General features: G+C 68.6%; 58 protein-coding genes. 35 read left to right on the top strand and 23 right to left on the bottom strand.

The window, feature by feature from the left end; translation table 11 throughout:
• The first annotated feature begins 457 nt into the window (after positions 1–457).
• Positions 458–1741, top strand: a complete 1284-nt coding sequence (locus IEX22_RS13150; protein WP_229660029.1) for a site-specific integrase — start codon at positions 458–460, stop codon at positions 1739–1741.
• A 7-nt stretch (positions 1742–1748) separates the two neighbouring features.
• Here the strand turns inward: IEX22_RS13150 and IEX22_RS13145 are convergent, their stop codons facing one another.
• From IEX22_RS13145 to cmtR, 5 genes are read right to left on the bottom strand one after another with little or no spacing between them, the layout of a single operon-like run.
• Positions 1749–2060: a thioredoxin domain-containing protein gene (locus IEX22_RS13145; protein WP_026936351.1), complete on the bottom strand. Its 312-nt coding sequence runs from the start codon at positions 2058–2060 to the stop codon at positions 1749–1751.
• Positions 2061–2070: 10 nt separating this feature from the next.
• The gene (locus tag IEX22_RS13140) at positions 2071–2595 is read right to left on the bottom strand and encodes a signal peptidase II (protein ID WP_026936350.1); all 525 of its coding nucleotides are present in this window, start codon (positions 2593–2595) and stop codon (positions 2071–2073) included.
• Positions 2592–3200, bottom strand: coding sequence for a cadmium resistance transporter (locus IEX22_RS13135; protein WP_076693368.1), 609 nt, complete (start codon positions 3198–3200; stop codon positions 2592–2594). The genes IEX22_RS13140 and IEX22_RS13135 overlap by 4 nt, the downstream gene beginning before the upstream one ends.
• Positions 3200–5116, bottom strand: a complete 1917-nt coding sequence (locus tag IEX22_RS13130; RefSeq protein WP_028707591.1) for a heavy metal translocating P-type ATPase — start codon at positions 5114–5116, stop codon at positions 3200–3202. Before IEX22_RS13130 ends, IEX22_RS13135 begins: the two co-directional genes overlap by 1 nt.
• Entirely contained in the window at positions 5113–5472 is a 360-nt protein-coding gene (gene cmtR, locus IEX22_RS13125) for a Cd(II)/Pb(II)-sensing metalloregulatory transcriptional regulator CmtR (RefSeq protein ID WP_026936347.1), read from the bottom strand. Before cmtR ends, IEX22_RS13130 begins: the two co-directional genes overlap by 4 nt.
• A gap of 107 nt (positions 5473–5579) precedes the next feature.
• On the opposite strand from cmtR, the gene IEX22_RS13120 reads away from it, so the two are divergent.
• On the top strand, positions 5580–6608 hold the full coding sequence (locus IEX22_RS13120; protein ID WP_229660028.1) for a DUF4113 domain-containing protein: 1029 nt from the start codon (positions 5580–5582) through the stop codon (positions 6606–6608).
• 293 nt (positions 6609–6901) lie between these two features.
• On the opposite strand, the gene IEX22_RS13115 is transcribed toward IEX22_RS13120, so the two are convergent.
• On the bottom strand, positions 6902–7642 hold the full coding sequence (locus tag IEX22_RS13115; protein WP_229660032.1) for a nucleotide-binding protein: 741 nt from the start codon (positions 7640–7642) through the stop codon (positions 6902–6904).
• A 283-nt stretch (positions 7643–7925) separates the two neighbouring features.
• Between IEX22_RS13115 and IEX22_RS13110 the strand changes: the two genes are divergently transcribed.
• From IEX22_RS13110 to IEX22_RS13085, 6 genes are all read left to right on the top strand, one after another.
• Positions 7926–8402: an N-6 DNA methylase gene (locus tag IEX22_RS13110; protein WP_229660027.1), complete on the top strand. Its 477-nt coding sequence runs from the start codon at positions 7926–7928 to the stop codon at positions 8400–8402.
• A gap of 114 nt (positions 8403–8516) precedes the next feature.
• Positions 8517–9770: an IS256 family transposase gene (locus IEX22_RS13105; RefSeq protein ID WP_188668854.1), complete on the top strand. Its 1254-nt coding sequence runs from the start codon at positions 8517–8519 to the stop codon at positions 9768–9770.
• Positions 9771–9823: 53 nt separating this feature from the next.
• Entirely contained in the window at positions 9824–11056 is a 1233-nt protein-coding gene (locus tag IEX22_RS13100) for a DNA methyltransferase family protein (protein WP_188668853.1), read from the top strand.
• The gene (locus IEX22_RS13095) at positions 11053–11973 is read left to right on the top strand and encodes a hypothetical protein (protein ID WP_188668852.1); all 921 of its coding nucleotides are present in this window, start codon (positions 11053–11055) and stop codon (positions 11971–11973) included. The genes IEX22_RS13100 and IEX22_RS13095 overlap by 4 nt, the downstream gene beginning before the upstream one ends.
• 449 nt (positions 11974–12422) lie before the next feature.
• The gene (locus tag IEX22_RS13090) at positions 12423–13310 is read left to right on the top strand and encodes an HAD family hydrolase (protein ID WP_229660026.1); all 888 of its coding nucleotides are present in this window, start codon (positions 12423–12425) and stop codon (positions 13308–13310) included.
• Positions 13307–13948 (top strand): hypothetical protein, encoded by a 642-nt coding sequence (locus tag IEX22_RS13085; protein ID WP_188668851.1) that lies wholly within the window; start codon positions 13307–13309, stop codon positions 13946–13948. Before IEX22_RS13090 ends, IEX22_RS13085 begins: the two co-directional genes overlap by 4 nt.
• A gap of 158 nt (positions 13949–14106) precedes the next feature.
• Here the strand turns inward: IEX22_RS13085 and IEX22_RS16035 are convergent, their stop codons facing one another.
• Genes IEX22_RS16035 through IEX22_RS13055 form a run of 6 tightly spaced genes read right to left on the bottom strand, consistent with a single transcriptional unit; the run spans position 14107 to position 19516 of the window.
• Positions 14107–14544, bottom strand: coding sequence for a helix-turn-helix domain-containing protein (locus IEX22_RS16035; RefSeq protein WP_268236884.1), 438 nt, complete (start codon positions 14542–14544; stop codon positions 14107–14109).
• Complete coding sequence (locus IEX22_RS13075; RefSeq protein ID WP_038566160.1) at positions 14445–14840, bottom strand: arsenate-mycothiol transferase ArsC; 396 nt, start codon at positions 14838–14840, stop codon at positions 14445–14447. The genes IEX22_RS16035 and IEX22_RS13075 overlap by 100 nt, the downstream gene beginning before the upstream one ends.
• 14 nt (positions 14841–14854) lie before the next feature.
• Complete coding sequence (locus tag IEX22_RS13070; RefSeq protein ID WP_188668850.1) at positions 14855–16252, bottom strand: FAD-dependent oxidoreductase; 1398 nt, start codon at positions 16250–16252, stop codon at positions 14855–14857.
• 20 nt (positions 16253–16272) lie between these two features.
• The gene (locus IEX22_RS13065; protein ID WP_188668849.1) at positions 16273–16689 is read right to left on the bottom strand and encodes an arsenate reductase ArsC; all 417 of its coding nucleotides are present in this window, start codon (positions 16687–16689) and stop codon (positions 16273–16275) included.
• A 20-nt stretch (positions 16690–16709) separates the two neighbouring features.
• A complete protein-coding gene (locus IEX22_RS13060; protein WP_038569915.1) occupies positions 16710–18107 on the bottom strand; it encodes an arsenic transporter in 1398 nt (465 codons plus the stop codon).
• Positions 18108–18112: 5 nt separating this feature from the next.
• A complete protein-coding gene (locus IEX22_RS13055) occupies positions 18113–19516 on the bottom strand; it encodes an FAD-dependent oxidoreductase (protein WP_188668848.1) in 1404 nt (467 codons plus the stop codon).
• 116 nt (positions 19517–19632) lie between these two features.
• Here IEX22_RS13055 and IEX22_RS13050 point away from each other — a divergent pair, with 116 nt between their 5' ends.
• The 5 genes from IEX22_RS13050 to IEX22_RS13030 all read left to right on the top strand — a co-directional run bounded on the left by IEX22_RS13050 (position 19633) and on the right by IEX22_RS13030 (position 23553).
• Complete coding sequence (locus tag IEX22_RS13050; RefSeq protein ID WP_038566171.1) at positions 19633–19986, top strand: ArsR/SmtB family transcription factor; 354 nt, start codon at positions 19633–19635, stop codon at positions 19984–19986.
• A 402-nt stretch (positions 19987–20388) separates the two neighbouring features.
• Positions 20389–20616 (top strand): hypothetical protein, encoded by a 228-nt coding sequence (locus tag IEX22_RS13045; protein WP_051805400.1) that lies wholly within the window; start codon positions 20389–20391, stop codon positions 20614–20616.
• A 199-nt stretch (positions 20617–20815) separates the two neighbouring features.
• The gene (locus tag IEX22_RS13040; protein ID WP_076693229.1) at positions 20816–21418 is read left to right on the top strand and encodes a recombinase family protein; all 603 of its coding nucleotides are present in this window, start codon (positions 20816–20818) and stop codon (positions 21416–21418) included.
• 6 nt (positions 21419–21424) lie between these two features.
• A complete protein-coding gene (locus IEX22_RS13035) occupies positions 21425–22816 on the top strand; it encodes a TnsB C-terminal domain-containing protein (RefSeq protein ID WP_188668847.1) in 1392 nt (463 codons plus the stop codon).
• Entirely contained in the window at positions 22813–23553 is a 741-nt protein-coding gene (locus tag IEX22_RS13030) for an AAA family ATPase (RefSeq protein ID WP_188668846.1), read from the top strand. The genes IEX22_RS13035 and IEX22_RS13030 overlap by 4 nt, the downstream gene beginning before the upstream one ends.
• Positions 23554–23822: 269 nt before the next feature.
• On the opposite strand, the gene IEX22_RS13025 is transcribed toward IEX22_RS13030, so the two are convergent.
• The 10 genes from IEX22_RS13025 to IEX22_RS16125 all read right to left on the bottom strand — a co-directional run bounded on the left by IEX22_RS13025 (position 23823) and on the right by IEX22_RS16125 (position 33477).
• Positions 23823–25157: an NADH-quinone oxidoreductase subunit N gene (locus IEX22_RS13025; protein WP_229660025.1), complete on the bottom strand. Its 1335-nt coding sequence runs from the start codon at positions 25155–25157 to the stop codon at positions 23823–23825.
• A 38-nt stretch (positions 25158–25195) separates the two neighbouring features.
• On the bottom strand, positions 25196–26683 hold the full coding sequence (locus tag IEX22_RS13020) for a complex I subunit 4 family protein (protein ID WP_076693367.1): 1488 nt from the start codon (positions 26681–26683) through the stop codon (positions 25196–25198).
• Positions 26684–26685: 2 nt separating this feature from the next.
• Positions 26686–28515, bottom strand: coding sequence for a proton-conducting transporter transmembrane domain-containing protein (locus IEX22_RS13015; protein ID WP_188668845.1), 1830 nt, complete (start codon positions 28513–28515; stop codon positions 26686–26688).
• A complete protein-coding gene (gene nuoK, locus IEX22_RS13010; RefSeq protein WP_076693352.1) occupies positions 28512–28814 on the bottom strand; it encodes an NADH-quinone oxidoreductase subunit NuoK in 303 nt (100 codons plus the stop codon). Before nuoK ends, IEX22_RS13015 begins: the two co-directional genes overlap by 4 nt.
• Entirely contained in the window at positions 28811–29368 is a 558-nt protein-coding gene (locus IEX22_RS13005; RefSeq protein WP_188668844.1) for an NADH-quinone oxidoreductase subunit J, read from the bottom strand. The genes nuoK and IEX22_RS13005 overlap by 4 nt, the downstream gene beginning before the upstream one ends.
• A 5-nt stretch (positions 29369–29373) precedes the next feature.
• Positions 29374–30306 (bottom strand): NADH-quinone oxidoreductase subunit H, encoded by a 933-nt coding sequence (locus IEX22_RS13000; protein ID WP_076693354.1) that lies wholly within the window; start codon positions 30304–30306, stop codon positions 29374–29376.
• Complete coding sequence (locus IEX22_RS12995; RefSeq protein WP_188668843.1) at positions 30299–31447, bottom strand: hypothetical protein; 1149 nt, start codon at positions 31445–31447, stop codon at positions 30299–30301. Before IEX22_RS12995 ends, IEX22_RS13000 begins: the two co-directional genes overlap by 8 nt.
• On the bottom strand, positions 31438–31788 hold the full coding sequence (locus IEX22_RS12990; RefSeq protein WP_076693356.1) for an NADH-quinone oxidoreductase subunit A: 351 nt from the start codon (positions 31786–31788) through the stop codon (positions 31438–31440). The genes IEX22_RS12995 and IEX22_RS12990 overlap by 10 nt, the downstream gene beginning before the upstream one ends.
• A 537-nt stretch (positions 31789–32325) precedes the next feature.
• Positions 32326–32967, bottom strand: a complete 642-nt coding sequence (locus IEX22_RS12985) for a DUF305 domain-containing protein (protein ID WP_188668842.1) — start codon at positions 32965–32967, stop codon at positions 32326–32328.
• A 60-nt stretch (positions 32968–33027) separates the two neighbouring features.
• Positions 33028–33477, bottom strand: a complete 450-nt coding sequence (locus tag IEX22_RS16125; protein ID WP_368855335.1) for a DUF6153 family protein — start codon at positions 33475–33477, stop codon at positions 33028–33030.
• 296 nt (positions 33478–33773) lie between these two features.
• Here IEX22_RS16125 and IEX22_RS16120 point away from each other — a divergent pair, with 296 nt between their 5' ends.
• From IEX22_RS16120 to IEX22_RS12930, 12 genes are all read left to right on the top strand, one after another.
• On the top strand, positions 33774–34139 hold the full coding sequence (locus IEX22_RS16120; RefSeq protein WP_368855334.1) for a DUF6153 family protein: 366 nt from the start codon (positions 33774–33776) through the stop codon (positions 34137–34139).
• 99 nt (positions 34140–34238) lie between these two features.
• Positions 34239–35138 (top strand): F510_1955 family glycosylhydrolase, encoded by a 900-nt coding sequence (locus IEX22_RS12980; protein ID WP_188668841.1) that lies wholly within the window; start codon positions 34239–34241, stop codon positions 35136–35138.
• Positions 35135–35884, top strand: a complete 750-nt coding sequence (locus IEX22_RS12975; RefSeq protein ID WP_188668840.1) for a cytochrome c biogenesis CcdA family protein — start codon at positions 35135–35137, stop codon at positions 35882–35884. Before IEX22_RS12980 ends, IEX22_RS12975 begins: the two co-directional genes overlap by 4 nt.
• 21 nt (positions 35885–35905) lie before the next feature.
• The gene (locus IEX22_RS12970; protein WP_188668839.1) at positions 35906–37531 is read left to right on the top strand and encodes a multicopper oxidase family protein; all 1626 of its coding nucleotides are present in this window, start codon (positions 35906–35908) and stop codon (positions 37529–37531) included.
• A gap of 8 nt (positions 37532–37539) precedes the next feature.
• Complete coding sequence (lgt, locus tag IEX22_RS12965) at positions 37540–38415, top strand: prolipoprotein diacylglyceryl transferase (RefSeq protein WP_188668867.1); 876 nt, start codon at positions 37540–37542, stop codon at positions 38413–38415.
• Positions 38412–38660, top strand: a complete 249-nt coding sequence (locus IEX22_RS12960; protein WP_188668838.1) for a hypothetical protein — start codon at positions 38412–38414, stop codon at positions 38658–38660. The genes lgt and IEX22_RS12960 overlap by 4 nt, the downstream gene beginning before the upstream one ends.
• Positions 38657–38905, top strand: coding sequence for a hypothetical protein (locus IEX22_RS12955; protein ID WP_188668837.1), 249 nt, complete (start codon positions 38657–38659; stop codon positions 38903–38905). The genes IEX22_RS12960 and IEX22_RS12955 overlap by 4 nt, the downstream gene beginning before the upstream one ends.
• Before the next feature lie 132 nt (positions 38906–39037).
• Positions 39038–39256, top strand: a complete 219-nt coding sequence (locus IEX22_RS12950; RefSeq protein ID WP_188668836.1) for a heavy-metal-associated domain-containing protein — start codon at positions 39038–39040, stop codon at positions 39254–39256.
• Positions 39253–41508 carry a heavy metal translocating P-type ATPase gene (locus tag IEX22_RS12945; RefSeq protein ID WP_268236883.1) on the top strand — a complete coding sequence of 752 codons (2256 nt, stop codon included), beginning with the start codon at positions 39253–39255 and terminating at the stop codon, positions 41506–41508. Before IEX22_RS12950 ends, IEX22_RS12945 begins: the two co-directional genes overlap by 4 nt.
• Positions 41509–41564: 56 nt before the next feature.
• Positions 41565–43682: a heavy metal translocating P-type ATPase gene (locus IEX22_RS12940; protein WP_188668835.1), complete on the top strand. Its 2118-nt coding sequence runs from the start codon at positions 41565–41567 to the stop codon at positions 43680–43682.
• 15 nt (positions 43683–43697) lie between these two features.
• Positions 43698–44009, top strand: coding sequence for a metal-sensitive transcriptional regulator (locus tag IEX22_RS12935; RefSeq protein ID WP_188668834.1), 312 nt, complete (start codon positions 43698–43700; stop codon positions 44007–44009).
• Between the two features lie 745 nt (positions 44010–44754).
• Positions 44755–46089 carry a ParB/RepB/Spo0J family partition protein gene (locus IEX22_RS12930; protein WP_188668833.1) on the top strand — a complete coding sequence of 445 codons (1335 nt, stop codon included), beginning with the start codon at positions 44755–44757 and terminating at the stop codon, positions 46087–46089.
• Positions 46090–46172: 83 nt separating this feature from the next.
• Here the strand turns inward: IEX22_RS12930 and IEX22_RS12925 are convergent, their stop codons facing one another.
• Complete coding sequence (locus IEX22_RS12925; protein ID WP_188668832.1) at positions 46173–46598, bottom strand: hypothetical protein; 426 nt, start codon at positions 46596–46598, stop codon at positions 46173–46175.
• 827 nt (positions 46599–47425) lie between these two features.
• On the opposite strand from IEX22_RS12925, the gene IEX22_RS12920 reads away from it, so the two are divergent.
• The 10 genes from IEX22_RS12920 (at position 47426) to IEX22_RS12875 (ending at position 55381) form a co-directional block, all read left to right on the top strand.
• Positions 47426–48298 (top strand): flagellin N-terminal helical domain-containing protein, encoded by an 873-nt coding sequence (locus IEX22_RS12920; RefSeq protein WP_306464458.1) that lies wholly within the window; start codon positions 47426–47428, stop codon positions 48296–48298.
• Positions 48299–48438: 140 nt separating this feature from the next.
• Positions 48439–49842, top strand: a complete 1404-nt coding sequence (gene fliD, locus IEX22_RS12915; protein WP_188668831.1) for a flagellar filament capping protein FliD — start codon at positions 48439–48441, stop codon at positions 49840–49842.
• Positions 49843–49964: 122 nt separating this feature from the next.
• The gene (gene fliS, locus IEX22_RS12910) at positions 49965–50399 is read left to right on the top strand and encodes a flagellar export chaperone FliS (RefSeq protein ID WP_188668830.1); all 435 of its coding nucleotides are present in this window, start codon (positions 49965–49967) and stop codon (positions 50397–50399) included.
• Positions 50392–50844, top strand: coding sequence for a hypothetical protein (locus tag IEX22_RS12905; protein WP_188668829.1), 453 nt, complete (start codon positions 50392–50394; stop codon positions 50842–50844). The genes fliS and IEX22_RS12905 overlap by 8 nt, the downstream gene beginning before the upstream one ends.
• Before the next feature lie 175 nt (positions 50845–51019).
• Positions 51020–51361, top strand: a complete 342-nt coding sequence (locus IEX22_RS12900) for a flagellar basal body rod protein FlgB (protein ID WP_188668828.1) — start codon at positions 51020–51022, stop codon at positions 51359–51361.
• Positions 51361–51756 (top strand): flagellar basal body rod protein FlgC, encoded by a 396-nt coding sequence (locus tag IEX22_RS12895; protein ID WP_188668827.1) that lies wholly within the window; start codon positions 51361–51363, stop codon positions 51754–51756. The genes IEX22_RS12900 and IEX22_RS12895 overlap by 1 nt, the downstream gene beginning before the upstream one ends.
• Positions 51753–52049 (top strand): flagellar hook-basal body complex protein FliE, encoded by a 297-nt coding sequence (gene fliE, locus IEX22_RS12890; RefSeq protein WP_188668826.1) that lies wholly within the window; start codon positions 51753–51755, stop codon positions 52047–52049. Before IEX22_RS12895 ends, fliE begins: the two co-directional genes overlap by 4 nt.
• A complete protein-coding gene (gene fliF / locus IEX22_RS12885; protein WP_188668825.1) occupies positions 52049–53701 on the top strand; it encodes a flagellar basal-body MS-ring/collar protein FliF in 1653 nt (550 codons plus the stop codon). The genes fliE and fliF overlap by 1 nt, the downstream gene beginning before the upstream one ends.
• Positions 53698–54723, top strand: coding sequence for a flagellar motor switch protein FliG (fliG, locus tag IEX22_RS12880; protein WP_268236882.1), 1026 nt, complete (start codon positions 53698–53700; stop codon positions 54721–54723). The genes fliF and fliG overlap by 4 nt, the downstream gene beginning before the upstream one ends.
• Entirely contained in the window at positions 54713–55381 is a 669-nt protein-coding gene (locus IEX22_RS12875; RefSeq protein ID WP_188668824.1) for a FliH/SctL family protein, read from the top strand. Before fliG ends, IEX22_RS12875 begins: the two co-directional genes overlap by 11 nt.
• Positions 55382–55470: the final 89 nt, after the last annotated feature.

Raw genomic sequence — 55470 nt, 5'->3', positions numbered from 1 at the left:
GCTGGTAGAAGAAGGAGCAGACCGGGTAGTGCTGCCGACGTGCGAGTCCTGCGGCCGCTCGGTGAGAATGCCCCACAAGACGCCGAGCGGTGGTCGGCACTGCTCTCGTTGCGAGCGGAACGCCAGGTCCGTCTCCTGCGCTTCCTGTGGCCGGGTCCGACCCGTGCAGCGCACGATCGACGGACAGCGCTTCTGCCGCGAATGCTGGCGAGCCGACCCTCGATCGTTCGGTGACTGCTCGCGGTGCAGGCAGCACGCGACCATCATCGTCCGCCGCCCGGAACTCGTCTGCCTGGCCTGTTATACCGCACCGATCAAGACCTGCGGTCTCTGCGGAGAACCTGGCCGGGTCGCCTCCCACCTTGACGGGCGACGGGTATGCGCACGCTGCTATTACGCGATGCGTAGACCGCAGCCCTGTCCCGAGTGCGGGCGCAGGGTGTTCTTGACCGGTTTCATGAACGGTCAGAAGGTCTGCGCCGACTGCGCGGGCGCTCCGGTGACGATGGCCTGCCCTGGGTGTGGCTCGATCGAGGAGATCCGCAAGCATCATCTCTGCGTCGAGTGCCGCCGGCCCGTCGCGATCCAGCAGTTGCTCGCCGACGACGCGGGAGAGATCCGCGCGGACCTCCACCCCCTTGCGGACTATCTGCTCACGCACCACAGCAAAGCCGCATCGCTCGAACGCTGGATGCACAAGAGCAAGTGCGCGATGGTGCTCCGCGAGATCGCGGACGGAACCCTGCCACTCACCGCCGAGGCGATCATCACCCGAGCTCGGTCGGGACAGTCGGTAGCGTTCCTCCTCTCGCTTCTGGTCCGCTCAGGAGTGCTTCCGGAGATCGATGTCGAAGGCACGCGCTTCGACCACTGGCTCGATGGATGGTTGGCGGGCATCGAACATGCCGAGGACCGGCTGGTCCTGCGCCGGTACTGCACCTGGGAGCTCCTCCGGTCCACCCGGGCTTTCCGAGCGGTACCCCGCAGTACATCGAGTCCAGCCGCTGGCTTCCAAAGGCAACGGGCCGCGCTGAAGTACTGCGCCGCGCTTCTTCGAGAGATTCGGTCACAGCAAGAGACGCTGGCAACCTATCCGCAGCGCCGGCTCGACGCATATCTGACTGATTCACCGAGCCAGCGTGACGCGCTGGCACCATTCACTCGCTGGCTACGACGGCACCGGATGAGCACCCTCCGAGTCGAGTTCCGAGCCCATCGCCTCGAAGGGCGAAGCTACGCCTCCGACCACCGATGGCAGATGGCTCGCAAGTTCCTGTCGGATGCCGGCATGGACCCGAAGACCCGGGCAGCCGGGCTCCTCGTACTGCTCTACGGCATCCAGCTGACCCGCATCGTCACGATCACCCGGACACAGATCGATACGAGCTCGCGGCCCGTCACGCTGACCGTCGGGGCCGAGCCGATCGGGCTCCCCGAGATCCTTGGCGACGCCATCAGCGATCTCGCCGACGCCGCGAAGCACCATCCTGAAGGATGGCTGTTCCCCGGCCGGAACCCAGGCAATCACCTCACCCCGGGCCCGCTGAGCCGTCGTCTTCGCGCCGAAGGCCTGCTCGCGGGAAGCGCACGCACCACAGCGCTCATCGAGCTCACCCGGCAAATGCATCCCCGGATCGTCTCGGATCTCCTCGGCATCACGACCTCGTCCGCCGCCGCATGGTCGCGTCTCGCCGGCGGTGACTGGTCCGACTATCCGGCACTCCGTTCCGACCACGCCTGAACGAGCATCACACGTCAGCGCCCGGGCCGGAAATCGCTTCGCGCAACTGCTCGACGGTCGGCGACCCGGCGATCCCAGCTGGCGTGCGGAACATCCGGCAGGCGAGCCCGACGTGGGTACGCTCGTCGGCGAACGGGTCGATGCCGTCGACGAGCACGGTTGGGGAGCCGTGGAACCCGAGGCGCACGGCGTCCTCGGGGGTCTCGACCAGCTGACGTATGACCCTGACATCGGATCGGTCGTTGACTACTTCAGCGAGCCGCTGGTCGAGCACCTCCCAGTTGGGGCAGCCGTTGAAATACTGCAGGATGATCTCCATGATGGTCCTCTCAGTTCTCGTTGCCGCGGATCATCAGAAGCGCTCCGGCGATCGCGGCGGTGACGATCACGACGTCGGCGACGTTCCCGATGAACCAGTTCCCGTAGGCGAGGAAGTCCACGACGTGCCCCTGGGCGAACCCTGGAGCACGGAAAAGCCTGTCGCCGGCGTGGGAGGCGGCGGCCCCGCCAAGCGCGCCGATCACGATCGCCCACCCGGGGTGTCGGACACGGAACGCGAACACGATCGCGGTGACGGTGGCCGCGACGGCCACCAGCGCGAACACCCAGGTGGAACCCTCACCGAAGGAGAACGCCGCGCCGGGGTTGTAAGCGAGTTGCAGGCCCAGCAGGTCGCCGATCAGCGGGAGGCGCTCACTTACTGTGAGCGTGGCCTCCGCCCATGCCTTCGTCCCCTGATCGATCAGGAGGACGAGCCCGCCGAGCGCGAGTGCCCCCGCCGTGAGCCGCCAACGCCCCCTCTGCTGCCGCTCTCCCGACGTCAGCTCAGCATCGGCAGCCGCGTCCGGGGTCATGCGAGGACCTCGACGAGGCGGACGATGACGCCGGAATCGATCAGGATGAACAGGCCCAGGCCGATGAACACGACGGGTACGAGCCAGTGCTCGACGCGTTCAAGCGTTTCGGTGACGGCCTTGTGGGTTCCGATCAGGCGTCCAGCAGCGCACCAGACGGCGACGAGGACGAGGAACACCGCGATCATGACGACGACGTCGCCGGGCGAACTGGTGCGGAGGATCGGCGTGTAGAGGGAGATGTTGTCGGCCCCGTTGGCGATCGTGATCCCGGCGACGCCCCACAGCCCGACCGCGGTGATCTTCTCGTCGTCGTCATCGTCGTCACCGTTGCGTCGCAGGCCCCGCACGAGGGTCCAGATGCCGATGCCGAGCGGGATCAGGCCGAGGAAGCCCACCCATTCGTCGGGGACGATGGTCAGGCCGAGCGCGGCGATCACGCTGATCACGACGAGGGTGATGAACCCGAGGTACTGGCCTGCGACGATCTGCCACGGTCGCGGCTTCCCTCGGCTGGAGGCCAGGAACAGCACGGTCAGCACGACGATGTCATCGATGTTGGTCGCAGCAAACAAGCCGATCGCTGAGCCGATGGTCGCAAGCATCAGCTCTCCAGCCGTGGGGTACGCGTGCGGGCGGCGCGGAGTCCGTTGAGGATCACGACGACCTCGGCGATCTCGTGGACCAGCACCACAGCGGCGAGTCCGAGGACGCCGAACAGCGCGAGCGGCAGCAGCGCGGTGATGATCAGCAGCGACAGGACGATGTTCTGGTTGATGATGCGGCGTCCGCGGCGGGCGTGGTCGAACGCGCGCGGGATGAGGCGGAGGTCGTGGCCGGTGAACGCGACGTCGGCGGACTCGATCGCCGCGTCCGAGCCGGTCGCGCCCATCGCGATGCCGATGTCCGCGGCGGCCAGAGCGGGGGCGTCGTTGATGCCGTCGCCGATCATTGCAACCGACCCCGCCTTTGACAGCTCCCCGATCGCGGTCGCTTTGTCTTCGGGACGCAGTTCCGCGCGCACGTCGCTGATACCGGCCTGCGCTGCCAGCGCCCGTGCCGTGCGGGCGTTGTCGCCGGTGAGCATCGTCACCCCGACGCCCTGCGCCGCGAGAGTCCGCACCACTTCGGGGACCTCGGGACGCAGCTCGTCGCGGACGCCGATCGCGGCGACAGGGGCCCCGTCGCGGTGCACGATCACAACGGTCATGCCCTGCTCCTCCAGGCCCGCGACCTGGTCGCCGAGCACCCCGGCGTCGAGCCAGCGGGGGCTGCCGACGGTGATCCGAGTCCCGTCGATCTTGCCCTCGATGCCGTGCCCGGCCTGCTCGGTCACGCCCTCCGCAGCCTGGGCTCCGGGGGCTGCGGCGGTGATCGCCGCGGCCAGCGGGTGCGTGCTGTGCTGCTCCAGCGCGGCCGCCCAGGCCAGCGCCTGGGCGTCGGTCACGCCGTCCGCGGCGAGGACCGCGGTGACGGCGGGCTCGTTGCGGGTGAGGGTGCCGGTCTTGTCGACGGCGACGTGGCGGACCGTGCCGAAGCGCTCGAACACCGCGCCGGACTTGATGATCACGCCGAACTTGCTCGCCGCGCCGATCGCCGCGACCACCGTCAGCGGCACCGAGATCGCCAGCGCGCACGGGGAGGCGGCGACGAGGACGACGAGGGCTCGGGTGATCCACAGCTCCGGGTCCCCGAACAGCGAGCCGACCAGGGCGACCAGGGCCGCGAGGACCAGCACGCCCGGGACCAGCGGGCGCGCGATCCGGTCCGCGAGGCGCGCTCGCTCGCCCTTCTCCGCCTGCGCCTGCTCCACCAGCTCCACGATGGTCGTGAGCGAGTTGTCGGTGCCCGCCGCCGTCGTCTCGACCTCCAGCGCACCGGCGCTGTTGATCGCGCCGGCCGACACGGCGTCGCCGGGCTCGACCTCGACCGGGATCGACTCGCCCGTGATCGCCGAGGTGTCCAGGCTGGAGCGCCCCGCACGGACGACTCCGTCGGTCGCGATCCGCTCGCCGGGACGAACCACCATGACCTGCCCGACCGCGAGGTCCTTCGCCGCAATCTCCACCGAAGCGCCGTCGCGGCGCACGGTCGCGGTGTCGGGGACCAGCTTCAGCAGCGCTCGCAGCCCGCCGCGGGCGCGGTCCATCGCCTTGTCCTCCAGCGCCTCTGCGATCGAGTAGAGGAACGCCAGCGCCGCAGCCTCTTCGACGTAGCCGAGGACGACTGCGCCGACCGCGCTGATCGTCATCAGCAGCCCGATGCCCAGCTTGCCCTTGAACAGCTTCCGGATCGCGCCCGGCGTGAACGTCGACGCGCCCAGCAGCAAGCCGACCCAGAACAGCACCAGTGCCGGGATCTCCATGCCGGACCACTCAAGGATCAGACCAGCGAGGAACGCGACACCGGAGAAGACCGGCACCATGATCCCGCGGTCCCTCCACCAGGGCCGCTCCTTCTCCTCGCTCTCATCGACTGCCGTGGTCGTCGGCTCGTGCTCGCAGCCGCATGCCGCGCTCACGCGTCTGCTCCCGCTCCGCAGCAACCCGGAACGGTGCACGACGAGTCCACGCACGGAGCGTGCTCGTCGACAGCCAGAGTCACATCCACCAGCGCGATGAGAGCGGCCGCGAGGTGCGGATCAGCGATCTCATACCTAGTCTGGCGACCCTCCGGCTCAGCGACCACGATGCCGCAGTCGCGCAGGCAGGTGAGGTGGTTCGACACGTTCGAGCGAGTCAGCTCCAGCTCACGCGAGAGCACCGCCGGGTAGCTCGGTCCCTCGAGCAGGGTCATCAGGATCCGGGAACGCGTCGGATCCGCCATGGCCCGGCCGAGCCGGTTCATGACGTCGAGTCGAGAAGCAATAGTCAGCATGCACTGAACTATACAGCACAGGCTGATCAATCGCCGGATGCATCAGCCTCCGCCACAAGGCGAAACAGCAGTCGACATCTGATGAATACGCGACTCAGCAACAATCGGTGCTACCAGTAGAGCTGCTGGGCCGGTATGCGGCCTGGCAGGAGGTCTACTCCATCGACGAGTCCTTCCTCGGGCTCGACGCCCGCCGCGGCGCCTACGTCGATCAGGGCCGGGTGATCCGGACCGCGGTCGCCCGGCACACCGGCCTACCCGTGTGCGTCGGGATCGCCCGCACGAAGACGCTGGCGAAGTTCGCCAACCGGATCGCCAAACGGAACCGGCACCTGGGCGGGGTGTGCGACCTGGAGGCGATGCCCGCCGGCCACGTCGACGCCATCATGGCCCGTGTCCCGGTGACCGGGCTGTGGGGGATCGCCTCCCGGTTGGGCAAGCGGTTGAACCTGATGGGGATCGAGACGGTCGCGCAGCTACGCGACGCCGACCCGGTCCTGATCCGGGACCGGTTCAACGTGGTGGTGATGCGGACCGTGCTCGAGCTGCGCGGCATCCCGTGCATCGAGCTCGAGCCCGTCCGCCCGGACAAGCAGCAGATGATCTTCTCCCGCTCCTTCTCCACCCCGGTGCTCGGTGCGGAGCGGATGGCCCAGGTGATGGGCCTCTACGCCCAGCAGGCCGCCGCCCGACTGGCCAAGGAACACCAGGTCGCCAAGATCATGACCGTCTTCGCCTCCACCAGCCGGTTCCGGAACGACGTCGTCTCCTCCATCGTCTCCACCACGGTCCGGATGCCCAACCCGACCGCCGACCCGGTCCTGATGTCCAAGGCCGCGATCGAGACGATCCGGGCCCGCGTCGTCGACGACGCCCCCTACGTGAAGGCCGGCGTCATGCTCACCGGCCTCGAACCGGCCGGCGCCGCCCCCGTCTTCGACGAGTTCGTCAGCGTCCACGAACACCGCAACATCGGCGCCCTCATCGGCGAGGTCACCACCCGGTTCGGCACCCACACCATCGGCCTCGGCCGCGCCGGCCTCACCCGACCACCCGAGTGGACCATGAAACGGGAGCGCATGTCCCCGCGATACACCACCCACTGGCAAGAGTTGCTGACTGTCCAGGCTCGCTGATGAGGCACCACCGGTGGCGGCCGCAATGCCTGATCAACCGAGCGGGCACGCCGAGGTTGTGGCAGGTGAGGGTGCTGCACGCTAGGCTGATTCGCGTCGCAGAACCTCAGTTTCGGGAACAACTACGCCCAGGTGGCGGTGCTAGTGGTGCGATTCCGCTGGCTGACGAGCTGTGGGGAAACGGCCGAGGCGCGGCATTACTCCGTAGAGGTGTTCCCGGTTGAGCCCGGGTTGGAGCGTCGTTTCCCTGCTGGCTCATCCGACACGGAAGGGCCAGCAGGGGGACATGCCCGCTAGTAGGGAGACTCCTCGACGGGCCGGCGAACCGCGTTGTTAACCCGGACCCCAGCTGCACGTAGTTCCCTAGCGAAGCGTCGGAGGTCCACGCGCGTAGCCTCTGTCTTGCCCTTCGTGAGGGTGTAGAGCCGCCCTTGTGGAGATCGGAGTCGCAGCGTAGTAGCGCTGTCGGTCTTGACCGACCAACCTTGAGCCTGAGCGTTGGCTCGGAGAAGTGCAATCTCAGTCGCCAGGGCGTCGCCTGCCAGGTGCGGGCCAGCGCCGACGACAGCCTCCGCCTCCCGCCGACCAAGCGACCCAACCTGGCGGCCGATCTGCAAGGCGGCCGTGTTGACAGCAGCCTGCACGTTCCCATCCGGTCGTGGGTGATATGGGAGCCGCGTGAGCCCCAACGCGTCGGTCGGAAGCTTGGCTGACCCGGTGGCCAACAGGTAGGTGCGTTCCCGACCAAGGGCGCCCATGAACAGTCCGAACTCCAGAATGACGTTGTCACGGATGGAGGCACTGGTGTCTCCACGGCTCTCCGTTACGTCGTCTGGTGAAGCCACCAGAACGGCGAAGTCCGAGCGGCGCGCAACGCCGAGTAGAGCATCGAGCGGATAACTCGACGGGTCGAAGACCCCTTGGTCCCAAACGACGACCTGGCAGATCCCCCGTTCCTCGAGCACGGCCTGCAAGTTGTGGGCAACCTCGCGGCCCTCGGCGGACGAGCCGATGAAGAGGCGGGCTGGTTGCATGCTGGTCACCGGCTCAGCCTACGAGAGATCACTGGCCCAAAGTGGCGTCGGGCGAGGGTGGCGCCGTGAGGGTCACAAATGACGGTTTCTGACACGCGAGGGGGTGAGATCGGCTTGACCATGGTGAGGCCGGGCTCGGGAGTCTCACTCGTGAACTAGTGGCGCCGGCTGGGACCGCTGCTATCGACCGCGGTGGCAGTCCCACGCGGATCGACGGCGTCAGGGGAGACCCGATCAGGAGTAGCCTCGGTGCCGCTGCCCGACACGGACGTGGTCTTGGGGCGTGAGCCTGCTGTCCGTACGAGAGACTTGGACGGTGACTACTTCCCCTCTCGTCAGTGATTCGGCCGAGTTGAGGAAGGCGCGTGGAGCTTTCTTCACGCCTGCGCCCGTCGCTCGCTACATCACCGACTGGGGTATCCACCACGCCGCGGATCGGGTCCTGGAACCCTCGTGTGGGGAAGCGGCGTTCCTGCTCAGTGCGGTCGACCGCCTCCAACGTCTGGGTGCGTCCCCGGCGGACATGCGCCTGGATGGGGTGGAGCTACACGAGAGCTCGGCGGCGACGGCACGTACCCTGCTGGCGGACGTCGACGTGACGGCGGATATCAGCACGGGTGACTTCTTCGAGGTGACACCGACTGGCGCCTACGATGCTGTGATCGGTAATCCCCCCTACGTGCGGTATCAGGACTTCACGGGCGAATCGCGGGCCAGGTCCCGCGAAGCCGCGCTGCGGGCGGGCGTCTCCTTGAGTTGAGTCCCGCATAGTGGTGTAGCGCGGTGGCCCGTGACGTCGTTGAGGACGTGGGCGCGGCCACCGTGTGATCCTTCGAGTTCACCTCTCACAGCTCTCTCGAATGGAGTCATCACGATGACCGCTGCCCATATTGTCGACCCTGCCGGGCTGCTCGGCGAAGCCCTGTCCGAAGCGTCCCCGGACCTGATGCGCCACCTGCTGCAGACCATGATCAACGCCCTGCTCTCCGCCGACGCGGACGCGGTCGTCGGAGCCGAGTGGGGCCGGCCCTCCCCGGAGCGGACCGCTCAGCGCAACGGGTACCGGCACCGGGACCTGGACACCCGGGTCGGGACCATCGACGTGGCCGTGCCGAAGCTGCGCTCCGGTACCTACTTCCCGGAGTGGCTGCTGGAGCGGCGCAAGCGGGCCGAGACCGCGCTGATCACCGTCGTCGCGGACTGCTACCTCGCCGGGGTCTCCACCCGGCGGATGGACAAACTCGTCAAGACCCTCGGGATCAACGCCCTCTCCAAGTCCCAGGTGAGCCGGATGGCCACCGAGCTGGACGAGCACGTCGAGTCCTTCCGCCACCGGCCCCTGGGCGAGGCCGGCCCGTTCACGTTCGTCGCCGCGGACGCGCTGACCATGAAGGTCCGTGAAGGCGGCCGCGTGGTCAACGCCGTGGCCCTGATCGCCACCGGGGTCAACGGGGACGGGCACCGCGAGGTCCTCGGGCTGCGGGTCGCGACCAGTGAGACCGGGGCCGCGTGGAACGAGTTCTTCGCCGACCTGGTCGCCCGCGGCCTGACCGGGGTCCGGCTGGTCACCTCCGACGCCCACACCGGGCTGGTCGAGGCGATCGCGGCGAACCTGCCCGGCGCGGTCTGGCAACGGTGCCGCACCCACTACGCGGCGAACCTGATGGCCGCCACCCCGAAGAGCATGTGGCCGGCGGTCAAGGCGATGCTGCACTCGGTCTACGACCAGCCCGACGCCACCGCCGTGGACGCCCAGTTCGACCGGCTCATCGACTACGTCACCGGCAAACTCCCGGCCGTGGCCGACCACCTCGGTCAGGCGAGGGAGGACATCCTCGCCTTCACGAGCTTCCCGAAGGACGTCTGGACACAGATCTGGTCCAACAACCCCGCCGAGCGGCTCAACCGGGAGATCCGCCGCCGCACCGACGCCGTGGGCATCTTCCCCAACCGGGCCGCCATCGTCCGTCTTGTCGGAGCCGTCCTGGCCGAACAGACCGACGAATGGGCCGAAGGCCGCCGCTACCTCGGACTCGACCTCCTGAACCGCAGCCGGCTCAGCCTCATCGAGGACACCGGAAACGAGGTGAACACCGGCACCGACACCACCCTCGAACTCAGCGCCTGACCACCCAGCGAAGGATCAAACCGCTACACCACTACCAGGGACTTGACCTCTCCTTGACGGCGCTGGCGTCGAGTTGGGCCGCGTTCACGGTGCATGCCGCGCTCTTCCTCCGGCCAGGCGGCCGCCTGGGTCTTGTGCTGCCGGCCGAGCTGTTGAGCGTGAACTACGCGGCGGGAGTCCGCCAGTTCCTGATGGAGCGGTTCCGCCGGGTCGACTTGGTGATGTTCACCGAGCGAGTCTTCCCCGGCGTTCTAGAGGAGGTCGTTCTTCTCCTGGCGGAGGGTTACGACGAAGGCCCGGCGGGTCACTTCTCGGTGTACCAGGCCCGCAACTCCAGTGAGCTGAACGACCTGAACCTGTCCCATACGTGGACGCCGCTTCGGCCGGGGGAGAAGTGGACGGCGTCCATCATGGGCGCGGACGCACTCACGGCGTACACCGCGATGACCAGCCATGATGCCTTCGTCTCCCTCGAGGCTTGGGGGGACACCACCTTGGGGATAGTGACCGGCAACAACAAGTACTTCACCCTCTCGCCCGCCAAGGTGGCCGCTTTGGGGCTGAAGCAACGTGACCTGATCAGGATTTCGCCGCCCGGGAGTCGCCACTTGCGCGGTCTGACGCTGACCTCGCCAGCTCTGAAGCGACTCGGTGCGGAGGGGGCGGCCACCTACTTGTTTCGGCCAGCGAAGACGCCCTCCCCTGCCGGATGGGCTTACATCGGCGAGGGTGAGGCCGCAGGGGTGCAGGAGGCGTACAAGTGCCGGGTCCGGGACCCGTGGTGGCGGGTGCCGTTGGTTCGTCCGGCTGACCTGTTCATCACTTACATGAACGCCGACACCCCGCGGATCACCACCAACCGGGCGGCCGTGCGCCACTTGAACAGTGTCCACGGCATCTACCTGGCCGAGCAGAACGTCGAGATTGGGCGCGAGCTGCTGCCACTGGCGGCCCTCAACAGCGTTACCGTGCTGGGTGCTGAACTCGTCGGTAGGGCTTACGGCGGCGGGATGCTCAAGCTGGAACCACGCGAAGCTGACCGGCTCCCCATTCCAGGGCCGGGCACCGTCACCGCGGTGGCGGATTCGTTACGCCAGATCCGAACCCGGGTCGCCAATCGACTGCGCCGGGGAGACTTGACTGGAGCCGTGGCGATCGTCGATGAGGTCGTGCTGATCGGCGGGTTGGGTATCAGCCCAGACGCTGTCAGCTCCCTGAGGGACGCGCGCAACGTCCTCGCCGCCAGGCGTCTCGCCCGCGGTGCGGCCTCCGGGGACCGTCGATGAGCAAGTCCGACGCCTTCAGCGACTTCGATCCTGTCCTGGCCGCCCAACCGTTGACGGATCCCTGGACGCACAGCGCCGGGCAGCAGCCCGTGTACGCTCCCGACTACGACTTGCTGGGGAAGCTGCTGACCATTCCCGTGGCTGCGGGCAGCGCCTCCGAGAGCGGTCGCTTCGCCCGTGGCATCGACGCATGGCTTGCCCACGAGCTTCGCCGGGCGGGATTCAGCTCCGATGAGGTGTGGCCACGTGCGGAGCGCCCACGGGTCCTGCCCCGGGACTTGGCCGTGCTCCTGGAGAAGCTGCCGGATAGGGTCTCGCAAGACCTCCGTGCCCGGATCAGCAACATTCCCTCCGTTGCCCCCACCGACGCGAAAGTCTTGGGCAGGGCCTATGACAAGCAAGTTGACGTGGCCGTCGCCCGGTGGGATCGAGGCCCGGAGATCCTGCTGAGCACGAAGGCGCAGGTCTCCTCGTTCGCGAAGAACCTACCCAACCGGTTCGAGGAAGCCTACGGCGACGCCGGAAACCTCCGCGGCCGTTACCCACTAGCTGCGGTGGGGTTCTTCTTCCTGCAACGCTCCACGATCCTGACCAGGGAGCCGGATGCGTTCGAACGCACCGTCGACATGATGCGTAAGCTCCGCGATCTCGGCGGAAGCAACGGATACACGGCGACCGGGATGGCATTGGTCAGCTGGGACGAGACGCAGCCCAGCCCCACCGTGCGCGTCGAGTTGGACCGCGTCCCCGAGGACGTGGCGCCCCCGCAGTTCCTCGCGGCCATGATCCGTCAAGTCTTGGTCGTGACCCCCGTGGTCCATCACGTCGACGTTCGAGAGAGGATGGAGCGCCGAAACATTCCTGTCCCGGAAACCGACGACGTTGACACCAGTGACGTCGGTGTACGGGAGAGTTGAAATAGGCGCAAGCGGAGGACACCGGGCTCTCTGATCCACTCCTGGCTCGCACCAGCAGGAAAGCTTCGTTCGCGGTTCGCGGTTCGCGGTTCGCGGCTGGACCGGTGGACTGAAGCCACATGTGCCCGTAGGCGGGGCAAGGGTAACGGCTGGACCTCGGTCGCACCGCGGTGAGACGCCACCCCACCGCAACGCCCGAACCAGCGGTCAGGATCGAGGACCCGGCAGCCAGCACGGTGCGACCGAGGTCGAGGCGTTGCCCGACGGCGTGAAGGCCGAGCTCGGCGAGGCGGCAGAACGTGGTCAGCTCAGGTTAGGCGAAGGTAGCGTCGCGCACGTCGATGTCTTCCAGACCATCCTCGGGAGGGCATCGACGTTTACGCCGTCACCGACGCGCCCACCGGCAGGCTCACACCCTCAATTGGGAAGAGCGGTCTAGGGTGATGAACATGGCAGAGCAGCAACGGATCTTGATCACGGATCTCGACAATACGTTATGGGACTGGTTTGATGCTTGGTATCAGTCATTCTCGGCGCTTCTCGATGGACTTCAGGCGATCAGCGGCCTAGACCGTGAACTCCTGGAGATTCAAATCCGGGAAGTCCACCAACGGCGAGGAACGACCGAGTACTCGAATCTAGTTCGCGAAGTGCCCGCGCTTGTCGAATTCTCAGGTACGCGCGATCCGTTCGAGGTATTCGACGATGCCCTCCATGCGCAGAGTTCGGCGCGCAGACGCGAAACAAAGCTGTATCCGGGCGTCCGCGAAGTCCTCGATCAACTTAAAGCTCGAGGCATAAGAGTTGTCGCATACACAGAGTCCACGGCCTACTGGACAGAGTGGCGCATTAAACATACAGGATTAGACGGCGTCATCGACGTTTTGTACTCGTCTCCTGATCATGATTTGTTGTCGGGTATCGACCCGGCCGCCCTCCGTACTGGACGCTATCGTGGACAATTCGGGCTGCGCAGCACCATTCACCGCCAGGTTCCGCTAGGGATACTTAAACCGGACACGCACGTCATTTCATCAATCCTACAGGAGGAAGAAGTGCCGAGATCGAATGCACTTTACCTTGGGGACAGCCTGATGAAGGACATAGCGATGGCTCAGGCTGCTGAGGTTCTCGACGTGTACGCTGAGTATGGCCGGGTGCAGGATCAAGAAGAGTATGACCTGCTCCGTCGCGTCACCCACTGGTCCCAGAAGGACGTCGAACGAGAGCGCGCGCTAGCCGGACCAAGAGCGGACGTCATCCCCACGGCGACGTGTCACGAGACCATCAACGAAATCCTGCCGATTTTTGGCTCATCGTTTGCGGGGCTCAGGTGACTGCCGGCACGAACGATGCAGAAGACACGCCGGATGGCGCGACAACGCCATTGCATCAGACAGGAACGTCGTTAACCCCGGACCAAGAGGTCGGCTACTACATCGACATGTGGAAGAAAAGTGTCGAGGTACAAATTCACTTCAATGATATCGAGTGGCGAATAAGGAGCCTGGCGCTCACCGCAGCAACCTTCGCCTTGGGTGTCGCCGGAGTTGCTGCAAAAGACAATACACGCGTTTGGTTCGTCTCGCTCGGGTCCCTCATCATCCTGGCCGGACTGATTCTTTGGTACGCCTTCTACTTCGTTGACGCACACTGGTACCACTCCTTGCTCAAGGCTTCTGTCGCCCATGGTACGGAAATCGAAAGGCAAATAAAGGAGACGCTGCCGGCTGCAGGGGTGACCGCTTCTATTACCCAAGGCAGCGGATATAGAACCAAAGGTTTGGTAAAGCTGATAACTGGTAAGGACGAGTTACGTTCGGAGGATAAGCTTAAATGGTTCTATCGGGTTGGTGCGGGGGCTTTAATCGTTGCCGCGATCGTCCTGCAGGTCGGTGCCTTCATCGGACCAACAGGTAAGAGCCCAAGTGTGCCAACCCCTGCTCCTGTTTCAACATCCACGGCGGGACCGTGATGCGTTGGCAACATCTATATCCGACTGAGGCTAGCACTGTCCGTGACGGCGCGATCATGTAGGTGCCGGATAGTTTTATCGCATCTGCGAGTATAGGGCGCCTCGGTAAGCGTTACTACCACGTCGGTCGAATCAGTTGTTTTGTTCGACCGACGTCGTTAGGGGCGGGTACTCGTGGCTTCTAGTGGAGCTCCCGACCTCTTTCGAATCTCCCGGTACACCGTGGCTCGGGAGACCTGGAAGAGCTCGGCGAGCTCGGTGTGGGTGTGGTCGCCGGCGTCGACGAGGGTGAGCAGGTGCCGGCGCCGGCTGGGGGAGAGGGACGGGGCCCGGCCCTTGAGCCGGCCGCGTGTCTTGGCGATGGCCATGCCTTCGCGGGTGCGCATGCGGATGAGGTCGGCTTCGAACTCGGCGACCATGCCGAGAACGTTGAACTGTGAACAGCTTCGCTCTGTGTCGTCCTTCTGGCTTCGCTTCGTGTCGGGTAGCCCGGTCGCTACGGCTGCAGGAGCTCTCGTTCGATGCGTTCTGCGACGGCGTCCCGCATTGGTCGCACGTCTTCCGGTGACCAGGAGTTGGGGTCGGGGAACGACCACTCCAGGACCGTGCCGCCAGGTTCTGCGGGGAGTTCGAGTCCGGGCTTCATGAGGACGACGATGTCCGCGTGTTCGAGCAGGTCGGGCGTCACGCGCCGCGGCATGCGTGCGGTGATGTCGAGGCCGAGTTCGCCTACGGTCGCGGCGATCGAGGGGTTCACCTCGTCGGCCGGGGTGATGCCGGCGGAGGTGGCCGTGTATCGGTCGGGTGCGGCGAGTTCGAGGAGTGCTGCGCCGAGTTGTGAGCGGCCGGCGTTGTGCTTGCAGATGAACAGGACAGTGGGCTTCGTGGTCATGGATGCAAGTCCGGTCAGTTGGTGCAGCACGAGGTGTTGCCGGTAGCCGAATCAAGCGGAGTGCAGCAGGCAGCGTCCTCAGCGGCAGGAGTGGCGGTGGCGGGCGGGGTGGTGCAGCAGGAGCTGCCGCCGATGTCGGTGGAGCAGACACCCGTTTCGGGGAGGACGAGTTCGAGCTGTCGGGCTGCGGTGTGGTCGCCGGCGAGTTCGGCGGCGATGGAGCGGACCTGCTCGTAGCCGGTGAGGAGCAGGAACGTGGGCGCGCGGCCGTAGGACTTCATGCCGGCGATGAAGAAGTTCGGCTCCGGGTGCGCCAACTCGGCGACACCGTGCGGGGGAACGGAGCCGCAGGAGTGCAGGTTCGGGTCGATCAGTGGTGCGAGGGCTCGGGGTGCTTCGACGATGTCGTCGAGGCCGAGGCGGATCTCGCGGAGCATGTCGAGGTCGGGCCGGAATCCGGTGGCGTTCACGATGACGTCGACAGTGACCGCGAACGGCTCTCCCGCGCGCCGGCCGGTGACGGTGACCTGGTCGCAGTCGGCGCGGACGTCGTCGATCTCGTACGAGGCGATCTGCTGCAGCTGACCGGACTCGACGAGGCCGTGGACGGTGGACCCGAGCTGACCCCTGGCCGCGAGGCCGTCGGCTGCGTCGGCGCCGAGCCGGGCGGTGCCGGCGTTTCGGACAGCCCACAGCACTTCGGTACCCGGCGCGGTCTTGGCGAGGCTGGCGAGCTTGATGAGCGTGTTCGCCGCGGAGTGGCCGGCACCAACGACGAGGACCCGCTTCCCCGAGAACCGGGCCCGGTCGGCGCCGAGGACGTCAGGCAGTGCGTGGACGACGCGGTCGCCGAGGTCCGCGGCGGGTGCGAGCCCAGCGGCAGTGAGGGGGTTCGGTGATGTGTAGGTGCCGGAGGTGTCGACGACCGCACGCGCGGTGATGTCCGTGACGCCGTCGGCGGTGTGGAGGCGGAGCAGGAAGGGGGTGTCGGCGCGGCCGGTGGAGCGGGTGCGGTCCATGCCCTGCCGTGACACCGCCTCCACCCGGGTGCCGTAGCGGATCACCGGTGCGAGCTGCGGGGTCGCAGCCAGGGGCGCCAGGTACGTGTCGACGAGGTCCTGGCCAGTGGGCAACGACGCCGCTCGAGGCGCTTCCCAGCCGGTGGCTTCCAGGAGACGCTGCGCGGCAGGGTCGATGACGTACTGCCACGGGGAGAACAGGCGCGTGTGTCCCCACGCGCGGACGCTCGTCCCAACCGTCGGGCCAGCTTCGTAGACGACGACGTCGAGGCCGCGCTCGAGGAGGTGCGCGGCGGCAGCGAGCCCGACGGGGCCGGCACCGATGACCGCGACGGGCAGCCCGGTGAGGCGGTCCGCGTCGGTCCGGGGTGGGACGGTGAGGGTAAGCGTCATGGTCTGCGGCTTCCTGGTCGTTACGCGGTTGCTTCGGTGGGCAGCAGCTCGGCGAGGAGCGTCTGGACGCGGTGCTTGACGTCGTCGCGGATGGGGCGGACGTCCTCGATGCCGCGGCCGGCGGGATCGGTGAGTTCCCAGTCCTCGTACCGCTTGCCCGGGAAGATCGGGCACGCGTCGCCGCACCCCATGGTGATGACGGCGTCGGAGTCGCGGACGGCGTCGGTGGTGAGGATCTTCGGCTGGTTGCCGGCGATGTCGATGCCGTCTTCGGCCATCGCCTGGATCGCGATCGGGTTGATCTGGTCCTTCGGCGCACTGCCGGCGGAGAGGACCTCGACGCGGTCGCCGCCGAGTGCCTGCGCGTAGCCGGCGGCCATCTGGGAGCGTCCCGCGTTGTGGACGCAGACGAACAGGAGAGTGGGCTTGTCACTCATGGGTGTGTGTCTTTCCGGGTTCAGCGGATGAGGGTGAGCCAGCCGGCGAGGGCGGCGAGGGTGACGGCGAGGACGGGGACGGTGAGGACGATGCCGGTGCGGAAGTACTGCCCCCACCCGATGTGGATGCCCTTCTTCTCCAGCACGTGCAACCACAGCAGGGTCGCGAGGGAGCCGATGGGGGTGATCTTCGGGCCGAGGTCGGAGCCGATGACGTTGGCGTAGACCATCACCTCGTGGGTGAGCCCGGTCGCTCCGGCTCCGCCGATGGCGAGGGCGGCGATGAGGACGGTGGGCATGTTGTTCATCAGGGACGCGAGGATCGCGATGGTGAACCCGACGCCGAGCGCCGTGACGAGCACCCCGTGGTCGCCGAACACGTCGAACAGCTTCGCGAGGTGGTCAGTGAGGCCCTGGTTCTGCAGGCCGTAGACGACGAGGTACATGCCGATGGAGAACAGCACGATCTGCCACGGCGCCTCCCGGATCGTCTTCCACACCGGAATCACCCGCCCCGACGGCGCACCCGCACCGCCACCGGCGGCACCGACGGTGGCGGTGCCGCCGGTGGTGACCAGGACCGGTGCGGCCTGGGCGCGGGCGAAGAGGAACGCGGGCTGCCGGGCGGCAACGAGCACGATCACGACCGCCCCGACACCAGCGACGGCCGCGAGCGGCACACCGAGTGGGTCGGCGGCGAAGTAGCCGACGAGCAGCAGGGCGAGGACGACCCAACCGGCGCGGAACGTCGCCCGGTCCGTGATCGCGGCGGTGGGGCTGGTGAGGGCGAGGACGTCGTACCGCTTCGGGATGCTCTTGCCGAAGTAGAGCAGCAGCATGCCGAGGGAGGCGAGGACGGAGACGATGCCGACGGGGATCATGACGGCGGCGTACTCGGCGAAGCCGAGGTGGAAGTAGTCGGCGGAGACGATGTTGACCAGGTTCGACACCACCAGCGGCAGGCTGCCGGTGTCGGCGATGAACCCGGTGGCGAGGATGAACCCGAGCGCTGCCTTCTGCGGCATGTTCAGGGCCCGGAGCATCCCGACGACGATCGGGGTGAGGATCAGTGCGGCCCCGTCGTTGGCGAACACGGCCGCGATGACGGCACCGAGGCCGACGATGAGGACGAACAGCAGCCGTCCGTTGCCGCGGCCCCAGCGGGCAACGTGGAGGGCTGCCCACTCGAAGAACCCGGCCTCGTCGAGGATCAACGAGATCAGCACCACCGCGACGAACGTCAGTGTCGCGTTCCACACGATCCCGACCACTGTCGGGATGTCGGAGAGGCCGACGACGGTGGTGGCGAGGGCGATGACGGCGCCGATGAGCGCGGTGTAGCCGATCGGGAACCCCTTGGGCTGCCAGATCACCACCACGAGCGTCGCGACGAAGATCGCCGCAGCCACCACAGCCATCACCATCAGCCGATCACCGCAGCCTGGTTCACTGCAGCCTGGTTCGCTGCGGCGGCGGCGCGTTCCCAGCCCTGCGCGGCGACCTGCACGGCGTCCCACGGGGACCCGAGCGGCGGCGTGTAGGAGAGGTCGAGGTCGATGACGTCGTCCACGGTGAGCTCCGCGTGGAGGGCAGTGGCGAACGTGTCGATGCGCTTGCTGATCTCTGCCGAGCGCTGCCCGACGATCTGCGCACCGAGGAGCCGACCGGTGCTCTGGTCGCCGGTGACGCTGATCGTCAGCGGGACCGCGCCCGGGTAGTACCGCTTGTGGTCATCCGCCACCGTCACCCGCGTCAACGGAGACACCTCCAGAGGGCCGGTCTCGTGCTGGCGGAGGCCGGTGCGGGCGGCGACGAGATCGAACACCTTCACCACCTGCGTCCCCACCGAGCCTGCGAAAACCTTGCTGCCGCCGAGCATGTTTTCCGCGGCGACGCGGCCCTGCTTGTGCGCTGTCGTCCCGAGCGGCAACCACGTGGTGCCGAGGAGCCGGTGGTGCGTCACGACGCAGTCACCGGCAGCCCACACATGCGGCACCCCGGTCCGCATCGATTTGTCGACGACGATCGCGCCGGCCTGACCGAGCCGTGCCCCAGCGGCGACCGCGAGGTCCGTGACGGGATGGACGCCGACGCAGACCACGACGAGGGCGAACGTGCCCTCCGCGTCACCGGACGTCGACCTGGTGGCGACGCGCCACTGCCCACCGCCTGTCGGGGCGATCCCGGTGACGGTCGACCCGGTCAGGACGGCCGCGCCATGGCGGCGGACCTCGGCGGTGACGAGGGACCCGAGCTCCGGGTCGAGGGTGGAGAGCACTTCCGGGCCACGCTGAATCAGCGTCGTCTCGAACCCGCGCGCGACGAGCCCTTCGGTCATCTCCAGGCCGATGTAGCCAGCACCGACGACCGCCACCCGGCTCCCCGCCGGCAGCAGCTCGAGGGCAGCGACCACCTGCTCCGCATCAGTCATGGAGTGCAGCAGGTGGATGCCAGATTCCCCGAACGGGACCCCGGCCGGGCGCACGGGCTCGGCGCCGGTGCCGATCAGCAGCTCGTCGTAGGAGATCTGCTCTTCCCCGGCAGCGCCGGTGACGGTGAGGCGGCGGCGGTCGACGTCGACGGCGGAGGCCCAGGTGGAGGAGCGGACGGTCATGCCGGCGGCTTCGAGGTCCGCGCGGGTGCGGTGCGCGAGGGACGCTTCCGTCGCGACGTCGCCGGAGACCCAGTACGGGATGCCGCAGATGGAGAAGTTCGGGAACTCGTCCGCGAGTACCACCGTCACATCGGTGGTCGGGTCAAGTTCGCGGGCGCGGAGCGCTGCGGCGATGCCGGCGTCACTGCCGCCGACGGCGAGGAGGTGAGTCATCAGGCTGGTCCTTCACGGATCGAGCGGGAGCCGAAAGCCGGCCCGTACATCGAAGCACGTCGATATCGATGAACGCAAATATAGACGCCCGTCGAAGTCGGTGGGAGGATGAGCCCATGACGATCGAGCTGCTTCCCATCCAGGACGTCACCGCGTGCTGCTCGCCCGTCACCACCGAGGCGATGGACCAGGCGTCCGCCGAGGTCCTCGCGAAGTCGCTCAAGGCGATCGCGGACCCGGCCCGGCTCCGGCTGATCTCGATGGTCGCCGCGCACGACGGTGCCGAGGCCTGCGTCTGCGACCTGCAGGAACCGCTCGGCCTGTCCCAGCCGACCGTGTCGCACCACCTCAAGGTCCTCGTCGACGCCGGGATCCTCCACCGCGAAAAGCGCGGCACCTGGGCCTACTTCTCCCTCATCCCCGGCGCCCTGGACACCCTCGCCGGCCTCATCACCGCGCCGGCGAAGTAGTCCACCGCGACATGGTGGCGCGAAGTGCTTGCCGAATGTCCGCCGGCCGTGTCAGAATCGTCCTGCGTTCATAGTGTGCGCCTACAGCCGGTCCTCTGGATCGGCTTTTTTCATGCCCGCCTGCTCCGCTACCCTGAGGCTGCTCGGCACGCGTCTGCCCGGGAATCTCGCGGGTGTCGCATAGGCGCTGTACGCTGACACTCAAGGCAGCACGACGCTGTCTCCGGCCGGCCCTCTCAGGACCGGCCTTTTTTATGCCCTGATCTGACTCGGGCATTCGCAGGGAGCTCTCGACGCTCCTGCCATCCGCTGCCACGCCTCGTTGCGCGCCGGCGGTCCTCATGCCCCCACCCGAGGACGGGTGGGTTCTGGCCGCAACTGGCCAACCCCGAAGGAGGCATCATGCCCATCACCGACACGGTGGACATGCTGACGGCCTCCGGTGGTACTGCTGCCCTGACTGGCGTCATCGCCGTCGCCGGCGGCGTGCTCAGCGCGTTCCTGTCCAAGCAGGTCGTCGCGCTGATCCAGCACGTCATCGACGTCATCGACGACCGCACGCTGGCCAAGGATCCCGAGCGAGCTCGCATCGTCGCAGAACTGCGTCGAGCCCGCCGCGGGCAGCAGTAACCACCGGTTCAAAAAGCCGCCCCTCATTCGGCCAGGAGGGCTCTGTCTCCATGTTGTAGCGAAAACGAACGATTCCGCTACAACTATCCGTACCGACGCCCCGCCAGGGTGCGAGGCGGCGTGTCATGTAACGGAACCCAGTCCCGGAATCTACGTGCCACCACTACCCCTCCGGATCGAGTTTCGCTACGTTCTCTTCATGGGCCACCTCCTCGGGTACGCGCGCGTGTCCACTACTGACCAGGACGCGGCGCTGCAGATCGACGCGCTCAACGCCGCCGGCTGCTACCGCGTGTTCGTCGACACCATGTCCGGGTCGCTCCAACACCGGCCCGAGCTGGACAAGCTCCTCGACCAGCTCCGCCCCGGCGACACTCTCGTCGTCTGGCGACTCGACCGGCTCGGCCGGTCCATCCGGCACCTCATCGATCAGCTGCACGCTCTCGCCGAGCGCGGGGTCGGGTTCCGGTCGCTGCAGGAGACCATCGACACCACCTCACCCGGCGGCCGGCTCGTGTTCCACGTCTTCGCCGCTCTGGCGGAGTTCGAGCGGGACCTCATCAAGGAACGCACCAACGCCGGCCTCGCCGCCGCCCGAGCCCGCGGCCGGACCGGCGGCCGACCGTCTCGCCTCTCCGCGGACCAGGTGCGCACCGCGCGCCGGCTGTACGAGCAGCAGGACATGACCGTCGCGCAGATCGGTGACGTGCTCGGCGTCAGCCGCACCACCATCTACCGTGCACTCGCGAAGCACGCCGAGCCCGTCGTGGCGCGACGAACCAAGCCTTCCCCAACGATGTAGCTACCCATGGACGCAAGCGAGCGGTGGGGCATCCTTCGACTGCACGTCGAGGACGCCATCCCGCTCGCCACCCTCGCTCGCACCACGGGCGTCGCCGAACGCACCCTGCAACGCTGGCTCGCCCGCTACCGAACCGGCGGATACCCGGCTCTCGCCGACGGCACCCGCACCGATCACGGCGCCCGACGGACGGCACCGGAACTGGTGCGCCTGATCGAGGGGCTCGCGCTCACCAAGCCACGACCCTCGATCGCCACGATTCACCGCCAGGTCGACAACCACTGCACCAAACGAGGTCTCTCAGCGCCGTCGTACTCGGTTGTGCGGTCGATCGTGAACGGGCTTGATCCCGGGATGGTGACGCTCGCGCTCGAGGGGCCCGCGTCATATCGGGACAAGCACGAACTGTTGCTCCGACGTCGTGCGGATCGCCCCAACGCGATCTGGCAGGCGGACCACACGATGCTCGACCTGCTCATCGTCGGACCCGACGGCAAGCCGGAACGGCCGTGGTTGACGGTGATCCTCGACGACTACTCCCGTGCGGTCTGCGGGTACATGGTGTTCCTCGGCGCCCCATCCGCCGCGAACACCGCGCTCGCGCTCCGGCAAGCGATCTGGCACAAGCCGGAACCAGACTGGCCCGTCTGCGGGATCCCGGACGTGCTCTACACGGACCACGGGTCCGACTTCACCAGCCACCGCCTCGGCGACACCGCCGCCGTGCTGCACCTCCGCATCATTTACTCCCAGGTCGCTCGACCACAGGGCCGCGGGAAGATCGAGCGGTTCTTCGGCACCATCAACACCGAGCTGCTCCCAACGCTCCCCGGCCACCTCGCGCCCGGATCCTCCGCGCCGACGCCGGCGCTAGATCTCGCCGGTGTCGAGAGTGCCATGAACACGTTCATCCGCCGCTACAACGCCCGCACCCACCGCGAGCTCCGGAAGAGCCCACTGGAAGCGTGGATCGCAGACGGGTGGCTGCCACGACTGCCGGACTCCCTCGAGCAGCTCGACGGGTTCCTGCTCACCGTCCCGACCACGCGCGTCGTGCAACGAGACGGCATCCACTTCGAAGGGCTTCGCTACACCGCAGCCACCCTCGCACCCTTCGTGGGCAGCACCGTCAGCGTTCGGTACGACCCCCGCGACGTCACCGAGATCCGCGTCTTCCACCGCGACGCGTTCCTCTGCACCGCCATCAGCACCCAGCACCAGACCGAGACGATCAGCCTCAAACAGATCCAAGCCGCCCGGAACGCGCAACGCAGAGCCCTGCGCGGGCAGATCCGCGAACGCATCGCGATCGTCCGCCCCACGCCCGATGATCACACCCCACCAGCACCCGCACCGGATCAACGGCGACTGAAGACCTACGAGGAGGACCGGTCATGACGAGCCAGTTCATCATCACGAAGGAACACCGCCGGTTCGCGGAGTTCGCGGATGCCGTTCGGAAGCAGAACACCATCGGCGTCTGCTTCGGCCCCGCTGGCGTCGGTAAGACCCTTTCCGCACGCCGCTACGCCCACTGGGACAGCATCGGCCCATTCATCGCCAGATGGGCCGCACGCAGTGAAGACGACACCAAGATCTACGCCGCCGCACACCGTGCCCGCACGGTCTTCTACACGCCCGAGGTCTCCGCCACGATGCGAGCCCTGCAGGACGACCTCCGGCACGGCCCCAACCCGTCGCTGCTCGAGCTGATCATCATCGACGAGTCCGAACGCCTCACCGGCAACGCCGTCGAGTGGCTCCGTGACCAGTACGACCGCACCGGCATCGCGATGATCCTCATCGGCATGCCCGGCATCGAGAAGCAGTTCAGCCACTACCCGCAGCTCTACAGCCGCCTCGGATTCGCCCACCAATACCGTCCGCTCGGCCACGACGAGCTGCTCTTCGTTCTCGAACGTCAATGGCGCAAGCTCGGCAAGACGCTCGACCCCGACGACTTCACCGACGCCCAAGCCATCGCCGCCGTCGAACGCATCACCCGAGGCAACTTCCGACTCCCCGAACGCCTCCTCCCACAGATCCAACGCGTCCTGAAGATCAACGAGCTCGACGTCATCACCAACGACGTCGTCGAAGCCGCCCGCAGCACCCTCGTCATCGGCACCACCTGACCCGACACCGACCGCAGCGAAAACGACGACACAGAGCGAGGCTGCTCACACCTCCGACCCCAACAGCTGCGCGGGCGAGTCGGGGAGTGGGGGAGTGTCCGTTAGACGTTCGTCTAACGGGCGTCACCCGCGCGGCGGGCGAAGTCAGGGCGGAACTGGTTGGCTCTGCGGGGGCGTATGCCAGTTCGACGCGCCGGGCCGCCGTCTTTTTCCGCGCCCGCACCGTCCCGATCGACCTCGCAAAGGCAGAATTTGTCGGAACGCGAGTGTCACCACTGCACCAGGGCCGGGACGCTGAAGGCGACGATGATCAGCGCACCGAGCGTCACGGCAGTGACCGCCTGCAGCTGCACAGCGGAGGTGCGCGACCGCGGTGCCGCTGGCCGTTGGAAAGCCGTTGACACCCAACGCAGCGCGTAGAACAGCGACGCGACCGAGACGGCGGCAGCGATGACCACCAGCCACGACATCCCGCCTTCCCAGGCCGCCGTGAAGACTGCGAGTTTGCCCACGAAAACCGCGGTCGGTGGTGTCCCGACGAGGCTCAGCAGGCCGACCAGAACGACACCCGTGATGACGGGATGTTCCCGTGCTGCACCACGCCAGGAGCGGACCATCGTGCGGTCCGGGAGCGCGGCGATCGCAGCGAACAGGGCCAGGTTCGTCACGGCGTAGACTACCAGGTAGGTCAGCAGGGCGGGGCGGGCAGACGGTTCGACGCCGATCACGGCGACGGGCATCAACATGAAACCGACTTGTCCGACTGTGGACCAGCCGAGCAGCCGTGGGGCGTTGCGTTGCCAGAACGCCGCGAGAGTGCCAAGGATCATGCTCGCAGCAGCGAGCACTCCGACCAGCAGCGGTGCGTCCACGGTGTCAGGCATGACGACGACGAGGCGTGCCAGTGCGATCAGGGCGCCGAGCTTCGGGACGGTGGTGATGAACGCCGCGATGCCGATACCGGCACCCTCCGCCGCGTCCGGGACCCAGAAGTGTCCCGGGACCGCGCCGGCTTTGAACAGCAGGCCGGCGAGGAGCCCGATGAACCCGAGCGCGGCCGCTGCCGCCGGTACATGTGGTAGCGCCCGTTGCAGCTCGGGGTAGGTGCTGCCGCCGGCGACACCGACGAGGACGGCGATGCCGAAAAGCATCACGACGCCGAAGATCGCGCCCAGCAGGTACGTCTTCATCGTCGCCTCGGCCGCGGTCGAGGAGCGGGACAGTCCGATCAGCGCGTAGAGCGGCACTGTCGCTAGGAGGAACCCGGTCGCCACGATGAGCAGGTCGTTCGCGCCGGTGAGCACGACCGTGCCGAGTGCAGCCAGGAGCAGCAGCGAGGCGGTCTCGCTCTCTCGAGCGGAGCCCCGGGACGACTGTCGTCCGATGAGCATCACGATCGCGGTCGCCACGGGTACGAGGATCCTGATCGTCGTCGTCGCATCGTCGAGCGCGTAGGAATCGCTGAAGACGGTCGGCGGCCCGATCCTCAGGGCGGCCGTGACGGCACTGACGCACGCCACCACGATCGCTGACCATGTCACGAATGCCTGCCTGCGTCGCGGAAGGAAGCTGCCGCCGAGCAGCGCGGCGATCGCACCGCCCATCAGGACGATCTCCGGCAGGAGGGCACCGTAGTCCATGTTCACGCTGGACCTCCGACCAGTGCGGACAGCTGCCGGGCGGCGGGAGCGATGAGCTGCAGTAGTGGTCCTGGCACGACGCCGATGGCCAGGGAGAGCAGCAGGAGCGCCCCGACCGTCGCGGTCTCCCGAGTGGTGACGTCGGTGAAGTCTTCGGCGAGGCGTTCCGTCGGTCCGGTGAACATCTTCTGCACGGTGCGGAGGAACAGGGCCGCGGTGATCAGGATCCCCGGCAGCGCGATCGCGGCGATCGCTGTTGCTCCGATGCTGCCGGCGAAGATCTGGAACTCGGCGATGAAGCCGCTGAAGCCGGGGATCCCGAGCGACGCGAACGCGGCGACGGCGAAGAGTCCGAAAAACCGTGGAGCGGGCTTCGCAAGACCGCTGTAGTCGCTGATCTCGTAGCTGCCCCGCCGGTCGTGGAGGACGCCCGCGAGCAGGAACAGTGCCCCGGTGATCAGGCCGTGGGACACCATCTGCACGGTCGCGCCGGTGATCGCCAACTGCTGCGCCTGCGCGGAGGACGACCCGGTCAAGCCGGCGGCGCCGATGGCGAGCACGACGTAGCCCATGTGGTTGACCGAGGTGTACGCGATCAGTCGTTTGACGTTCGTCTGCGCCAGCGCGACGAGGGCCCCGTACAGCACGGACACGAGGCCGACGATCAGGATCACCCACGCCCAGGACCGCCACGCATCCGGCAGCATCGGCATCGCGATGCGGAGGAATCCGTAGGTGCCCATCTTCAGTAGCACGCTCGCGAGGACGACGGAGCCGATGGACGGTGCATCGGTGTGCGCCGGAGGCAGCCAGGAGTGGAACGGCACGGTGGGGGTCTTGACGGCGAAGCCGACCACGATCGCTGCGAGGACGGCGCCAGCGGCGAAGGGTGTGCCGGTGAAGCCGTGCCGGGCCAGCTCGACCATGTCGAATGTGTGTGGTGTTGCTCCGAGGTAGAGGCCGATGAAGCCGAGCAGGAGCGCGAGGGACCCGAGGAACGTGTAGAGGAAGAACCGCAGCGCGGACCGCTGATGGTTGCCGTGCCCCCACCCTGCGATGACGAAGTACATGCCGACGATGGACAGGTCGAAGAACACGAAGAACAGCAGCAGGTCCTGCGCGGCGAAGACCCCGAGGCAGGTGGTCTGCAGGAACAGGAACAGTGCGGCCTGCGGGCGAGGCCGGTCGGTGTCCCGCATCGCCCAGAGCGCGCAGGCGAGGAACACGACGTTGGTCAGGAGCAGCAACGGGGCCGAGAAGCCGTCGATGCCGAGGTGATAGCTGGTGCCGGCGCTCGGCATCCACTCCACCCGCTCCTCCCACCGCAGCCCCGCCGTGTCGGTGGTGGGGATGGACACGAGGATCCCGAGGGCAAGCTCCACGACGCTCGTCATCAGCCACACCCAGGCGGCTCCGCGCCCGGACACGGGCCGCGCCAGAGCGAGGATCGCCGCGGCGGCGACAGGAAGGAACACGATCAGACTGAGCACGATCACCTCACGACCAGGAGCAGGACGGCTGCGACGGCAACGGTCACGGTTGCGCCGATGTAGTAGTGGTGGACCTGGCCGGTCTGCGGGCGTCGAGCCAATCGACCGAGTACCGCGACGCCGGAGCCGACCCACCCCGTCGCGGCGGCTGGTCCACGCTCGTCGAGCGCGCGTACGGCGCGGGCAGCCTGCCCGAGCGCACGCCCCGACAGGTCGACGGCTGTGCCGAAGCGGTCATCGAGACGTGCGAGGACGGCAGCCAGCCGCAGTGTCGGTGTGGCGACGACCGTGACAGCGGCACGTTCGAGTCCGAACCAGTGCGCCCCGATGCGGATGATGGGTGTGCGCCACAGGGTCAGGAGGATCACGATGACCGCGATCGCGGCGGACGCGGCGAGCTCCGGCCACGACACCGCCGGCCCGGAGAGTGGAGCGAGCAGCGGATGCAGCAGCGGTGTGCCGAGGAGCGCGAGTCCGGCGGCAGCGGCGGTGAGCACCACCATCGGAACGATCGCCAGGCGCGGCACCTGTCGGGTGCCGTGTTCCTCGTCGTCCCAGGACGCTTCCGGTGTTCCAGCGCGCCGCCACAGCAGCGCGATGATTCGGGCGGAGTACGCCGCTGCCAGTGCCGCTCCGGCGAGACCCGCCGTATACAGCCACGGTTGCTCCTCCAGGGCGGCGGCGAGGACGACGTCCTTGGCGTACCACAGGGACAGTGGCGGCAGGCCGGCCAGCGACATCGCACCGACGGTGGCGAGGACGCCGACCGCGGGCCACCGGGCGGCGACACCGCGGAGACCGGTGAACTGTTTCGTCCCGGTAGCCGTGAGCCACGCCCCCGCGGTGAGGAACAGCAGCGCTTTCGTGGCGGCATGGGCGACGAGCTGCGCGGCACCGCCGCTGACCGAGCCGACGCCGGCGGCGAGGACGACGAACCCCAGCTGGGATGCCGTCGATGCGGCGAGGACCTGCTTCAGATCCCGCTGCGCTAGTGCGACGATGCCGAGGACGATCGCCGTCGCGGCACCCACCCACGCCGCCGTCGGCCCTGCCCAGCCGGTGCCGCCCAGAAGCGGATCGACGCGGAGGAGCAGGTAACCACCCATGGCGACCATCGCAGCGGAGTGCAGCAGTGCGCTCACCGCGCTCGGGCCTTCCATGGCTCGGGAGATCCAGAACGAGAACGGCAGCTGCGCCGCCTTCCCGAAGCCCGCAGCAAGCAGCCCCGCAGCGGCGACGTGCACCCACGGACCGGGCAGCGACTGCAGGGCAGTGAGCGACCAGGAGCCGCCGCCGGCGACAACCGCGCCGGCGGCGAGGTACATGCCGAGGTCCCCGGCGCGCGTCACGGTGAACGCGGTGAATCCGCCGGCGACGCGGGCGCGGTCCTGCCAGCGGAACCCGATGAGGGCGTAGGAGGTGGCGCCCATCACCTCCCACGCGGCGAGCAAAAAGGGCAGGCCGGTCGCGGTGACGGTGACCACCACAGCGGCGAGGAAGATCAGCATCAGCCCGTGGAATCGCGCCGCCGGACGGGTCCGGTCCGCGGTTGCGAACACGAGCACCAAGAATCCGATCCACACCACGGTCGGCAACACGACCGCGGCCAGGGCGTCGACACGGAAGTCCGGGCCGGAGTCCGTGAGCAGCCTCGGAACCCCGCCGGTCACCTCCGCACGCGTGACGGCACCGATCGTGGCGGCAATCGCCATGATGGCTGCCGTGGCGAGGCTGACGGTGACGGCGGCCCGTTCGGCGAAGCGTCCACCCGTTGCCAGTGCCGCCCCGACGAGGGCGGGCAGGACGATGGCGGTGATCAGCGCGGCGCTCACTGAGTGAGGTCCGTTGCGGAGTCGGTCATGTCGGAGTTCCGGGAACGGTGCAGGATCGTCGCGACCGCGAAGCCCATCGCCATCTCGATCGTCATCGCCGCGATGATCACCAGCAGCAGCACCTGTCCATCGACGGTCGGTGTGAGATACCACCAGAACGCGGCGGCGGCGAGGATGACGGCGTTGATCATCACCTCGATGCCCATCATCACCATCACGACCACCTGCTGTGAGATCGCGCCGTACAGTCCGATGGCGAACAGCGCGGCCACGACCAGCAGGACCAGTTGCAGGCTCATCGCCCCATCCCTCCCGGCTCCGGGTCGGCGGGGGTGTCCTGGAGGTCGTCGCCGAGCCGGTCGTACCGGCCGCGAGGGTTCGCCAGCACGAGGGCGGCAATGATCGTGGCGAACAGGATGGGGCTGATCGTCAGCATCACGAGCATCTTCGACCCCATGATCGCCTCACCGAGTGCCCGGGTGGTGTCCGCCGGTGCGGTTCCGGCGCGGGCGGGCCACGGAATGAGGAGCGCGGCCGCGGCGAGGCCGACGAACACGGTGGCCGCGATCACTGCCGCAGGGCGTTTTGCGTGGGTCATGTCCATCGGCATCAGCGCCGGGTTCATGCCCATGTAGGAGACCATGAACACGGCCATCACGGCCATCTCCATCACCATCATCAGGATCGTCACGACGCCGATGAAGTCCAGGTGTAGCACCAGGATGGTGACACCGACGCCGATGAACGACACCGCCAGTGCGTACGTCGCACGTGCCATCGAATCGACCCGGAACACCGCGGCTGCGGCGAGCACCGCGACCACGGCCGCGACCCAGAACACGATCGTCGCCATCGCAGTTACCCCTTTCCCATCACAGCCAGCACCGAGGTGACCAGCAGCTGCAGCAGAACCACCGGCAGCACGACGACCCAACCCAGTTCCGCGAGCCGCTGCGGCCGGACTGCCGGTATTGCGCGTCCGAGTAACAGGAACACGGCGAGTAACGCACACGTCTTCACCAGCAGCCACAGTGCCGGCGGGAGCAGCGGACCGGCCCCACCACCGAGGAACATCGGCACCGCGAACGCGGCGCCCGCAACAAGCAGGCACCACCTTCCAGCCAGGACGAGCAGCCGGTCGACGCCGGAGAGTTCCCCGAGGACACCCCCGGCGATGTCCGTGCCGGCGGGAAGGGAAAACGGTCCCCACGCAGAGAACGCGGCGACCGAGGCGCAGTAGACGACGAACGCGACCGGCATCGTCAGTGCGAACCAGACGGGTTGCTGCGCCGTGACGACATCGGTCAGCCGGAGGCTCTGCGCGCCGATCGCGGGAGCAGTCAGGGCGAACATCAGCGGGATCTCGTACGCCAGGGCCTGCGCCAGGAACCGGTACCCACCGATCAGCGGGTGCACACTGTTGCCACCCCACCCGAGCAGCCACCACAACGCCCAGAGGCTGACGTCAACGGCGTTGAACCACACCACGCCAACCGGGATATCCAGCGGCACCAGCGTGCCGACGGGAACGACGAGGGCGGCGAGGAACGCGGCGACGATGAGCCCGGACCCGCCGATCCGCCATAAGAGGAAGTCCGCGCCGAGCACGGTGCGGCGTTGCTGGCGGAGGAGCCGGCCGGTTTCCCGGAATGGTGAGAGGACCGCAGCGCGCAGCGGTGTCCCGCGGTCCCGTGCCACCAGGGCGGCGTTGCCGCCAGCGGCCGCGATGGCGAGGACGACGACGACGGCGGGCAGGACGAGCGCCCAGAGGGCGCTTCCGACGTCAACCATGGTGGTGCCGTTTCGCCGCGCCGGCAGGATCGGTGGTGTCCGTGCGACGACCGGGGTGCACGGTGAGTGCGGCGACGACGAGGCGGGCGCTGCCGATGTCGCGTCCTTCGACCAGTGCCGGAATCTCATCCACCGTCGTCGCCAGCTCCGGCTTCGGCTGGCGTCCGTTGAGCGCGGCGTCTGCGCGCTCGAGGCGCTCCAGCAGGACGGTGCGGACATCGACGCCAGGTCGAACCTGGGTGCCGCGCAGTGACCAGCGGAGCATGACGGATCGCTCGATCCGGCGGTGCAGCGGCCGGATGCGTTCCCGCGCCTGGTCGCGGTGGCCGGTCACGGTGAGGTCTCGGATGCGAAGCGTCCGCGCTGCCGCGGCGTCCCATCCGGCAACGGCGAGCACTTGGGCGGCCTGGTCGAGTGCGATGGCCGCAACGTTCTTTGGCTCCGCCGGCACGTGATCGTCGGCGTCGACCATCGCGGCGGCGGCGTCGGTGATGGTGTCGCCGGCGAGCGTCACGTCCAGGACGACGTCCGCGGGCCAGGCCGGCAGGACCGGGCCGAGCCGCCGGTGCAGCACGTCCATTTCCAGGCCGTCCCGATCATCGGCACCCTCGGCGAGCGGGTATCCCCCCGGACCGCTCATCGACATGTGATCCATCGACATGTGATCGTGAGCTCCCATGGTCATACCGTGGTCGTGCATCGATTCGTCAGCGTCACTGCCGTGAGCGTCATCCGAGTGCTCGTGGTTGGAGTATTCGTCGTCCGGATGCTCGTGATCGTTGAAGGCCTGAGCATCGTTGTTGTCGATCGTGTTCTCGCGGGCGGCCAATCGCTGTGCGTCTCGATCCGCGAGGGCCTCCAGCGCGGTCGCGAGGGCGGCGTCGATCTCGTCGGGGCTGGTGAGCGTGGCGCGGTGCTTCGGATAGGGCATCTGGTCCCACACGCGGTCGATGAAGGTGTGCAGCTCTGGTCCGGGTGTTCCGCACACGAGGAGGACGTCGCTCTCCGCTGGGTGGATGGCGATGGCGTGACCGGTGGTCGCGGCCGCCGCTTCCAGTTCGATTCGGACCGCACTGCCGCCGGGGGCCTCGACGAGGAGCACATGCATAGGGGTTCGATGCGGACCGGCGATTACACCCATCGAAACGCTCCTTCGCGCCAGGCCCAGACCACGCCGGCGACCAGAACCCCGAGGAAGACGAACATCTCGATGACCGCCTCCGCGCCCATCTGGGCGACGACGACCGCCCATGGGTACATGAACAGCATCTCCACGTCGAACGCGAGGAACACCAGCGTCATCGGATACCAGCGGGTGTGGAAGCGTGAGAGCGCGTGTTCCTGGAGATCCCACCCGGACCCGAACGGCAGCACGTCCTTCCGAACCCGAGCGACCGTCATCGCTCGCGCCAGCAGCACCAGGGCGGCGATACCGAGCAGCGCGATACCGAGCACGATGCCGATAGCGATGTACGCGGACATTCGATCTCCTTCCCGAGCCGGAGTACCCCCGCAGGGTAACGCGGATGCGCGTAGGCGGGTGGCGAGACCAGTGCAGTGGATCGCTGGGACATGCGTTGCCAGCAATTGGAGGTGGGTGTTCCTAGGGCCGGGTCACCGCGATCCCGCGACTGCGTAAGCACGAGGGGCTCACGCAGGCGAGGGCGGCTGGAAGCTCACATCTGTTTGATAAGGCCTTCACTTCATTGATCCCCTTGCTCTGGAACGCAACGACGGGCTTCGCCATCGCCACCGCATCGGGGTTCTCTCCGCTGGTGGCCTCGGTCTTAGCCGTGCTGACCGGCTCCTCACGGTGACCGACCTGACCCGCTGGGCATGGCGCTCGGCTGTCCACAGGTGCCCGAAGTCGCCGACGATGCCGGAATCCGGCTTCGTGCCGCTCTCGACGCGGTCGATGAGGGTGCCGCGTAGGCATGGTTTCGGCCCCGGCTGCCCGCGCGGACCGTGCGTGCACCCCGCCCCTGCGGGGCGCACGCACAGTCCGCAGCCATGGCGGTACTACATCTGCGCCAGAATGGCCTTCATTTCGTCGATCTCCTTCGTCTGGGAAGTAACGACCGACTTCGCCATGGCCACGGCGTCAGCATTCTTGCCATCGGCAACCTCGGTCTTGGCCATGCTGACCGCCCCCTCGTGGTGAGCGATCATCTGCGTCAGGAACAACTTCGACGCGGCCGCGCCGTCCGCGGCCTTGAGCTTGGCCATGTCATCGCCGCTCATCATCCCGTCCATGCTGTGACCCGAGTTGCTGGCCATCGCGCTCGGCTGTCCCCAGCTGCTCAACCAGCCACGCATGGTGCTGATCTCTGGGGCCTGAGCCGCCTTGATCTGCTGGGCCAGCTTCTGGATGCGCGGGTCGATGCCCTGCTTGGCCAGAAGCATGTCGCTCATCTGCACGGCCTGCTCGTGGTGGGGCAGCATCATCTGCGTGAACATGACGTCCGCGTCGTTGAAGGTGCCTTGAGAGGGCGATGATGACGGCGACGAGCTGCTCATCCCGCTCATGGCCCCGTGATCCATGGACCCCATGCTTGAGGAGGCAGCGGGAGCATTGTTGGAGGCTTGGTTGGTGCCGCATCCGGCGAGGAGGAGCGCGCCGGTCAGGAGGGCAGCGGGTAGGGCAAGCGTCTTGATGTTCATGAGTTTTCCTTCGATTCAGGCGAACGGTAATGAGTCGTGGCGCAGCACGGCACCAAGCCGTCACGTTCGGCTGATCGAGAGAAGTGCGAGGTCAGGTGCCGGGTCCGTGGTTCGAGGGCCAGGGACAAGCGCCCGCGGCGAGAGTGCGATCAATGCGTCGGAGCGGGCAAGTGCCGCGATGGCGGGCGGGGCCGGAGGAGCTGACCCGGGGGCGGGAACGCACTGTGGGTCACCGGGTTGGGCGCAAGGATGATCATGGGTGTGGGCGTCGGAGGCTGCGGCGGACCGGTCGCCACCGACAGACGCATGATACGCCGAGGTGAGGGTGGGTGACTGCTCCAGCGGCGCCGCTGCGGTCGACCCGAGGTGGGCCGTCGTGTTCATCGCTCCCATGCCGTCCGTGCTGACGGCGTGCCCGCCGAGCACGTGCATTCCGATGAGTCCGAACGCCACGCTCAGGACCGCCAGTGCGGTCAATGCCGCACGCGCCGCTGGGGAAGGTCGAAGCATCTGGCGAAGTCCCGTCCGTGACAGATCGACATCGTATGAGTGGCCGCCCGGCCGGCCGAAGTTGACGGCGCGTGCGTCCCCGGGCCCGCCGGGGACGCACCGAGTTCAACATCTTACCCCTAGGGGGTATAGTGGGTCAACGTAAAGCCACCCCCGAAGGGTCATCAGATCATCGATCCGATGGTGTGCGCGAGTGGTCGAGGGTGGCCGTCCGGCCTGGCGGTCGCTGGGTGTAGAAGGGGAGCGAAGTGCGAGCAGCGTGTCGCGTCGGCCGTGCCGCGTTCTCCGCAGCAACGATGCTGGTCGCCGTCTTGGGTGTGCTCGTGGGCCTGTTGGCTATGCACATCCTGGCCTTGGACCAAGCTGTGATGATCCCTCTCACATCCTCACACGCCGTCACGTCTCACGCCGGTGCCAAGTCCGCTGAAGCGCCGGCGGAGACCGCCGGTGCTTCGTGCCCAGTCGGTCACGGATGTGCGGGTGCGGGCATGCAAGCACCCTGCACTCCGGGAAGCGCCCCTCACCCGACACCCATCTCGGAGCCAGGATCGTGCGCGGCACCCGCATCGCAGACGGGAACCGCGGCCATCGGCCGCGCCGCGCATCGGCGACCGCCCGCGCGGGCGCCGAGCCTGATCGAACTCTCGATCAACCGAACGTAGAACCGCGACACCCGGGTGCCTCGCCCACCGGGCTCAGCGTCACGTTCCCTGCCCACCCGCACGTGCATTGCCGCGCGTGTGGTTTGACCGGAAGTCATCATGCACAAGTTCATCACGCGATCCGCCGTCGGCGCGATTACTCTCGCCGGAGCAGTAGCGCTCAGCGGCTGCGAGGTTCCCTCCCATTCCTCGATGGCCGGGATGGGTGATCGAGCAACGCCATCGGGCGTCGCTAGCACCGAACCCACCTCCGTCGTGGATTGGTCCCACGCCCACGGCGTCCACGTCACTCCGGACGGTGCAACCGTCCTGGTCGCCACCCACGAAGGCCTTATCGATTATTCGAAGGGTCGGCCCGAACGAATCGGGTCGGCCAACGACTACATGGGCTTCACCGGGGGAGGGGCGACGCTCTACGCCTCCGGTCACCCCGGGACCGGCTCGAATCTCCCGGACCCGCTGGGCCTGATCGGCTCCACCGACACCGGGCGAACCTGGGTCGACTTGTCCCGCCAAGGCGAGTCCGACTTTCACGCCCTGACCGTCACCCGGGGCGGTCTGGTCGGTTTCGATGGGACCCTGCTCACCACCCGAGACCTGAAGACGTGGACCAGGGCGACCAACCAGATCCGGCCCTACGCCCTTGCCGGCCGCCCCGACACCCCCGTGGTCCTGGCGACCACCGAGGACGGCCTTCGCCGCTCGACCGATGCCGGCCGGACCTGGACGACCGTGCCGAATGCGCCACTAGTCCAATTCGCAGCCCTGTCCGGCCCCTCGACGGCGGTCGGGGTAGCCCCAGATGGCACCGTGCACACCAGCACCGACGCCGGACAGACCTGGAAACAGGCTGGCACCGTCCCGGAACCCGTGCAGGCTATGACCGCCACCGAGGTGGGCGGCCAGATCCAGGTCTGGGCCGTCACCGGTTCCGGTATTCAGCGCTCCCCCGACGGCGGCAACACGTTCAACCCCTACACCGGCAAGGCCGGCCAATGAGCATCGGCCACTTCTTCGCGTCGGTGGTCTCCTCCGGCCCCCTCCTGGCGGCACTGCCCTTCGCCATCATCGCCGGCGCCGTGTCTTGCCTCTCGCCGTGCATCCTGCCGCTGCTGCCCGGATACCTGGGGTACGTGTCGGGTCTGAGCGGCGACAGCGGACCGCGGCCACGCGGACGCGTCCTCACCGGGGTCGGGCTGTTCGTTCTCGGCTTCGCTGCCGTATTCGCGGCCTATGGGGCGGCGTTCGGCATCCTCGGATCCTGGCTACTGCGCTGGCAGGATGCCCTGATCCGCGGGCTCGGCGTCCTGGTCATCGTCATGGGACTCGCCCTGCTCGGGTGGATCCCCTGGCTGCAGAACACCCGCAAACCCACCATGCGCCCCCGCACGGGACTGACTGGTGCGCCGCTGCTCGGTGTGGTCTTCGGGCTCGGCTGGACCCCCTGCATGGGACCGACCCTGGCCGCCGTCCTTGCCCTGAGTGCTTCCACCGCTGACGCCGGGCGCGGTGCCATCCTCGCTTTCGCCTACGCCGTGGGCATCGGCATTCCCCTCACCGTCCTCGCCGCCGGCTTCGGATGGACCACCCACGCCTTCGGATTCGTCAAACGGCACCTGCGTGCTGTGAACATCGTCGGCGCCGGCCTGCTCATCGCCGTCGGCGCCTTGATGGTCACCGGCGTGTGGACCACGGTCATCTATTGGCTGCAGAACCTCTCGGCCACCTACACCACCCCCATCTGACCCGCCCAGGACTAACGCCTCATGAATTCCTCCCCAAGCCGACGCCAGTTCCTCGGACTGTCCGTTGCCGCCGCTTCCGCCGCCCTCCTGACTGCCTGCACCAGCGGCGGCCAGGACACGGCCACGTCCACCGCCTCCGGACGAACCCGGATTCTGCCCACCGACCGGCTCGTATCCACCACCGAGAACCGGCGACCCACCACGGGAAAGACCGTCTCTGCCGCCCTGACCGCGGCCCCGTTCACTGCGGCCCTGGCCGAGAAGAAGATCGGAACCTGGGGGTACAACGCGTCCCTGACCGGGCCCACTGTCCGCGCCCAGACCGGAGACACCATCAAGGTCGATCTCCGTAACCGTTTGCCTCAGCCGACCACCATCCACTGGCACGGGCTTGCGCTGCGCAACGACATGGACGGTGTCCAGGGCCTGACCCAGGACGCGGTCCCGGGCGGTAGTGCATTCGCCTACCAATTCACGGCACCGCACCCCGGCACCTACTGGTACCACTCCCACATCGAGCTGCAGCGGGAGCGTGCCCTGTCCGGGGCGCTGATCATCGAAGACCCCAAGGATCCCGTCACCGCAGACCACGAATGGGTCATTGTGCTCGATGACTGGCTCGACGGGATCACCGGCACCCCGGACCAGGCCTACGCCGCCGTTTCCGCCGGGATGGGATCCATGAACATGGGCTCGAGCTCTTCATCCAGCGGCATGGGCGGCATGGACCACTCGAATATGGGCGGCATGGGCGGGATGGGAGGGTCGGGATCTTCCTCATCGCCAGCAGATGGGAAGTCCTTCATGTTGATGGGTGCCACCAGCGACTACCTCGGCGGGGACGCTGGGGACGTGCGCTACCCGTTGCACCTGGTCAACGGGCGCACCCCCAACAATCCCGACACTCTCGCCGCCGCACCTGGGGACACGGTCAGGTTGCGCATTATCAACGCCGCCGGCGACACCGCATACCGCGTGGGCATCCCGGGGCAGAAGATCACCCTCACCCACACCGACGGATACCCGATCGAGCAGGCGCAAGTCGATGCCGTCGTACTGGGCATGGGGGAGCGGATCGATGCCCTCCTCACCGTTCGGGACGGCTTCACCCCACTGTTGGCCCGACCCGAAGGCAAGACCGGGCTCGCCCTCGGACTGATCAAGACCGGCACCGGCAAGCCCCCCATACCCGAGGCGCTGCCCAGCACCATCACCGGCACCGTCACGGACGGGTCCCGGCTCACCGCCCACCCCTCCGCGCGGCTTGCGCAGAAGAAGCCCGACGTCGTGCACCGGGTCCGGCTCACCGGGTCGATGATGGCCTACGACTGGGGCATCAACGGACGCCAGTTCGACGAGAAGAACCCATTCAACGGGGCCTTCGAGGTCGAACCCGGTCAACGGGTCCAGATCGATTTCGTCAACGAGACCCCGATGTGGCACCCCATGCACCTCCACGGCCACACCTTCCAGGTCGCCACCAGTGGGGCACGAAAAGACACCGTGATCGTCCGCCCCAAGGAGACGGTCAGCATCTTCTTCGACGCTGACAACCCCGGCCAATGGCTCCTGCACTGCCACAACGCCTACCACGCACAGAAGGGCATGATGGGCGTCCTGTCCTACGTCCAGAGGCAGAGCCGGTGAGCCCGGCGATGGAACCGTTCCTGCCCTCGCCGGCCGCAGCCGGTTTCACCGTGGGGCCCTTTGCTGTCCGCTTCTACGCGCTGTGCATCCTTGCCGGCATCGGTGTGGGTTTGTGGATCACCGCTCGGCGCTTGCGCGCCCGCGGTGGTCACAGCGGGCAGGTCGCCGACATCGCCGCATGGGCCGTCCCCTTCGGCATCGTCGGCGGACGCCTGTACCACGTGGCCACCGACCCACAACTCTACTTCGCCCCGGGCCGAGACCCGTGGGGGGCGGTGCGGATCTGGGAAGGCGGCCTCGGGATCTGGGGAGCCGTCGCCCTGGGCGCCGTGGGCGCCTGGATCGGCGCCCGCCGGGCCGGGGTTCCCTTCGCCGCCTTCGCCGACGCGGCCGCCCCGGGGCTGCTCGTCGCCCAGGCCATCGGCCGATGGGGCAACTGGTTCAACAACGAACTTTACGGCGCACCAACGGACCTGCCCTGGAAGCTGCAGATTCACCAGATGGACCCGGGCACCGCCCTGGCCGTCACCGGACCCGGAGGGGCGCCCGTCGTCCTGGGGTACTTCCAGCCGACCTTCCTCTACGAGAGCCTGTGGAATCTCGCCGCCGCAGCCATTCTCATCTGGGCCGACCGCCGATTCCGTCTCGGGGCCGGGGCGGTGTTCGCGCTCTACCTCCCCACCTACACGGCGGGCCGGTTCGTCATCGAACTGATGCGAAGCGACCCGGCCAACACGATCCTCGGGTTACGGGTGAACACGTGGACCTCCGCTCTGTTCTTCGCGGGCGGCTCCCTCCTGGTGGTTTTCCTGGCCCGCCGTAGGCCGCCCAGTGCGGTTCCGGGCCGTGTCGAGCCGGTCCCGGCATTGGAAGAGGTCACATGACGGCGCCCAGCGGCCGCGCCGCCACGGCCGCCGCGATCCTCACCGGCCTGGCTGCCAGCAACCTCGATCCGATCGTCAGCCCCAACGCGACGGATCACGACGACGTGGAGGCCACCGCCGGGGGTGTTCAACCCGACCCGGACACCACCGCCGACGAATGGCTTATCGCCTTCGTCACCACCCACACGCGCGGCCCGCAGACTCTGGAACCCGGCGCCGCCCGCACGAGAGGGACCGACGGATGATCTCAAACTCGCCCGACCAGCCCAACCGCAACGATGCCGAGGCCCGCTGGCGTCGTTATCGGCGGCTCCTCCGCGCCGGGCAGGCGGTCATGGCCCTCGGCGGGCTGGTCCTGTTGGCGCACTGGATCGCCCATCTGCAGCCGCCTCCCGGCCCCAGCGCGATCGAGGACATCTTCGCCGGCTATCCCGCCGGAGTACTCCTGCTCCTAGGCGGCGGCATCATGGCAGGCCAGAGGCACCCCTGACGAGTTCGATCCAGCCGAAGAGGGCAGCAGCGGCCTGACGGGCCAGTCTGCGGTCGACGTCGGGCTTGCGGAACATTTCCCATCGAAGCATCATTACCTATACCTAGTAGGGGTATAACGCGAGGAGCAGCAATGACTAGCATTGAGAACGAGTACCAGGTGACCGGCATGACCTGCGGGCACTGTGAGGCAGCGGTCCGGCAGGAGGTCGATCAGATCCCCGGGGTCGAGAGCATTCGAGTCAGCGCCCAGGCCGGAACCCTGATCGTCAACAGCTCCACCGAGATCGACGACGCCCAGGTGGTCGCGGCCGTCGAGGAGGCGGGATACACGGCACAGAGGGTACGGTGAGCGCTGCGCCCTTCCTGAAGGGCTCAGTCGGTATCGAGCTGCAGATCGGCGGCATGACCTGCGCGTCCTGCGCCATGCGGGTCGAGAAGAAGCTGAACCGGCTCGACGGGGTCACGGCGACGGTGAACTACGCCACGGAGAAGGCGAGGGTGACCGTCCCGCACGGGTATGACCCGGCGGCACTGGTCGCCGAGGTGGAAAAGACCGGATACACCGCTGCCTTACCTACACCGCCCATCAACTCCACACCGGTCTCCGATGGAGACATCGACCCGGAACTGACCGCGCTGCGGCAGCGGCTGGTGGGCGCTGTCGTGCTGACCATCCCCGTGATCGCGATGGCCATGATCCCGGTCCTGCAGTTCACCTACTGGCAGTGGGCATCCCTTGCGCTGGCGTCTCCGGTCATCGTCTGGGCGGCCTGGCCCTTCCACCGCGCTGCGTGGGCCAACCTCAAGCACGGCACCGCCACCATGGACACCTTGATCTCCCTGGGCACGTCCTCGGCGTACCTGTGGTCTGTGTATGCCTTGTTCTTCGGCACGGCCGGGGTGCCCGGGATGAGGCACCCGTTCGAGCTGACGCTCGCCCCGTCCCACGGGGCGGCGAACATCTATCTCGAGGTCGGTGCGGGGGTGACCATGTTCATCCTTGCCGGCCGCTACTTCGAGAAACGGTCAAAGCGGCAGGCCGGCGCGGCGCTGCGGGCACTGCTGGACATGGGCGCCAAGCAGGTGTCCGTGCTCCGCGGCGGTGTCGAGACCCAGCTCCCCGTCGAGGATCTGCAGGCAGGGGACGAGTTCATCGTGAGGCCCGGGGAGAAGATCGCGACCGATGGGCTGGTCATCGCCGGGACCTCCGCGGTCGACGTCTCGATGCTCACCGGCGAATCGGTTCCGGTCGAGGTGGCACCGGGCGACCCGGTCACCGGCGCCACCGTCAACGCGGGCGGCCGGCTGACGGTGCGGGCAACACGGGTCGGCACCGAGACCCAGCTTGCCCAGATGGCCAGGTTGGTCGAAGAGGCGCAGACCGGCAAGGCCGAGGTACAACGACTGGCGGACAGAGTCTCTTCCGTGTTCGTCCCGGTCGTACTGGCCGTCGCCATCGTCACGCTGGCCGCTTGGCTCATCACCGGGCACCCAGCCGCCTCTGCCTTCACCGCTGCCGTCGCCGTGCTGGTGATCGCCTGTCCGTGCGCTCTGGGATTGGCGACGCCGACAGCTCTGCTCGTCGGCACCGGCCGCGGCGCTCAACTTGGGGTGCTGATCAAGGGGCCGGAAGTTCTTGAATCAACACGCAAGGTTGACACGGTTGTCCTGGACAAGACCGGCACCGTCACGGCCGGCAAGATGACCCTGACGGAGGTGGCGGTCGAGCCCGGAACCGACCCGGGGAAGCTGCTGCGACTCGTGGGGGCTCTCGAGGATGCTTCCGAGCACCCGATCGCACGAGCGATCGCCGAGGCAGCGGCCCGGGCCGGGTGCCCCCTACCCGCCGTCACGGAGTTCGTAAACGTGCCGGGCAGGGGAGTGCAGGGTGTGGTCGAAGGCCACGCCGTGCTGGCCGGCCGCGACTCATTGCTCGCCGAACGGGCTCAACGCCTCAGCGTTGAGCTGGCGGCCGCCAAGCGACGGGCGGAGCAGGAGGGCAAGACCGTGATCGCAGTAGGCTGGGACGGCCAGGCCCGCGGACTCGTCGTGGTGACCGATACCGTCAAGCCCACCAGCGCCGACGCCGTCGCTCGGCTCAAGCGACTTGGGCTGACACCGGTCTTGCTGACCGGCGACAACGACGCCGTCGCCCGGCGGATCGCCCACGAAGTCGGTATCGATCAGGTGATCGCCGAGGTCCTCCCGCAGGACAAGGCGGACGTGATCGCCGGCATCCAGGCACAAGGCAAGGTCGTGGCGATGATCGGGGACGGCGTGAACGACGCGCCCGCCCTGGCCCGGGCCGACCTTGGCCTGGCGATGGGCACCGGCACCGACGCGGCGATCGAAGCGGCCGACATCACCCTCGTCCGTGGCGACCTGCGCAGCGCCGTTGATGCAATCCGCCTTTCCCGAAGGACTCTGGGCACCATCAAGTCCAACCTGTTCTGGGCCTTCGCCTACAACGTCGCGGCGATCCCGGTGGCCGCGCTCGGGCTGCTCAACCCCATGCTCGCTGGGGCAGCCATGGCCCTGTCCAGCGTGTTCGTGGTCGGCAACAGCCTCCGACTGCGGACCTTCACCAGCACGACCACCTGACGGGCGCTGAAACCTGACGCAGCACGAAACGCATCACGGAACAGAGGGAGAGATCCATGACCAGTTCCCACCCGACCCGCCACCACGCGGCCGCCCACGACCCTGCCGACGAGGTGGCGGCCTCCGCAGTCACCGCCGAGCACGGGCAGGCCGTCCCCCGCGGCGAGCACCAGCGGAACGGCGGGGGACACGGCGGCCACGGTGACCACGTGGGACAGTTCCGCCGGCTCTTCTGGATCAACCTGGTCCTCGCCGTACCCGTTGTCGCTCTCTCACCCATGTTCGCCATGCTCCTGGGCTACCGGGTGCCCCCGGCGCTGACCCTGGTGGCTCCCTTGGTGGGCACCGTCATGTATGCCTGGGGCGGCCGGCCCTTCCTCACCGGGGCCGTCAGTGAACTGAAAGCGCGTCAACCCGGCATGATGCTGCTGATCGGCCTGGCGATCACCGTGGCGTTCGTCGCCTCCTGGGGGGCCACCCTGGGGTTGTTGGACCACGAGCTCGAGTTCTGGTGGGAACTGGCCCTGCTGATCGTCATCATGCTGCTGGGTCACTGGGTCGAGATGCGCTCCCTCGCCCAGACAACCTCGGCCCTGGACTCCTTAGCCGCTCTGTTGCCCGACGAAGCGGAACGGGTTGAGGGTGACCAGATCGTCTCTGTCGCCCCGAGCGACCTGAAGGTCGGGGACACCGTCATCGTCCGTCCCGGCGGGAACGTACCCGCCGACGGGCGGATCATCGACGGCACCGCAGCCATGGACGAGTCCATGGTCACCGGTGAGTCCCGGCCCGTGGCGCGCGGGGTCGGTGACACCGTGACCGCCGGCACCGTCGCCACCGACTCCGGCCTCCGGGTGACCGTCACCGCCACCGGCGATGACACCGCCCTCGCCGGGATTCAACGCCTCGTCACCGAGGCCCAGAACTCCTCCTCGCGGGCCCAACGGATCGCTGACCGGGCCGCGGCCCTCCTGTTCTGGTTCGCGCTCACCGCCGCCGCGATCACCGCCTTGGTGTGGAGCCTGACCGGGAACGTGGACGAGGCCGTGGTGCGCACCATCACCGTCCTGGTGATCGCCTGTCCCCACGCCCTTGGCCTGGCCATCCCCTTGGTCGTCTCGATCGCGACCGAGCGGGCCGCCCGCGGCGGGGTCCTGGTCAAGGACCGGCTCGCCCTGGAAAGCATGCGCACCGTCGACGCCATTCTGTTCGACAAGACCGGCACCCTGACCAAGGGCGAGCCCACCGTCACCGCCGTACAGCCCGTCCACGGCCGCGACGACTCGGACGTGCTGGTACTGGCCGCCGGCGCCGAATCGGACAGTGAGCACCCACTGGCCAAGGCCATCGTCCGGTCAGCCCACGAACAAGGCTTGACCGTTCCCAGTGCATCCGGTTTCTCCTCTTCACCCGCCGTCGGAGTCACTGCCACCGTCAACGGCCAGCAGATCCGCGTGGGTGGACCGAAGCTGCTCGACGAGGTCGGTGCACACGAGATCGACCAGGCCGACCAGTGGCGTTCCGAGGGGGCGATCATCCTTCACGTCGTCCAAGACGGCACCGTCATCGCCGGGCTCAAACTCGCCGACGAAATCCGCCCCGAATCCGGCACCGCGGTCGACGCCCTGCACCGCAGCGGGGTCGAGGTGGTCATGATCACCGGTGACGCCCAAGCCGTCGCCGACGCCGTCGCATCCGAACTCGGCATCGACCGAGTATTCGCCGGCGTCCGACCCGAGGACAAGGCCGCCAAGGTCGAACAACTGCAAAGTGAAGGCAAGAAGGTCGCCATGGTCGGGGACGGCGTCAATGATGCCCCCGCCCTGGCCCAGGCGGACGTCGGTATCGCCATCGGCGCCGGAACCGACGTGGCCATCGCCTCAGCCGGCGTGATCCTCGCTAGCTCCGACCCACGGTCCGTGCTCTCCGTCATCGAACTCTCCCGGGCCGCGTACCGGAAGATGAAGCAGAATCTGTGGTGGGCGGCCGGCTACAACCTCATCTCCGTGCCCTTGGCCGCCGGCGTCCTCGCGCCCGTCGGATTCGTTCTGCCGATGTCCGTTGGTGCCATCCTGATGTCCTTGTCCACAGTCGTCGTCGCTCTCAACGCCCAACTGCTGCGCCGCATCGACCTCACCCCTGAAGCGAGTACCCGATCCGTCCTGGAACGGTAGAACGGAAACACCGGCATGACTGCTCCCTCCGAGACCCACGACCGAGCCCACGGGTACATCACCGACAAAGAGAGGTACCTCCAGCGTCTGCGCCGCATCGAAGGTCAGGCGCGGGGCATCTCCAAGATGGTCGATGAGGAGAAATACTGCATCGACATCCTCACGCAGATCAGCGCACTGACCAGCGCCCTGCAGGCTGTCGCCGTGGGCCTGCTCGACGACCACCTCAAGCACTGCGTCATGGACGCCGCACGTGAAGGTGGCCCTACCGCGGACGCGAAAATCAAGGAAGCCAGCGACGCCATCGCCCGCCTGGTTCGTTCCTAGACCGGGGTTCAGTGTGTCGGCACCCGGTGCCGGCACACTGCCGCCCGATCCTCCAACCCCGACGAGAACCGGGCGGTGAGGACGGAAACCGTGGCTCTCTCCACACACGGAGCTCGGCATCCCCGCCAACACACAGTCGCCTCACCATGGTCGCCGAACCGCTGCCCGCCGTCGATCGGCAGCGGTTGCCCCTAAACCTGCCGCCCGCGCCTCCGCCAGGTATGCCGGCCTGACGGCCGGCATACCGCGTGATCGAGCCCACAGGCGCGGCCAAGCGCAAAGTCTTTCACGTCGCCATCTCACGAATCGTCCGGCCCCACCGTTGTGCGGTGTCCGCGTCCAACACGTACCTGGGTCCACACAACGGCAGGGGGCCGGACGTCACACGATCCGGATATTGACCTCGCTGCGCTCGGACTGGGGAGCCAGCCGTCCGGGTCTCCGCAAGCTCCGCCCCGGCCGTCTGGCTCTTCTTGTTGTGTGCCTGCTGTCCTGCGGATTTTCGCGGCCGCTCCACCCCGGTCAAGCCCCTCCGCTGGCGCTCCGGGGCCGGCTCCTGCCGAGATTCTGCCGGCGCGCTCCTTCGTCGCTCACATCGCCGGCAGATTCTCTCCACCCGCGCCCTTCGGGTGGACCGGGGCTCCGTCGGCCGCCGCTCGGCAAGCTCGCCAGCAGGCACACAACGACGGGGGAGAGGGACGGGCGCTGGTCTAGTCCCAGCCCCCACTCGCCAAAGGAGCACGACATGTCCGAGAACACCACCACCCAGAGCAACACCACCCCCACGCTCGTCGAGTTGGACCCGACCACGCTGACCGTCGACACCAACGTCCGCGCCGACGCGGGGCTGACGCCCGCGTTCGTCGCCTCCGTCAAGGAGCACGGCGTGCTCGTGCCCGTGGTCGCCCACCGGGCCGAGGACGGGACCGTGAAGGTGCTGATGGGCCAGCGGCGCACCCTCGCCGCCGTCGAGGCCGGACAGCCCACCATCCCCGTGCATCTGGTCGCCACCCCCGAAGAGGCGGACTGGCTGGCCCGGCAGGTCGTGGAGAACGACCAGCGGACCGGGCTGACCGAGACGGATCGGGCCGAGGCGATCCACCAGCTGAGCCTGCTCGGGGTGTCCCCGATCCGGATCGCCAAGCGCGTCGGTGTCGACAAGGCCACCGTGGAGACGACGCTGGCGGTGAAGGCCAACGCAACCGCCACGGAGGCGCTGAGCGTGGGCCTGACCGTCGATCAAGCCCTCGTCCTCGCCGAGTTCGACGGCGACGACGAGGCACAGGAGCAGCTGACCGCCGTCGCCCTCCGGTCCCCGGACTCGCTGGCGCACGAAGCGTCCCGGTTGAAGAAGTCCCGTGAGCGGGCTGACGTGATCGCGGCCGCGCAGGCCGCCGCCACGGAGCGGGGTCTGACGATCCTGGACCGCAACCCCGACGCCTACGGCTACGAGGGGGACGCGGTCCCGGTGGCCGAGCTGGCCAAGCCGTCCCCGACCGGTCCGGTGGCACTGACCGAGGACGACGCGAACGCCGTCTACGTCGGCGCGGGCTGGTCCGGGGAGGTCGTGCACTCCTACGCGGTGCTGGACTGGAAGGCCTGCGGCTACAGCCGCCGCCGCACCAGCGGCGACTACGGGGCCGCCGGTGGCGGGATGACCGAGGAGCAGAAGGCCGAACGCCGGGCCGTGGTGGAGAACAACCGGGCGATGGAAGCGGCCCAGGTGGTCCGCCGCGAGTTCGTGGCCACCTTGCTCTCCCGCAAGACCCCGCCCAAGGACGCGGCCCGGTTCATCGCCGCCCGCATCACCGGGCACGCCTACCAGGTCGGCCACAACATCATCGAGTCGATCCGGGTGGCCAAGGGCGAAGACGGCCCCGCGTGGGCCGCGAAGCGAACCACTGACCCGACGATGGTGGCCCTCGCCGCGGTGATCGGGTGCATCGAGGCCGACATGGATCGCGGCTCGTGGCGGAACCGGCCCTCCGGGGCGGGGGAGTACCTGACCGCCCTGATCGGCTGGGGCTACACGCCCGCCGACGTGGAACGACTCATGGTTGGTGATCACCAGACGAAGTAGCCTCGCAGATGGTGAGGGGCCCGGCAGATACCCGGCCCCTCACCCCGCGGCCGAGGGGGTGCCGGACGTCGACGCGTAAAGGACTATCGCCAGCTGGTGTACTGCCAGGTCGAGCACGTAGGAGCGCACACCCGGTATTGCAGGCGCCAGGTTGCAACGTCGGGGGTTGCGGCACTGGCGTAAACGGACTTCGTCGTCCCGGTGCTGTCGATCACCTTTACTTTCGATGTCTGCACCATGCCTGACTTGAGGATCCACTGGTACCGGACTTGCAACTCCACCGGCCGACCGTTGCCGGCCGTGTCCGTGAGCCTTCCGGAGATCGACCATGAGTCGTTTCCGTAGTAGTACTCCTGGTGGTAGATGGTTCCACGGAAATAGCCGCCGTCTGTGGTCGCGCTGGCGGTCGTAGCTGCCTGGGCTGGGGTCGCGCCCATGGCGGTGATTCCGAGGCCGAGGATGAGTGTTGCCGCTACGGCGCGTAGGCGCCGACCTGTCAGAGTGATCATGCTCACGAAAATACCCAACGAGGTGCTGCCGACGTCGGGTTTGCCGCCACCACGCGTGGAATCAGTCGCTCGGCCGGGTCCACCATCGCAGGCGTGCCTGCCCCGGCGAGGGGCGTGCAGGGACAGGGCCCGGTCCTCGCACGCTCGGACCGGGAAGCGGTCGTCGCTCCACTCGGGCTGATGAGCAACCGCCGCCGGCCTCCGCAAGCTCCGGACCGTCGTCCGTGCCCCCCTTGTTTTTCCGGCTGTCCTTCGGATTATCGCGGTCGATCCAAGCGGTTCAAGCCCCTCCTTCGTCGGGGCCGGCTCCTCCGAGATTCTGCCGACGCGCCCCTGCGTCGCTCACATCGCCGGCAGATTCTCTCCACCCGCCGCCCTACGGGTGGACCCGCTTTCCGTCAGCCGCAGCTCGCATGCTCGCCAGCCGGACAAACAAATGGGGGAGAGGGACGCGGTTGGTCCAGTCCCAGCCCCCACTCGACAAAGGAGCACGACATGAACGAGAACCCGACGCTGCGCAACGACGTGGACGTGCTGGCGCTGATGGAGCTGACCCTCGGCAAGCGGCCCGCCGAGTCGTATCCGATGGGCACTGCATGACCCAGACGATCGGATCGACCGGACCGCTCAGGCGCGCCGAGCCGAGAGCGCGAACGCAGAGGGCATCGACCTGTTCCGCTTGTGATCCAGTGCGTCCGCACGACGGGTACGCCGGAGAAACATCCACCCCCTGCCTAACCACCGTCTCGACCGTGCCGATAGATCAGATTGCGAGCCCACGGACGGGCTCAGGCACCACCCGACCCACTCACGGAGGATGAATCACCATGGGCATGACCATCAACACCAACCTGGCCGCGAACAACGCCTACCTGAACCTGTCCCGCACACAGACGGACATGTCCAAGTCGATGGCGAAGCTCTCCAGCGGCCTGCGCATCAACACCGCGTCCGACGACGCCGCGGGCCTGGCGATCTCCGAGGGCCTGCGTTCGCAGGTCAACGGCTACAACATCGCGGCCCGCAACGCCCAGGACGGCATGAACGTGCTGCAGACCGCGGAGGGCGCGCTCACCGAGGTGCACTCCATCCTGCAGCGCGTCCGTGACCTCGCGGTCCAGGCCGGCAACGACTCCAACAACACGGATTCGCGCGCCGCCATCACCACCGAGGTCACCGGCCTGGTGGACGAGCTCAGCCGGCTCGCCGACAACACCAACTTCAACGGCATCGACCTGCTCAAGGGCGCCACGTCGGGCCCCGCCGGTGACGGCAAGCTCACCTTCCAGGTGGGCGCCGGCTCGACCGCGAACGACCAGATCGAGGTCGACCTCGGCTCGATGAGCGGCGCGGACATCAAGACCCTCGCGACCGACCTGAAAGCCGCGATCGTCACCACCGACGGGTTCGCCAGCGCCGCCACGGCCCTGACCACGATCTCCACGGTGGACACCGCGATCAAGGACGTCTCGACCGCGCGGTCCTCGCTCGGCGCCGTCGCCAACCGGTTCCAGCACGCCATCAACTCCCTGCAGGTGACCGCCCAGAACCTGTCGGCCGCCCGCTCGCACATCACGGACACCGACATGGCGGCCGAGATGGTGACCTACACCAAGGACTCCATCATCGCCCAGGCCGGTACCGCCATCCTGGCGCAGGCCAACCAGTCCGGCCAGGGCGTGCTCAAGCTCCTCGGCTGATCGACGGACCGCCCACAGGGGCGGCCCCGGTGACCCGGGACGGCGGCGGCCGGCACCACAGCGTGCCGGTCGCCGCCGCCCCCGGGCCACGCCGACCCCGCTGACCGGGGACGGCAGGACCCCTCGGCAACGGAGAACCCATGGCCTCGATCGACGGACTCGCCAGCGGACTGGACACGACGTCGCTGATCAACGCCCTGATGAAGGTCGAGCAGCTGCCCCAGCAGCAGCTGTCGGCGCGCCGGCAGACCGGCCAGACCCTCATCAGCGCCCTGCAGCAGCTGAACACCAAGGTGGCGGCCCTCGCGGACGCGGGCCGCGCCCTCGGCGGCCCGACCGCCGCGTCCTCCCTGTCCGCCACCACGTCGGCGGCGTCCGTGACGGCGACCGTCGCGAAGGGCGCCCCCGGCGGCAGCTTCGCCCTGACCATCGACCGGCTCGCGCAGAGCCAGGTCGGCGTCACCGGTCCGATGACGACGTGGCCGACCGCCGCAAACGGCAGTGCGGCGACGCTGACCCTGGTCGACGCCGCGGGCAAGCGCACCGAGGTGACGCCGGCCTCGACCGCGCTGGCCGACGTCGTGGACGCGGTCAACGCGGCCGGCGGGCCGGCCACCGCGGTGCGGGTCCGGGCGGGCACCGACGCGGACGGCACGGCGCGGTACCGGCTCCAGTTCACCGCGACCGGCTCGGGCACGGCCGGCGGTTTCACCCTCCATCGGGGCACCGCCGCCGACGTCGACGCCGGCGTCGCGACGGACCTGATGACCGAGCCCGGCGCCGCCGTCGTGACCGCCGCGCAGGACGCGTCCGCCCGGCTGTACGCGGGCACCGCGGCCGAGCAGGTGCTCACCTCGTCCACCACCACGTTCACCGGCGTGCTGCCCGGCGTCGACGTGACCGCGACGACCGTGCCGGACACCCCGGTGACCGTCACCGTCGGGCTGGACACGGACGGGATCGTCGGCCGGGCCTCCGCCCTGGTGGACGCCCTGAACGGGGTGCTCTCCTCGATCGCGTCCCAGCGCAGCGTCAGCACCAGCGCCGCCGGCGGCGTCTCCACCGTCAAGTCCGGCGTGTTCACCGCCAACTCCACCGTCACGCTGGTCAACGACCGGATCGCCGCCGCGGCCTACCAGCCGGTCGGGGGCGCCTCACCGGCCACCTGGGGCATCGAGCTGAACCGCGACGGCACCTTCACGTTCGACGAGGACACCCTGCGCGCCGCCCTGGCCACCGACCCGGCAGGCACCCAACGGGCCCTCGCCGACATCGCCGTCCGGGTCACCGCCGCGGCCAGGGATGCCTCGGCGCCGTCCTCCGGGTCCCTGTCCAGCCTGATCCAGGGCCGGCAGGCCGAGCTGACCGACCTGACGGACCGGATCGGGGACTGGGACGTGCGCCTGGCCGCCCGCCGGGAGTCCTTGCAGGCGTTGTTCAACGCCATGGAGGGGTCCCTCGGAGCCCTCCAGAGCCAGCAGTCCTGGCTCACCAGTCAGATCGCCAGCCTCCCCACCCCCACCCCGAGCTCCAGCTCCCGCTGAGCTCCCGCTCCCGCTCCCGCTTCCGCTCCCGTTTCCGCTTCCGCTCCCGCTCCCGCTCCCGCTTCCGCTCCCGTTTCCGCTTCCGCTCCCGCTCCCGCTCCCGCTAAGGACCAGTGACGTCGATGACCGCCTCCTCGCTGCAGGCCCGACAGCGCGCCCAGTACGCCCGGGACGCCGTGCTCTCCGCCAGTCCCGCCCGCCTGCTCACCCTGCTCTACGACCGGCTGCTGCTCGACCTGCGCCGGGCCGAGGCGGCCCAGCTGGAGCAGCGCTGGGCGGCCGCGTCCACCGACCTGGTGCACGCCCAGGACATCATCACCGAGCTGTCCGCCAGCCTCCGCCCCGACGTGTGGGACGGTGCCGAGAGCCTGCGCGGCATCTACACCTATGTGCACACGGCCCTGATCACCGCGAACGTGCGCCGCGACGTCGAGCGGACTCGCGAGGCCATCGCCCTGCTCGTCCCGCTGCAGCAGAGCTGGCACGCCGCCGCCGACGCGGTGCCCGCCCCGGCCGCCCCCGCTCCCGCCACCCGCGGAGGGTGGAGCGTTGGCTGAACCGGCCCCCGACCCGTACGCCTCCTTCCAGGAGCACAACACCGTCCGCTGGCTGGCGGTCCTGGACGCGCTCGAGCTCGCGCTCGACGCGGCCGACCGCCTGCTCGCGGATCCGTCAGCCGCCGGAATGGGGGGACCCGGGTCACCGGCGGCGCGGGGGGTAACGGTCGGGGGACCGCTACTCGCCGGCGCGTCGGCACCGGTGGCTGCCGGTGCCGACGTCGCCGGTCCCGGCACGCGGCGCGCCCGGTGGGTGCCGCCCCCGGGCCTCGGGCCCCTGCCCGACTACCTCGGCGGCCGGGTGCAGCGCCTCATCGTCCGGCAGCGGGCCACCGCCGCGCTGCTGGAGGCGGCCAAGGGCGCCACCGCCCGGCACCTGGCCGCCGTGCAGGCCGTCGGCTCGCGCAGCGGGTCCACCCCCGCGTACGTCGACGTGCTCGGGTGAGACGTCCCGGGCGCGGTGCCGGCGGGCCGCCGGCACGGCGCAGGATCGGTGCCCATTCCGGCGCTGACCACGGCTAACGCCTCCGCGGCGGTGGCCGATAGAGACCGGTGAGCACGGATCGCTCGCCTCCCGGCCACGGATCGGCCGTCATCGCTGCAGGACAGGCAGGACAGCCGTGCTCGATTCCGTGACGAACACCGCGCTCGCCAGCGCTCTCGACGGGCTGGCGGCGCGGCAGCGCGCCATCGCGGACAACATCGCCAACGTCAACACCCCCGGGTACCGCGCCCAGCGGGTGGCCTTCGAGGACGCCCTGGCCGCGTCCGTGCGCGGCGGCAGCGGCCAGGTGAGGCCGACGACGGCACTGTCGCTGGAGCCCACCCAGCTCAACGGCAACAACGTCAACCTGGAGACGGAGACCCTCTCCAACATCGACACCGTGCTGCGCTACCAGTTCGCCTCGTCCGCCATCGGCAACCAGTCCGCCGCGCTGCGCGCCGCCCTCAGGACCGCCTGATGACCTTCGACGCGATCGGCATCGCCGGCTCCGCCCTGACCGTGCACCGGAAGTGGCTGGACGCGATCTCCGACAACATCGCCAACGCCAACACCGTCTCCCGGACCACGGACGAGGCCTTCCGCGCCCGGTACATCGAGGCCCGGGCCGGCGAGGGCACCAGCGGCGTCTACATCAGCAGCACCCCCGAGGGAGACGCCGAGGGTCGCATCGTGCACCAGCCGGACCACCCGCTGGCCGACGCGGACGGCAACGTCAAGTACCCCGACGTGGACCTCAACGAGCAGATGACGTCCCTGATCATGGCCCAGCGCGGCTACCAGGCCAGCGCCCAGGTCGTCGACCGGGCCAAGGAGACCTACCAGGCCGCCCTGCAGATCGGGAAGAACGCATGAGCGAGCTGGCCTTGGGCGCGGTCAGCGGCGTCACCGGGACCGGGTACGTCGGGCGAGCCGCCGGCGCCGGCGACAGTGCCTTCGCGGGCACCCTCGCCGGGGTGCTCGGAGACCTGCAGGCGCAGCAGACGACGTCGAACACCCTCGCGGTGCAGGCCGTCACCGGTGACCTCACCGACATCCACCGGGCCACGCTCGCCGCCAGCCGCGCCCAGACCACCATGGAGCTCGTCGCCACCGTGCGGAACCAGGCGATCAGCGGCTTCAACGAGATGATGAGGATGCAGGCCTGATGCCCCCCGCCCTGAGCACCCTCGCCCGCCGCTTCACCGCGACCGTGGGCCGGTTCAGCGTCGCCCAGCGCACCATCGCCCTGATCGGCATCGCCGTGCTCGTGCTCGGCGGGATCGCCCTGACCAGCTGGCTGACCCGCCCCACCTACAGCCCGCTGTTCTCGGGCATGAAGGACGCCGACGCGAGCGCCGTCGTCGAGCAGCTGCGCAAGGACAACGTGCCCTACCAGCTCGCCGACGGCGGCTCCACTGTGCTCGTGCCCGAGGACAAGGTCTACGACGAGCGGCTCAAGGCCGCCGCCGCCGGCCTGCCCGCGGCCCCCGCCACCGGGTACTCGCTGCTGGACTCCATGGGCGTGACGTCCTCCGAGTTCCAGCAGAAGGTCACCTACAAGCGCGCGATCGAGGGCGAGCTCGCCGCCACCATCGGCCACCTCGACGGGGTGGAGACGGCGTCCGTCCAGCTGGCCATCCCCGACAAGACGGTGTTCACCGCCCAGGCGGCCGATCCGACGGCGTCCGTGTTCATCAAGACCCGGCCCGGCCTGGCGATCAGCACCGACCAGGTGCAGGCGATCGTCCACCTGACCAGCGCCTCCGTCGAGAAGCTGACCCCGAAGAACGTGTCCGTGGTCGACAGCACCGGTGCCGTGCTCTCCGCGGTCGGCACCGGCACCGCCGGCACCACCTCCGGCCAGGCCGCGGACTACCAGAAGCAGACCCAGGCCTCGGTGCAGGCGGTGCTCGACCGCGTCGTCGGGCCCGGCAACGCGACCGTCGCGGTCACGCCGGAGATCGACACGCAGTCCGCCGAGCAGACCACCGAGTCCTTCACCACCACCAAGGACACCCAACCGCTCAGCGAGACCACCACCACGGAGGCCTACGCGGGCAACGGCGCGAGCGGCTCCACCGGCGTGCTCGGGCCGGACAACATCGCCGTCCCGGGGGCCACCCCCACCAGTGGCGCGACGGCCGGGGCCACCGGCAACGGGAACTACACCTCCAGCGCCACCACGAGGAACAACGCGGTCAACAAGCAGACCGAGCAGCGCACCGTCCCCGCCGGTGCCCTCAAGCGGCAGTCCGTCTCGGTGGCCGTGAACCAGTCGGCGGCCGGCGGCCTCAACGTCGCCTCCCTCAACCAACTGGTCTCCGCCGCGGCGGGCATCGACACCCAGCGCGGCGACACCCTGTCCCTGCAGGTGGTGCCGTTCAGCACGAGCGCCGCCCAGCAGGCCGACGCCGCACTGAAGGCCGCCCAGGCGGAGGCCGACGCCCGCGCCAACCAGCAAATGTGGACCAACATCTTCCTCGGCATCGGCGGGTTGTTCCTGCTGCTGATCATCGTCGCCGTCCTGTGGCTGCGCTCCCGTCGCACCGCCCGCCAGCCCCTGGAACTGGGCGGGTCCCCGCTGACGCTGCAGGAGATGGTCGACGCCCCGGTGGCCGTGGAGGGCCCGGCGGTCGAGGCGATCGGCGCGGCCCCGATGACCTCCGCCATCCCCGTCGCGGCACCCCTGGAGGCCGTCGGCACCGCCGGTTCCGACATCGAACTGCGGCGCTCGCAGGTCGACGCCCTGGGCGGGACGGACCCGAAGGTCGCGGCCGACTACCTGCGCGGCATGATGGATGAACGGGTCGGGGCGTGAGCCAGCAGATCGCGCCGCCACCGCGCGTGCTCACCGGCACCCAGAAGGCCGCCGTCGTGCTGATGCAGATGAGCGCCGAGAACGCCGCCCGGGTCCTCGCCCAGTTCAGCGAGGCGGAGGCCGAGGAGATCGCGGCCGAGATCGTGCGCCTGAACCGGGTCGATGCGGAGACGGCCGAGTCCGTCATCGCCGAGTTCCACGACATCGCCCTCTCCGGCCGGCGCACCCCACTCGGCGGTCGAGGCGTGGCCGCGGACCTGCTCGAGGCGTCGTTCGGCGCCGAGCGGGCCGCCGGGGTGATGGACCGCGTCACCTTCACGGCGGCGGGCCGCTCCTTCGAGTTCCTCGAGGACATCGAGGCCGGGGACCTGGTGAACCTGCTCGACGGCGAGCTGCCGGAGACGGCGGCACTGGTGCTCGCCCACCTGGACCCGCAGCAGGGGTCCGCCGTGCTGGCGGGCCTGGACCGGTCCCGGTCGGTGGAGATCGCCCGCGCCATCGCCGTGATGGGCACCGCCACCCCCGAGGCGATCGGCGTCGTCGCCGAGACGCTGCGGGCTCGCGTCGGCACCTCCGGGGTGCCCCGCCGCGCCGCGACGGTCGGCGGCCTGCAGCCCCTGCTGAACATCATCAACCGTGCCGACGTCGCCACCGAACGGGCCGTCCTCGACGGGCTGACCGAGCGGGACCCCATGCTCGCCGAGGAGGTGCGGGCCCGGATGCTCACGTTCGAGGACCTCGTCACGTTCGAGCGCCGCGACGTGCAGCGCATCCTGCGCGGCCTGGACGCGGCCGTGCTGGCCCGGGCCATGAAGGGCGCGCCGGCGCCGGTGGTCGAGGTCGTGCTCGGCAACGTCTCGGACCGCAACCGGGAGATCCTGCAGGCGGAGTCCGCGTCCACCGGGCCCGTGCGGGCGTCCGAGGTCGAGCAGGCCCGCGCCGAGGTGGTGCGCAGCATCCGCGCGCTCGAGGCCGACGGCGAGATCACCCTGCGCCGGGGGGACGACGACTATGTCGACTGACACGCACGCCGACGCCCGGCTCCAGCCCGTCCCCGTCGTCTTCCCGCGCATCACCGCGCCCGGCGCGGACCGCACCCGGACGGAGGGCTTCACCCGTGGCCACGCCGCCGGGTACGCCGCCGGCCTGCGCAGCGCCGAGGTCGCCGCGCACCTGAGCCAGGACCGGCTCGAGGCGGAGCAGCGCGCCCGGGCGGACGCCGCCCGCGCCCGGCTCGACGCCGCCACTGCCGCCCTGCAGGCCGCCGCCGCGCAGGTGCGCGCCCGCACCGTCCCCGTCCTGGCCGAGTGGGACGCCCGGTACGTCGACGCCGTCATCGCCCCCGCCGACACCCTGCTCGGTGACCACGCGCGCCGCGACCCGTTCGCGGCCGCCCGCGCCGCCCTCGCCCGGGCGGTCGCCGCCGACGACGCCGAGGACGTGATCCGGGTGCGGCTCAACCCCGCCGACGTGGCGGTGCTGCGGGAGGCAGGAGCGGACCGGGAGCTGCTGCCCGCGGCCGCGAGGCTGATCGCCGACCCGGCGATCGCGACCGGCGATGCGCTGGCCGACTACCCGGCCGGTACCCTCGACGCCCGGCTCACCACGGCCGTCGCCCGGGTGCGCGCCGTCCTGGCCGAGGCCGAGCCGGGCGCGACCCGAGCGGAGGGAGACGCATGAGCACGGCGACCCTGCCGCTGTTCCCGGTCGGGCCGCCGTCGCCGGCGCCGCCGACCGAGCCCGCCCGGGCGGACGCCACCCGCTTCCCG

Source organism: Tersicoccus solisilvae, from assembly GCF_014643255.1.
GTDB lineage: Bacteria > Actinomycetota > Actinomycetes > Actinomycetales > Micrococcaceae > Tersicoccus > Tersicoccus solisilvae.
Note: the sequence above shows the minus strand (reverse complement) of the source record. Positions and strands in the feature narration are given on the sequence as shown.

Bases quoted from the DNA above. Each gene is read 5' to 3' on its own strand.
- IEX22_RS13150 (WP_229660029.1), top strand. From the start codon at position 458: ATGAACGGTCAGAAGGTCTGCGCCGACTGCGCGGGCGCTCCGGTGACG.
- IEX22_RS13145 (WP_026936351.1), bottom strand. From the start codon at position 2,060: ATGGAGATCATCCTGCAGTATTTCAACGGCTGCCCCAACTGGGAGGTG.
- IEX22_RS13140 (WP_026936350.1), bottom strand. From the start codon at position 2,595: ATGACCCCGGACGCGGCTGCCGATGCTGAGCTGACGTCGGGAGAGCGG.
- IEX22_RS13135 (WP_076693368.1), bottom strand. From the start codon at position 3,200: ATGCTTGCGACCATCGGCTCAGCGATCGGCTTGTTTGCTGCGACCAAC.
- cmtR (WP_026936347.1), bottom strand. From the start codon at position 5,472: ATGCTGACTATTGCTTCTCGACTCGACGTCATGAACCGGCTCGGCCGG.
- IEX22_RS13115 (WP_229660032.1), bottom strand. From the start codon at position 7,642: ATGCAACCAGCCCGCCTCTTCATCGGCTCGTCCGCCGAGGGCCGCGAG.
- IEX22_RS13105 (WP_188668854.1), top strand. From the start codon at position 8,517: ATGACCGCTGCCCATATTGTCGACCCTGCCGGGCTGCTCGGCGAAGCC.
- IEX22_RS13095 (WP_188668852.1), top strand. From the start codon at position 11,053: ATGAGCAAGTCCGACGCCTTCAGCGACTTCGATCCTGTCCTGGCCGCC.
- IEX22_RS13090 (WP_229660026.1), top strand. From the start codon at position 12,423: ATGGCAGAGCAGCAACGGATCTTGATCACGGATCTCGACAATACGTTA.
- IEX22_RS13075 (WP_038566160.1), bottom strand. From the start codon at position 14,840: ATGACCACGAAGCCCACTGTCCTGTTCATCTGCAAGCACAACGCCGGC.
- IEX22_RS13070 (WP_188668850.1), bottom strand. From the start codon at position 16,252: ATGACGCTTACCCTCACCGTCCCACCCCGGACCGACGCGGACCGCCTC.
- IEX22_RS13065 (WP_188668849.1), bottom strand. From the start codon at position 16,689: ATGAGTGACAAGCCCACTCTCCTGTTCGTCTGCGTCCACAACGCGGGA.
- IEX22_RS13060 (WP_038569915.1), bottom strand. From the start codon at position 18,107: ATGGCTGTGGTGGCTGCGGCGATCTTCGTCGCGACGCTCGTGGTGGTG.
- IEX22_RS13055 (WP_188668848.1), bottom strand. From the start codon at position 19,516: ATGACTCACCTCCTCGCCGTCGGCGGCAGTGACGCCGGCATCGCCGCA.
- IEX22_RS13050 (WP_038566171.1), top strand. From the start codon at position 19,633: ATGACGATCGAGCTGCTTCCCATCCAGGACGTCACCGCGTGCTGCTCG.
- IEX22_RS13045 (WP_051805400.1), top strand. From the start codon at position 20,389: ATGCCCATCACCGACACGGTGGACATGCTGACGGCCTCCGGTGGTACT.
- IEX22_RS13040 (WP_076693229.1), top strand. From the start codon at position 20,816: ATGGGCCACCTCCTCGGGTACGCGCGCGTGTCCACTACTGACCAGGAC.
- IEX22_RS13035 (WP_188668847.1), top strand. From the start codon at position 21,425: ATGGACGCAAGCGAGCGGTGGGGCATCCTTCGACTGCACGTCGAGGAC.
- IEX22_RS13030 (WP_188668846.1), top strand. From the start codon at position 22,813: ATGACGAGCCAGTTCATCATCACGAAGGAACACCGCCGGTTCGCGGAG.
- IEX22_RS13025 (WP_229660025.1), bottom strand. From the start codon at position 25,157: ATGGGCGGTGCGATCGCCGCGCTGCTCGGCGGCAGCTTCCTTCCGCGA.
- nuoK (WP_076693352.1), bottom strand. From the start codon at position 28,814: ATGAGCCTGCAACTGGTCCTGCTGGTCGTGGCCGCGCTGTTCGCCATC.
- IEX22_RS13005 (WP_188668844.1), bottom strand. From the start codon at position 29,368: ATGGCGACGATCGTGTTCTGGGTCGCGGCCGTGGTCGCGGTGCTCGCC.
- IEX22_RS13000 (WP_076693354.1), bottom strand. From the start codon at position 30,306: ATGGTTGACGTCGGAAGCGCCCTCTGGGCGCTCGTCCTGCCCGCCGTC.
- IEX22_RS12995 (WP_188668843.1), bottom strand. From the start codon at position 31,447: ATGGGTGTAATCGCCGGTCCGCATCGAACCCCTATGCATGTGCTCCTC.
- IEX22_RS12990 (WP_076693356.1), bottom strand. From the start codon at position 31,788: ATGTCCGCGTACATCGCTATCGGCATCGTGCTCGGTATCGCGCTGCTC.
- IEX22_RS12985 (WP_188668842.1), bottom strand. From the start codon at position 32,967: ATGAACATCAAGACGCTTGCCCTACCCGCTGCCCTCCTGACCGGCGCG.
- IEX22_RS16125 (WP_368855335.1), bottom strand. From the start codon at position 33,477: ATGCTTCGACCTTCCCCAGCGGCGCGTGCGGCATTGACCGCACTGGCG.
- IEX22_RS16120 (WP_368855334.1), top strand. From the start codon at position 33,774: ATGCTGGTCGCCGTCTTGGGTGTGCTCGTGGGCCTGTTGGCTATGCAC.
- IEX22_RS12980 (WP_188668841.1), top strand. From the start codon at position 34,239: ATGCACAAGTTCATCACGCGATCCGCCGTCGGCGCGATTACTCTCGCC.
- IEX22_RS12975 (WP_188668840.1), top strand. From the start codon at position 35,135: ATGAGCATCGGCCACTTCTTCGCGTCGGTGGTCTCCTCCGGCCCCCTC.
- IEX22_RS12970 (WP_188668839.1), top strand. From the start codon at position 35,906: ATGAATTCCTCCCCAAGCCGACGCCAGTTCCTCGGACTGTCCGTTGCC.
- lgt (WP_188668867.1), top strand. From the start codon at position 37,540: ATGGAACCGTTCCTGCCCTCGCCGGCCGCAGCCGGTTTCACCGTGGGG.
- IEX22_RS12960 (WP_188668838.1), top strand. From the start codon at position 38,412: ATGACGGCGCCCAGCGGCCGCGCCGCCACGGCCGCCGCGATCCTCACC.
- IEX22_RS12955 (WP_188668837.1), top strand. From the start codon at position 38,657: ATGATCTCAAACTCGCCCGACCAGCCCAACCGCAACGATGCCGAGGCC.
- IEX22_RS12950 (WP_188668836.1), top strand. From the start codon at position 39,038: ATGACTAGCATTGAGAACGAGTACCAGGTGACCGGCATGACCTGCGGG.
- IEX22_RS12940 (WP_188668835.1), top strand. From the start codon at position 41,565: ATGACCAGTTCCCACCCGACCCGCCACCACGCGGCCGCCCACGACCCT.
- IEX22_RS12935 (WP_188668834.1), top strand. From the start codon at position 43,698: ATGACTGCTCCCTCCGAGACCCACGACCGAGCCCACGGGTACATCACC.
- IEX22_RS12930 (WP_188668833.1), top strand. From the start codon at position 44,755: ATGTCCGAGAACACCACCACCCAGAGCAACACCACCCCCACGCTCGTC.
- IEX22_RS12925 (WP_188668832.1), bottom strand. From the start codon at position 46,598: ATGATCACTCTGACAGGTCGGCGCCTACGCGCCGTAGCGGCAACACTC.
- IEX22_RS12920 (WP_306464458.1), top strand. From the start codon at position 47,426: ATGGGCATGACCATCAACACCAACCTGGCCGCGAACAACGCCTACCTG.
- fliD (WP_188668831.1), top strand. From the start codon at position 48,439: ATGGCCTCGATCGACGGACTCGCCAGCGGACTGGACACGACGTCGCTG.
- fliS (WP_188668830.1), top strand. From the start codon at position 49,965: ATGACCGCCTCCTCGCTGCAGGCCCGACAGCGCGCCCAGTACGCCCGG.
- IEX22_RS12895 (WP_188668827.1), top strand. From the start codon at position 51,361: ATGACCTTCGACGCGATCGGCATCGCCGGCTCCGCCCTGACCGTGCAC.
- fliE (WP_188668826.1), top strand. From the start codon at position 51,753: ATGAGCGAGCTGGCCTTGGGCGCGGTCAGCGGCGTCACCGGGACCGGG.
- fliF (WP_188668825.1), top strand. From the start codon at position 52,049: ATGCCCCCCGCCCTGAGCACCCTCGCCCGCCGCTTCACCGCGACCGTG.
- IEX22_RS12875 (WP_188668824.1), top strand. From the start codon at position 54,713: ATGTCGACTGACACGCACGCCGACGCCCGGCTCCAGCCCGTCCCCGTC.